A 56,361-nucleotide genomic window follows, 5' to 3' on the forward strand; every position below is an offset into this window, starting at 1 on the left:
CGCCGAGATCGCCTCGGGCAAGTCGGCCGCACAGCTCGCCGCGCAGGGCATCACGCCCGAGACGTTCTTCGCCGCCTCCACCCTCAGCTTCGACGCGTACCGCAGCGTCGAGGTGTACCTCACCGACAGCGCGCTGGCGGACGCCCACAGCATCGCCGACGACGCCCGCAACGACGCCGTCATCAACGCCGTGCTGGTGCTCGCCGCCGTCCTCGCCGCCTTCCTGCTCGCCGCCTGGGTGGCCCGGACGATGAGCACCAGCATGCGCCGGCTGAGCGCCTCGGCCCTCGAGATCGCCGAGCAGCGTCTGCCCGTGCTGCTCACCCAGCTCACCCGGGCCATCCCGGGCCGGGTCGACGCCCAGGTGGCGCCGATCCCGATCACCACCACGGACGAGATCGGCGAGGTCGCCCGCGCCTTCGACCACGTACACCGCGAGGCCGTCAGGCTCGCCGCCGAACAGGCCCTGCTGCGCGCCAACATCAACACGATCTTCAGCAACCTGGCGCGCCGCAACCAGTCGCTGATCGAGCGTCAACTCGCCCTGATCACCGGTCTCGAGGGCAAGGAGGCCGACCCCGACCAGTTGGAGAACCTCTTCAGGCTGGACCATCTGGCCACGCGTGTGCGCCGCAACGGCGAGAACCTGCTCGTGCTCGGCGGCGAGACCCCCGCCCAGCAGTGGGACCAGCCGCTGCCCCTGGTCGACGTGATCCGCGCCGCCGCCTCGGAGGTGGAGCAGTACGAGCGGGTCGAGTTGTCGGGTGTCCCGGAGGCCCAGATCCACGGCCGTGCGGTGACCGACCTGGTGCATCTGCTGGCGGAACTGCTGGAGAACGCGACGACGTTCTCGTCGCCGCACTCCAGTGTCCTGGTCACCGCGGCGCGACTGCCCGACGGCCGGATCATGGTCGAGATCCACGACCGGGGCATCGGGCTGCCGCCCGGGGAACTGGCCGACATCAACCACCACCTGGCCGACCCGCCCACCGTGGACGTCGCGATCTCCCAGCGTATGGGCCTGTACGTGGTCGGCCGGCTGGCGGACCGGCACGGCATCCGCGTCCAGCTGCGCCCGCACGAGGCGGGACAGGGCACGACGGCGCTGGCGATGCTCCCGGACACGATCACCTATCGCGGGACGGAAGCGGAGTCCGACATCGACACCATGGCCCTGGCGGCCTTCACCAACAACGGTTTCCCCGAGGACACCGGCCGCGGTCACGAGGCCTGGAACGACAGGTAGGCGGGCGTGTACGTAGGGGTGTTGTGGCCGGAGAGAGCCTCACGCCGGTAAATCGCCTTGGCCGTGGGGCGCTCGCCACGGCAGGATGATCGCGCGATGTCGGCCCGATGAGGGGAACGGTGGATGAGGCGGAACCGGCTCGGGAAGACCGATGTGCACGTCACGGAGCTGGGCTTCGGTGGCGGTCCGCTCGGCGGACTCTTCGCACCGCTGGACGACGAGACGGCCGCGGGCGCCCTGGAGGCGGCCTGGGAGAACGGTATCCGCTACTTCGACACCTCCCCGCACTACGGCATCGGCCACTCCGAGCGCCGCACCGGCGCCCTGCTCCGGGACAGGCCGCGCGACGAGTTCACCCTGTCGACGAAGGTGGGCCGACTGCTGGTCCCGCAGGACCCGGCGGGCCGTACGGACGAGAGCTTCGCGGTGCCGGCCACCCACCGCAGGGTGTGGGACTTCACGCGGGACGGCGTGCTGCGCAGCGTGGAGGACTCGCTGGAGCGGATGGGCGTGGACCGTATCGACGTGCTGTTCCTGCACGACGCGGAGGAGCGTTTCGAGGACGCGTTGCGCGACGGATACCCGGCACTCGCCGAACTCCGCGCCCAGGGCGTGGTGGGGGCGATCGGCGCGGGGATGTACCACCCCGGCAAACTGACCCGGCTGGTCGGGGAGTCGGACGTCGACGTCGTGATGCTGTCCGGCCGCTACACGCTCCTGGACCACAGCGCCCTGGACGAACTCCTGCCCGCCTGCACGGACCGCGGGGTGTCGGTCCTGGCGGCGTCGGTCTTCAACTCCGGTCTGCTCGCCACCGCCCGCCCCACCGAGGGCAGCACCTTCGACTACGCCCCCGCCGCGCCGCGCCTGCTGCACCGTGCGCACCGCATCGCCGATGTCTGCGAGGCGCACGGCGTGACCCTCCCGGAGCTGGCGATGGCGTTCCCGCTGCGGCACCCGGCGGTCGCGGGCATCGTCGTCGGCATGCGCACGGCGGAGGAAGTACGCGGCAACACCGCGGCGTTCGGCGCGGAGATCCCGGCACAGCTGTGGGACGACCTGCGGGGCGAAGGACTCCTGGACGAGCGGGCACCGGTGCACGGGCGCTGAGCTGCGGGGCCGCACGGGACGGACCGGCGCATCGACCTGGCGCCGACGTCCCGCCCGACGCCGACCACCCTCGGCGCCCTCGACGCGGGGTCTCGGCTTCGAGCACTCCGGTCGGCCGGCACCCGATGCCGCGCTCCCCGCCCGCCCTCCTGGCAAGATGGCCGGCATGGAACGTGTGCTGGGAATCGGCGGATACTTCCTCAGGGCCGCCGACCCGACTGCCCTGAGTGCGTGGTACCGCGACTGCCTGGGCCTGGACGCCGATGAGAACGGCTTGTGGCGTCAGGATGCCGGGCCCACGGTGTTCGCGACGTTCGAGTCCGGGACCGACTACTTCGGGTCCCGCACCCAGCGGACCATGCTCAACTTCCGGGTCCGCGACCTGGACGCCATGCTCGCGCAGTTGCGCGCCGGCGGAGCGGACGTGGCCGAGGAGACGCAGGACATGGCGGGTGTCGGTCGATTCGGCTGGGTCACCGACCCGGAGGGCAACCGCATCGAGCTGTGGCAGCGCGCCTGACCGGCCCCCCCGGCTCTCAGCCGGCGTGTCGGATCCGGAAGCGGCTGGGTTCCGCCGGATCCCGATCAACGACCTGGACCGGCGTCCGAGCAGATTGCCACACGCTGCTGCCGGGCGTGCGGGAGAACCGGATCTGCCCGCGGGTGCCCTCGACCGCCACGTGCGGCCATGATGCGGCGATGCGCGCCCGGTCCGTGCCGTGAGAACGCAGTACGTCGGCGAGGACGGTGATCGTGTCGTAGCCCTCGAAGGCCACGAAGGAGGGCGCTTCGGACAGCCGCTCACGCAGAGCCGTTGCGACTCGTGTGCCGAGCGGACCGAGACGCGCGGGCAGATAGCGCAGGAACGGGATCGCCGCGCCGTCGCCGCCCAGCGATGTCGCCCACTCGGCGAACTCCGGTTGTCCGGCCGGAGCACCGATCACGGTCTCGACGAGGCGCTGGTCGCGGCGGACGGACCTGACGATCGACACCGCCGGCTCGGGGAAGCCGACCAGCAGCAGGAGGGCTGTCGCGTGATGGTCGACGAGTGCGTCGCACACGGCCGCGGGGGCGAGCGCCCGCGCATCGAGTTCTACGACGGTGCCGCCGCGTGGAGCGAGGTGGTCCCGCAGGATGCGGACCCCCGAGGCCCAGTAGACGCTCGGTTCGGTCGCCACGGCGATGCGACGGTGGCCCGCGTCGAGGAGGAAGTCCGCGTAGATCCGCCAGCCGTGGGACTGCGGCGGAGAGAGGCGCGCGACCCATTCCGTCGGCTCTTCGGTCAGCGCGTCGAGAACCGCTGACGAGCAGAGGAACGGCAGTCCGAGGGCTTCGGCCCTGGCGGCAGCGGCACGGGCGACGACACTGTGATACTCCCCCGCTACGGCGGCCACGCCCAGCTGAGCCAGTTCGTCCACGGCCGCCGCGGCCCGCCGCGGATCGGCCGCGGTGTCCCGCACCATCAGCTCGAGCGGTCTTCCGCCGATCCCGCCGGCGTCATCGACCTCGCCGACGGCCAGTTCGAGTCCGGCGAGCAGGTGTCGGCCCGCCTCGACCCAGCCGGGCCTGGTCAGCGGAACGAGAGCGCCGATCCTGATCGGCTGTGGCGGACGCACGTGGGTGATCATGCCGGACATCGCATCCTCACTCAGGCCGACGGGCAGCCGATCGAGCACCCCTCCGGCAGACCGGGCCGGGTCAGGACAGGTCCTCGTCCAGCTTGCCGATGACACGCTCGGAGATCTCGGCCAGGACCCGCAGTTCGGCCGGGGTGACATGGTCCATGAACAGTTCACGTACCGCCTCGACATGACGTGGGGCCGCCGCCTCGACCGCCGCCCGGCCGACGTCCGTGATCACCACGAAGGCGCCCCGAGCGTCCTCGAGGCAGTCCTCCCGGACCACCATTCCCCGCCCGGCCATCCGCGCGATGTGGTGGGACATCCGGCTCTTCTCCCACTCCAGTGCCCGGGCCAGATCCTGGTACCGCTGTCGCCCCTCCGGGGTGTCCGTCAGATGGACCAGCACCGCGAAGTCGGCCGGCGACACGTTGGACTCCGACTGCAGCAGGCGCCCGAGGCGCCCGCCGAGCCGCTCCTGCAACCGGATGAAGCCACGCCACGCGCGCTGCTCCTCCGGCGTCAGCCATCGCACCGTCTCTCCCATGGAGAAAGTGTAAACATAGTTGACACCTCACCCAATGGTCCGGGGTCCGAGTCGGGTCAGCCCACCTTGGCCCCCGGCAGCGGAATGCTGCCCGTCGTCGCCAGTTCCCGATACCACAGGGCGCTGTCCTTGAGCGTGCGCCGCTGGGTGTCGTAGTCGACGTGGACGATGCCGAACCGCTTGGAGTAGCCGTAGCCCCACTCGAAGTTGTCCATCAGGGACCACACGAAGTACCCGCGCAGATCGACACCGGCGGTGAGGGCCCGATGGGCGGCGACGAAGTGGCGGTGGAGGTAGTCGATGCGCTCCGGGTCGTGGACGGCGTGACTCCCGTCGGGGCGGGTGGAGAGGTGGTCCTCGAAGGCCGCTCCGTTCTCGGTGATGACCAGAGGCTGGTCCGGGAAGCGGGCGTGCAGGTCCAGGAGGAGTTCCTCGAGCCCGTCGGGGTCGATGTTCCAGCCCATGGCGGTGTGCGGGCCCTGCTGGGCGACGAACTCGACATGGGTCGAGCCGGGCCAGGGGGACCCGCCCATGTCCTTGTGCCCGTCATTGTTCTGACGCGGTGTCACACCCCCCCAGAGGCGGACGGTGGTGGTGGCGTAGTAGTTGACGCCGAGCAGGTCCAGGGGCTGGTGGATCCGGTCGAGGTCACCGTCCTGCACGAACGCCCAGTCGGTGACGGCGGCGGTGTCCTCGATGAGGTCCTGCGGGTAATGGCCGCGCAACAGGGGTTCGGTGAAGGCGCGATTGGCCAGCGCGTCGATGCGCCGTACGGCCTCCTCGGCACCCTCGCCCTCGCCTCTCAGGACATGGAAGTTGAGCGTGACCGAGTACTGCGGGTCGTTGGTGGTGACCGCCCTGAGCTGCTGGACGGCGAGTCCGTGGGCGAGGTTGAGGTGGTGGACCGCTGTCAGCGCCGCGGCGCCGTCGCTGCGGCCGGGAGCGTGGGCTCCGGCGCCGTAGCCGAGGTAGGCGGAACACCACGGTTCGTTCAGCGTGGTCCAGATCGCGACGCGGTCGCCGAGCGCTTCGCCGACCACACGGGCGTAGTCGGCGAAGGCGTACGCGGTCTCGCGGTTCGTCCAGCCGCCCTCGTCCTCCAGGGCCTGGGGCAGGTCCCAGTGGTAGAGGGTCGCGACCGGCGCGATGTCCCTCTGGAGCAGGCCGTCGACCAACCGGCTGTAGAAGTCGAGCCCCTTGGGATTGGCCGGGCCGCGGCCCGTGGGCTGGATGCGCGGCCAGGCTATGGAGAACCGGTAGGCCTTCAGGCCCAGGGACGCCATGAGGTCGAGGTCTTCGTCGAGGCGGTGGTAGTGATCGGCGGCCACGTCACCGGTGTCGCCGTTCCACGTCCTGCCCGGCGTGTGGGAGTAGGTGTCCCAGATGGAGGGGCCGCGCCCGTCCTCGTCGGCGGCACCCTCGATCTGGTAGGCGGCGGTCGCGGAGCCGAGGAGGAAGTCGGCGGGGAACGTCAGCTGCTGTGCGTTCGCGGCAGTGGGCATGCACGTCTCTCCGTTGTCGTGGCCGATGGCCCGGGCTCCGGCGGATCGGACGGGTCGGCGTCCCGTGTCTGCCGTCGGCCACCCTGGCGATGTTAACGTTAACAAGCAGCCTGGGCCCCTGTCCCGCCCCGTTCGTTGCCTTTTCGTCCGACTCGGAGTGGGCCGGTCGTCCCTGAAGTACCAGGTGCGCCAGTCGCCTTCGGGCCGGCGAAACGACGGCGGGCTTCAGGAACCGGCGCGAGGCGCGGCGGTGCTTCGCCGTACGACGAGTTCCGGTGTGATCTTCTGCCGTTCCGCCCGCTCCCCGCCCAGCGTCCGCACCAGCTGCTCGATGGCGGTCCTGCCGAGGTGGACGAAGTCCTGCCGGACCGTGGTCAGAGCGGGGACCAGGTATCCGGCACCCTTCATGTCGTCGAAGCCGACGAGGGAGACGTCCTGCGGTACCTTCACGCCCCGCTCGGCGAAGGCGGCCAGCGCTCCCATCGCCATCTGGTCGTTTCCGGCGAAGACCGCGGTGGGCAGGCCGGTATCGGCGTCGCAGAGTTCGTGGGCCAGGCGGAATCCGCTCTCCGCACTGAAGTCGCCTTCCAGCAGGGCTCCTTCGGCTTCCGACGCGGCGAGTTCGGCCTGCCAGCCGTCGACACGTGCCCTGGCGTCGAAGGTGCGCAGCGCACCCGTCAGGTGGGCGATGTCCCGGTGTCCGAGGCCGAGGAGGTGGCGAACCGCGAGCCGGGCGCCCAGTTCCTGGTCGACCTCGACGAAGCCCAGACCGGGGTGGGGTGCGCTGCCGGACATCACCACCGTCACCGGCGCCCCGAAGGAAAGGCCGGACAACGCCTCCACCACGACGGGCCGGTCCGCTACGACCGCGATCGCCTCCACCGACTGGTCGGTGAGCCGTTGCAGGGTCTCCACGAGGTCGGCGGAGGTGCTCTCACCCTGTCGGCTGGCCAGGCTCACCCAGTAACCGGCCTGCTTGGCGGCCGTCTCGACGCCCAGGAGGATACGCGGCAGCTCGAACAGGTCCGACCCGACGATCACCACGCCGATCGTCGAGGAACGCCGGCTCTTGAGGGCCCTGGCGACGCTGTTGCGGCGGTAGCCCAGCTTCTGGATCGCGGCCTCGACCCGGGTGCGGGTCTCGGGACGGACCGAGGGATGGCCGTTGATGACACGGGAGACGGTGATGTGCGAGACGCCGGCCTCCCGGGCCACGTCCATCATGCCTGGCGGCCGGTCCATGTCACTCGTCCTCTGCCTTCAACCCCAGCAGGCCCCGCGCCCACCGCAGATCCTGTCACAGGCCCTGAGAGCTGCCAGGTCCGGCAACTGCATCTCAGGACGCGTACCGCGGTGTCCACTGCGTCGTCGCGATCGCTTCGCGCAGCTCGGCCTCCGTGGCCTCGGGGGCCACGCCGTCCTCGACTGCGGCCAGCGCGACGGCCACGGCGATCTCGCGGGCGGCGTCCCGCATGCTCGCCAGGGGAGGCAGCAGCGGGGTCGCGCCGTCGGCGCCCGCCCGTACCGCGCACTCCCCCACCGCGCGAGCCGCCGCCACCATCATGCGGTCGGTCACGCGGGTGGCCCGGCAGGCGGTGACCGCCAGGCCGACGGCGGGGAAGACGTAGACGTTGTTGGCCTGCGCCACCGGCACCTCGCGGCCGTCCAGCTTCAGCGGCGGGAAGGGCGAGCCGGCCGCGATCAGGGCCCTGCCGTCGGTCCAGCGGGCGAGATCGGCGGGTTCGGCCTCGGCGTTCGAGGTCGGGTTGGACAGCGGCAGGATCACCGGCCGGTCGCAGCCTTCGGCCATCGTCCGCACGATCTGTTCGGTGAACGCGCCGTGCGCCGTGGACAGCCCGATCAGCACCGTCGGCTTCACTTCGCCGACGACCCCCGCCAGGTCGCGCGCCTCCCACTGGCGTACCTCCGCGTCATCGCGCGCGTAGGTACGCTGCTCGGGTGTGAGGTCGGTGCGGGAGCGCACCAGGAGGCCGTCGATGTCGACGAACCAGAAGCGGTCGGCCGCCTGCTGTTCGGAGTCGCCTTCCTCCACGAGTGCGGTGCGGATCATGTCGGCGACCCCGATCGCCGCCGAACCGGCGCCCAGGACCACGATGCGGTGGTCGGTCAGGGGCGTTCCGGCGACCTTCGTGGCGGTGGACAGCGCGCCGAGCGCCACGGCGGCGGTGCCCTGGATGTCGTCGTTGAAGGTCAGCAGCCGGTCCTGGTAGCGGCCGAGGATCGGACGGGCGTGCGCGGTCGCGAAGTCCTCCCACTGCAGCAGGGTCCCGGGCAGTTCGGCCTCCACGGCGGACACGAACGCCTCGATCATCTCGTCGTAGGCGTCCCCGGTGACGCGGTGCCGCCTGCGGCCCAGGTAGTGCTCGCCGGCCAGCAGTTGCTCGTTGTCGGTGCCTGCGTCGAGAAGGACGGGGAGGGTGCGCGCGGGGTGGATGCCGCCGATGGCGGTGTACAGGCTGAGCTTGCCGATCGGGATGCCCATGCCGCCGACGCCCTGGTCGCCCAGGCCCAGGATGCGCTGACCGTCGGTGACGACGATGACGTGGACCTCGCCGCCGGGCCGGTTGCGCAGGATCTCCCGGAAGCGGTGGCGGTCCTCGTACGTCAGGAACAGACCGCGCGGCCTGCGGTAGATCTCGCTGAAGCGCCGGCACGCCTCGCCGACCGTAGGCGTGTAGACGACCGGCAGCATCTCCTCCAGGTGCCGGGTGAGCAGGCTGTAGAACAGCACCTCGTTGGTGTCCTGGAGCTGGCGCAGGTAGATGTGCCGGTTGAGCGGCTTGTCGTACCCGAGGAACGCCTCGTACGCCCGGTCGGCCTGCTCATCTAGCGTCTCGGTCGCCGGTGGCAGCAGCCCGTCCAGGCCGAGTTCGGCGCGCTCCTCGGGGCTGAAGGCGGTGCCCTTGTTCCGGAGTGGATCGGCGAGCAGGGCCGCTCCGTGGGCACGGGCCGGGCTGTGCGGTGTCATGGCGTTCCTCAGATCGACGGGCTTGAGGGGCGGGGGATGTCGCGGAGGTCGGCGCGCGCCAGGTCCAGCATCTTGCCGACGCCTCCGTCGAGCACGGTGCGGCCCGCCGCGAAGCGTGAGCAGCTCTCCCATCAGGATCGCGCCTTCCCCGTCCCCGGACATCGGAATCTCCTGAGGGTCGGCCGAGCCGGCACATATCGTCGGCGTATCCGAAACCGCATACGTGTCGGCAACAGCCCGCTGCCTTGACTGGAGGCATGTCCTACAGCGAAGCAGGCGCAGGAACTGGGAACGCCCGGTGAGGCTGACGGTCGGGCCGATCGGCGCAGCCGAACATCTGGCGTTCGTGCGGGCACAGCGGTCGGTCAGCTTCCTGCAGACCCCGGCGTGGGGCCGGGTGAAGACCGAGTGGCGCAGCGAGTCCCTCGGCTGGTACGGCGGCGGGCGGCTGGTCGGTGCCGGGCTCGTCCTGCACCGACCGGTGCCGCGGCTGGAGCGCTTCACGCTGGCCTATCTGCCCGAGGGGCCGGTCATCGACTGGACCGGCGAGATCGACGCGTGGCTCGACCCGCTGGCGTCCTACCTCAAGGCACAGGGCGCGTTCGCGATCCGGCTCGGCCCGCCGGTGCGCACGAACATCTGGAGCGCCGACCAGGTCAAGGAGGGTATCGCCGACCCGGGCATCAAGCGGCTCCCCGAGATGTCCGCCCAGTGGGCCGACCCGGTCGGTGCCCGCGTGACCAGCCGGCTGACGGACGCCGGCTGGCTTCCGCAGAGCCCCGAGGACGGCTTCGGGGTCGGGCATCCGCAGTTCAGGTACGAGATCCCGCTGGCCGGCAGGACCGAGGACGACGTCCTCAGGGGCATGAACCAGCTCTGGCGGCGCAACATCAAGAAGGCGGCCAAGGAGGGAGTCGAGGTCACGGTCGCAGCGGACGTGAAGGCGTTCCACGATCTTTACGTCCACACCGCCGAGCGGGACCGCTTCACACCCCGGCCGCTGCCCTACTTCGACACCATGTTCGCGGCACTGAGCGCGGAGGACCCCGAGCGGATCAGGCTCTACCTCGCCCGTCACCGAGGCGACTTGGTCGCCGCCACCGTCCTGGTCCGCGTCGGCGGGCACGCGTGGTACTCCTACGGCGCCTCCTCCACCGAGAAACGCGAGGTGCGCGGCTCCAACGCCTGCCAGTGGGCAATGATCCGCGACTCGCTGGCGGCCGGCTGCGACGTCTATGACCTGCGCGGCATCACCCCCACCCTGGACGCCGACGACCCGCACGTCGGACTGATCCAGTTCAAGGTCGGCACCGGCGGTCGGGCGGTGAGGTACGTCGGTGAGTGGGACCTGCCACTGCGGCCGATGGTCTACCGGGCCTTCGACCTGTATATGAAGCGGCGCGGGCGATGAGCCCGGAACCCGTACCGGTCACTGACACCGGCTACGAGCTCGGCTCGGTGTCAGCGTACGAGTGACCTCGGTGAACGCGGGGCCCAAGGGCCCGCTCGGCTCGGCCTTGGATCGACCGCCGACCGCACGATGGCCCGACGGCCCAGCGTGCTCGCGGTCGGCGGTTGCGCGGCCGGTGATCCACGCCCTCTCCCGCCCCGAGGACCTGCCCCTACGGGCCTGGAGCCAGGTGCGAGCCCCCGGCTCGCCGCGCCGGACTACGCGAGCGCGGCGGCGACCTCGTCGAGGCGCGCTCCGCGGGAGGCCTTGACGAGGACCACATCGCCGGCGACGAGGTGAGCGCGCAGCCAGTCGACCGCCGCGTCGTTGTCGGCCAGCACCACCGCCCGCTCTCCCGCGCCCTCGGCGATCGACCGGGCGCTCTCGCCGACCGCGGCCACCACGTGGGCCCGGGAGGCGGCGTACTCGCCGACGGCGCGGTGCTCGGCCGCGCTGTCGTCGCCGAGTTCGAGCATCTCGCCGAGGACGGCGATGCGGCGCCCGCCTTCGATCGCCGCCAGCGCGTCCAGAGCGGCGCGGGTCGAGTCGGGGTTGGCGTTGTAGGAGTCGTTGAGCAGCGTTGCGCCACCGGCGAGCGCGCGCAGTTCCATGCGCCACGGTGACAGCGAGGCGGTCGCCAGCGCCGCGGTGGCCACGTCGAGGGGTACGCCGGCCGCCAGCCCCGCGGCCGCGGCGGCCGACGCGTTGAGCGCCTGGTGGGTGCCCACGAGCGGCAGCGCGACGGGTACCGAGGCGTCGGCGGTCCGCAGCGTGAAGGACGGCCGGCCGAGCCGGTCCGGCGTCAGGTCGGTCACGCGCAGGTCGGCGTGCTCGGCACGGCCGAAGGTCACTACCGGGCCGTCCGTGAGCGAGCGCATCGCCGCCACGCGGGGGTCGTCTGCGTTGAGGACGGCGGTGCCGCCCGGTGCCAGCCCCTGGATCAGCTCGCCCTTGGTCCGGGCGATGGCCGCGCGCGACCCGAACTCGCCGAGGTGAGCCTGGCCGACGTTGAGAACGACGGCGATGTCGGGCGCGACCAGGCTCGTGAGCGCGGCGATGTCTCCGATGTGGCGGGCTCCCATCTCGAGGACGAGGAACCTGGTGGCCGCGTCGGCGCGCAGCATGGTGAGCGGCACGCCGAGTTCGTTGTTGAGCGAGCCGATCGTGGCGGTTGTCGGCGAGGTGCTCGACAGCAGGGCCGCCAGCAGGTCCTTGGTGCCGGTCTTGCCTTGGGAGCCGGTCAGTCCGACCACGGTCAGCCGGTCGCGCAGCCGGGCCACGACGTGGGCGGCAAGTGCTCGCAGCGCGGCCCGGGCGTCGTCGACGACGACGGTGGGCAGCGGCGTGGGCCGGGAGCCGAGCACGGCCACCGCGCCTGTCCGGCCGGCTTGGCCGACGTAGTCGTGGCCGTCGACATGCTCGCCGGCGAAGGCGACGAAGAGGCCGCCCGGCTCGGCCTGTCTGCCGTCGAGCACGGCCGGCGCGCTCACCGTCACGGAGCCGTCGCCCTCGACCCTGCCGCCGACCACCGCGGCTATCTCGCTGACGCCGAGCGGGATCACGAGGCTGGTTCGTCATAGGTCATGCCTCGAGTCAAGGTGGCGTGGCGTTGTCGGAGCGTATGGGTTTTTCGATACGGCGACAATACGTTACCTATGAGTATGGGTAACCATCGAAAACATATCGTCGGCATATCGGAAACCGCATACAGGCCGACAACACTCCACTGCCTTGACTGGCGGCATGACCTACAGCGAACCGGCAACCGGGATCACCATCTATGGATGCGGCCGGGACGAGGCCCTCTTGTTCCGTGAGATGGCGCCCCGCTTCGGCGTGAGACCGACCGTCACGGAGGCCGCGGTATCCGAAGCCAATGTTTCACTGGCCTTGGGAAACCGGTGCGTCAGCGTAGGCCATAAAACCCGGATCACCCCTCCCACTCTTCTCGCACTGGGGCAAGCGGGCGTGACATACATCTCCACACGGAGTATCGGCTGCAACCATATCGACGTGGAATACGCGGCAAGCATCGGCATCTCGGTTGAAAACGTCACCTATTCGCCCGACAGCGTCGCCGACTACACACTGATGCTGATGCTGATGGCGGTACGGAATGCGAAATCCACTGTCCGCCGCGCGGACGAGCACGATTACCGGTTGAACGATGTGCGCGGCAAGGAACTGCGTGACCTCACCGTCGGGGTGATCGGAACTGGACGCATCGGCACAGCAGTCGTGGACAGGCTGCGGGGTTTCGGCTGTCGAATTCTGGCGCACGACAACCACCCGAAGACTGCTGCCGACCACGTTCCTCTCGATGAGTTACTGCAGCTGAGCGACATCGTCACGCTCCACGCACCACTCACCCCGGACACATACCATCTCCTCGATCATCAGCGTATCGAGCGGTTGAAGCACGGGGCTTTCGTCATCAATACCGGACGCGGTCCACTGCTCGACACCGAGGCCCTTGTTCTCGCATTGGAAAGCGGTCGATTGGGCGGTGCGGGGTTGGATGTCCTCGAAGGCGAGGAGGGCATTTTCTACGCCGACCACAGAAACAAACCCATCGAGAGCAAGCTGCTGTTGCGGCTGCAGAATCTCCCGAATGTGCTCATCAGTCCGCACACGGCCTACTACACAGATCGCGCCCTGAGCGACACGGTCGAAAACTCGATCACCAACTGCCTGAAATTCGAAAGCGGGAGTCAGCATGGCTAGGTTGAAGGTCGGAATCATCTTCGGGGGTCGCTCCGAAGAGCACGGTGTCTCCGTCAAGTCGGCGCAGGAGGTCGCGCGAAACCTCGATTCCGAGAAGTACGAGCCGTTCTATGTCGGGATCACGAAGGGCGGAGCTTGGCAGCTCTGTGACGGCCCCGGCCCGCAGTGGGAGAACGGCAGGTGCCGTCCTGTTGCCCTGTCACCGGACAGAAGCGTGCACGGACTGCTCATTCTGGAGCAGGGGCGATACGAAACGATCCGCTTGGACGTCGTGCTTCCCGTTCTCCACGGCAGGCTCGGTGAGGACGGTGCGATACAGGGCCTGCTGGAAATCTCCGGCATCCCCTACGTGGGCTGCGACGTCCAGAGCTCCGCCCTGTGCATGGACAAGTCCCTTGCCTACCTCGTCGCCGGAAGCGCGGGCATCGCCACGCCGAAGTTCTGGACCGTCGCGGCGGACGAGAGCGTTGATCCCGACCTGCTCACCTACCCTGTTTTCGTGAAGCCGGCCCGTTCGGGGTCGTCCTTCGGCGTCAGCGAGGTGTCCCGAAAAGAGGAACTCCTGAGCGCTGTCGAAAGCGCGGGCAAGTACGACGCGAAGGTGCTGATCGAAGAGGCTGTGGTCGGCAGCGAGATCGGATGCGCCGTCCTGGGGAACGATCGGGATCTGGTTGTGGGCGAGGTGGATCGGATCGCCCTCTCGCACGGCTTCTTCAGAATCCATCAGGAGTCAGCGCCTGAAAGCGGCTCCGAAAACTCGACACCCATCGTGCCCGCCGACATTCCGGCGGAGTCACGCTCGCTTGTGCAGGAGACGGCAAAAGCCGTGTACCGCGCCTTGGGGTGCAGGGGGCTCGCACGGGTGGACTTGTTCCTCACGGAGGATGGCACGGTGATCCTCAACGAGGTCAACACCCTGCCCGGTATGACCTCGTACAGCCGTTATCCGAGGATGATGGCTGCCGCAGGGTTGCCGCTCGCCGAAGTGATCGACCGCGTCGTGTCGCTGGCGTTGACGGGGAAAAGCGGATGAAGGATGATTTCGTCTTCGTGGACGAACTCGTCCCCGGAATACGCTGGGATGCCAAGTACGCCACCTGGGACAACTTCACCGGCAAACCGGTGGACGGGTACCTGGCCAATCGCATAGTCGGCACGAGGACGGTGTGTGCGGCCCTGGAAAAGGTGCAGGAAAAGGCCGAGTCCCTCGGTTTCGGCCTGCTCCTGTGGGACGGCTACCGCCCGCAACGCGCCGTGGACTGCTTTCTGCGCTGGTCACAGCAGCCGGAGGACGGCCGGACCAAGCCACGGCACTATCCGAACATCGACAGGGCCGAGATGTTCGACATGGGGTACGTGGCCGTCAAGTCGGGCCACAGCCGGGGAAGTACCGTTGACCTGACGCTGTATCACCTGGCCACCGGCGAACTCGTCCCCATGGGCGGTGGCCATGACCTGATGGATTCCCTCTCGCATCATGGAGCAAGGGGGATCACGCCGGCCGAATCGGCACACCGTCACCAGCTGCGCTCTCTCATGGATTCCTGTGGTTTCAGCTCATACGCGTGCGAGTGGTGGCACTACACGCTCGAGGGCGAGCCCTATCCGGACACCTACTTCGATTTTCCCGTCGGGTAGCGGCTCAGGCGTCCGGCGCCGCGTGAACGCGCTGCCCGTCGACAAAGGTCTCCAGGACCCGGGTGGCCGCGATCTCCTCGGGCGGCCCCGCGAACGGATCGCGGTCGAGGACGACGAGATCGGCCGACTTGCCCACGGTGATGCTGCCGGCGATGTCGTCGAGGTGGTTCACATAGGCGCTGCCCGCCGTGTACGCGGCAAGGGCGGTGCCCAGGTCGAGGCGCTGCTCCGGAAGGAACTCCGGGGTGCCCTGGGGGGCGCCGGGGGCGATCCGGTTGACGGCGACATGGATGGCCTGGAGGGGATCGGGGCTGCTGACCGGCCAGTCGCTGCCGGCCGCCAGGGTCGCGCCTGCGCGGAGCAGATCACCGAACGGATACTGCCGTGTGCCGCGTTCCGCGCCGAGGAAGGGCAGGGTCAGTTCGTCCATCTGCGGTTCGTGGGCAGCCCACAGCATCTGGAGGTTGGCGCTCGCGCCCAGGGCGCGGAACCGGGGGATGTCGTGCGGGTGCACGACCTGCAGATGCGCGAGGTGGTGCCGCGTGCCGCGCCACCCGTTGGACGCGCGGGCGGACTCCACGGAGTCGAGGGCCTCACGCACCGCGCGGTCGCCGAGCGCGTGGAAGTGGACCTGGAAGCCGGACGCGTCGAGTTCGGTGACGTACTTCCTCAGCTCGCCCGGTTCGACGAAGCTGATGCCGCTGTTGTCCGTGGAGCAGCCGCAGCCGGTCAGATACGGGTCGAGCATCGCGGCGGTGTGGTTCTCCGCGATGCCGTCCTGCATGACCTTCACCGTCGTGGCCCGGAACCGTCCACGGTTCAACTCCTCGCGCCGGGCGACGAGTTCGGGGATCTGCTCGGCACCCCGCTCTCGGTCCCACCACAGGGCGCCGACCACGCGGGCGGTGAGCAGTCCCCGGTCGAGGGCCGCGTGATAGGAGGGCGCCGGGTCGGTCATGTTGGCGTACGCACCGACGATGGCGTCCTGCCACGCGGTCACGCCGTACGAGTGCAGCACGGCCTGGGCCCGCAGCAGGGCCGCGAGTTGCTCCTGCGGCGTGGGATCCGGAACCAGCCTTCCCACGAGGTGGACCGCGCCCTCCTGGAGCATGCCGGTGGGGTTGCCGTCGGCGTCGCGTTCGATCCGGCCGTCGACCGGGTCCGGGGTACGGGAGTCGATGCCCGCGCGCTCCAGCGCCCGGCTGTTGACCCAGGCGCCGTGGTGGTCGCGGTTGGGCAGGAAGACGGGTCGGTCCGGCACGATCGCGTCGAGAGCCGCAGCGGTGGGAGCGCCGCCGGGGAACGCCTCCAGGGACCAGCCGCCGCCGGTGATCCACCCGGCCTCCGGGTGCTGATCGGCGTACGCCTTGATCCTGCGCAGGTACTCGGCCGGGTCGACGGTGTCGGCGAGGTGGCACAGGCCGAGTTCGAGGCCCGCGCCCTGCGGGTGGACGTGGGCGTCCTGGAAGCCGGGAAGCAGCAACTTCCCGCCAAGGTCGACGACTTCGGTGCGCGGCCCGATCAGCTCGCGCACCTCGTCGTGGCCGACGGCGGCGATCCGCCCGTCGCGCACGGCCACGGCGGTGGCCCGGCTGCGGGCGGGATCGACGGTGTGCACGAGACCGCCGGTGAGCACGAGGTCCGCGGTGGGTGACATGTGAGTGAGCTCCAGAGAGGGTCAGACCGCCGCACGGTCCATCGGCAGGGTCAGGGACTCGGCGTCGGTGCCGCGCCCGGTGGTGAAGTACGGCGAGTGCCTCACGTACTTGGCCACGGCGGCCATGCCGAGACCGGCCAGGACGATCACGGCGGGCAGCGAGAACATGAACCACCCGTTGTCCGGGCTGAGTTCGAAGTGGTCGCTCATGGTCAGGTACGAGTATCCGAGGTAGCCGCCGAGGCCGAGCAGGATCAGGCCCGACACGGCGGGCACGCCGATGGCGAGCAGCGCCTCCCGTGTTCCTTCGTGCCGCGCGGAGCGGAAGCGCACGGCGCAGGCCAGCGCGGTGAGGCCGTAGTAGAGGGCGACGATCAGACCGATGGCGTTGACGGCGGCCAGCAGCATGTCGCTCAGCTTGGGGATCGCGACGGCGAGCAGGGCGATCACTCCGGCGATGGACATCACGACGACTGTGCCGGCGGCGGGGGTGCCGTGGCGCGGGTGGATCCGGGTCCACACGGGGCCCATCGTGCGGTCACGGCTCATGGCGAACAGGCCGCGGGCCGTGGGGATCAGGGTGGCCTGTACGGAGGCGACGGCGGAGAACATCAGCGCGACCAGGGGCAGGGTGGCCCAGGGTTCGGCGGCCAGTTTCTCGCCGAGGTACGGGAGGGCCTGGGGGCCGTTCCTGACGAGTTCGGCCAGGCTCATCTCCCGCTGGAAGGCGACCGAGGCGAAGAGGAACAGACCGAGCATGGCGAAGAGGGCGATGAGGCCGCCGCGGGCCGCGTCGCCCGGGCTCTTCGTCTCCTCGTTGACACTGAAGGCCGCGTCCCAGCCCCAGAAGAAGAAGACCGCGAGCACCATGCCCTGGGCGAAGGTGGTGCCGCTGGAGATCTCGAAGGGGTTGAACCAGGACAGCGAGACGGCGTGGTCCCCGGTGACCAGGGCCCAGCCGCAGAAGGCCAGCAGCACGGTGTACTCGAAGATCAGCAGGGCGAACTGGAAGCGGGTGGCGGATCGCACCCCGGTGACGGCCAGGGCGGTGAGGCCGAGGAGGATCACCATTCCTACGGCGGTGGTGACACCGGTGGACGTGGGGTCGAGGGCGATGCCGACGAGGCTGTGCAGCCCGGCTTTGTTGGCGAAGGCCAGGACGACCGAGCCCATGATCGCGCTGGTGTAGGCGCAGAAGATGACCGAGCCGACGAGGGTGACCCAGCCGGTCAGGAAGCCGGGCCAGGGGCCGAGGGCCCTGCCGACCCAGACGTAGCCGTTGCCGCAGTTCGGCTCCGAGCGGTTCAGGCGGGCGTAGGCGGTGGCGATGCCGAGAACCGGCAGGAAGGCCAGCAGCAGCAGCGCCGGGGCCTGGAGGCCCACGATGGTCGCGATCGTGCCCATGCCGATGGCGATGCTGGTGGTGGCCGCGGTGCTGGACGCGGCGATGGCCACGCCGTCGACGACGCCGAGGGAACGGCGCAGGGCCGAGCCCGGCGCGGGGGGGCGGGGGCGGTGCTGATGACATGGAGGGCTCCTCGGGGACGGGAGACGGGGAAGAGCCGCGCGGTGAGGTGATGGAACAGCCGACGTCCACATTGGGTCAACCCTGTTGACGTAAGGCGGGTGGGGGTCGTTCACTGAGCGCGCCCGGACGAGAGGAACGTGCCCATGTCCAGCCGTGTCCCCGAGGAGCGCCGACGCCGGCGGCCCACCCGCTCCGGAGTCCTGCTGTCCGAAGACCTCATCGTGCAGACGGCCCTGCGGCTGATCGGTGAGCACGGTCCCGAAGCGTTGAGCGTGCGCCGGCTCGGTGCGGCCCTGGGCTGCGACCCGACCGCCCTCTACCGCTATTTCCACGACACCGACGACCTGGTGCTCGCCATCGCGGACCGGATCATCGGTGACGCGATGGCGGGGTTCGTCCCCGGAGAGGACTGGGTGGCCTCGCTGCGCGAGATGGCCCTGCGGGTCCGTGCCGGATACCTCGCCCATCCGCGGGCGGCCGCCATGGCCGCGCACCGGGTGACCCGGCGCAGGAGCGAGATCCAGGCGGTGGACACGGGGATCGGCCTGCTGCTCTCCGCGGGCTTCGAGCGGGCCGCCGCCGCGCGCCTGTACCTGGCCTTCATCGACACCGTCCTCAGCCACGCGGCCACCGACGCGGCGTTCCAGGCACTCCCCCGGCAACAGCGCGAGGCCGACCAGCGGGCGTGGCGGGACGTCTACCAGGACCTGGACCCGGCGGCGTACCCGGCGCTCACCGCGGTACGGCGCGAGTTGCCGGGCATGGCGGACAGTTCGTTCGAGGAGGCGGTGGACCTGCTGCTGGAGGCGCTGGCGGCGCGCGCGCCTGCGCGCCGAGCGTCCACAGGGAGTGCGTCACCCGGATGAGTTTTTCCGTACGTTCCGTGGGGCGACGGTTGGCTGGAGGGACAGGACGGTAGCAACGCCACGATCGCACATCAGTCCACAGGGGGACTCCATGAGACACAGACGATTAGGTGTCCGCGTCACGGTCGCGGCGCTCGCGCTCGCACTGCTCGGCCTCGGCTCGGGTCCGGCGCTCGCCCACTCCGCGAAGCGGACCTCACCGCAGTACACCGCCGTCGACCTGGGCACCCTCGGCGGCTCCTACAGCTCGGGGTTCGCGCTCGACCCCGACACGGTGGTCGGAAGTTCCGCGATCGCCGGAGACTTCGAGTGGCACGCCTTCGCGTACGACCGGTCCGCGCGCGCCATGACCGACCTCGGCACTCTCGGGGGGACGTCGAGCTCCGCGCTCGGCGTCGAGGGCCGCTATGTGATCGGCGACTCCACGCTGGCCGACGGCAACTCCCGCGGGTTCGTGTACGACCTCAGCACCCACCGTACGCGGACGATCCCCACCTTCGGCGGCACCGACAGCCATGTCGCCGGCATCAGCGGCAGCGTGGTGGTGGGCAGTGCCAGGACACCCGGGAACCAGAACACCCACGCCTACGCGTTCGACGCGCGCACCGGCGTCATGACCGAACTCGAGTCCCCGGTCGGCCCGGACGGGACCAGCACCGCGGCCGGGACCTCCCAGAACCGGTACGTCGCGGGCACCTGGGACTACCCCGACACGCCGTTCGAGGGGGGCCACGCCTACGTGTACGACCTGCGCACCCGGGCCTGGACCGACCTGAGCGCCTACGACAACGGCGTCTCCAGCAAGGTCACCTCGATCACCGGCCACACGGTCGTCGGCACCTTCCAGCCGAAGCCGGACGGTTCCTCCGACCAGCCCGCGGCGCGCGGTTTCGCGTACGACATCCGCACCGGGGTCTGGAGCGACCTGGGCCCGGAGATGTCCTACCGCCCGGTCGTCACCGGGCACACCGTCCTCGCCACCACGCGTCCGGGCGCGTACGCCTACGACCTCCGCACCAAAACACTGTCGGCCTTCGGGCCCGGACCCGGCCGGACCTACATCAACGGCGTGGCCGGAAAGGTCGCCGCCGGCGACACCAACCCCGGTGCCTTCGGCTACGTCTACCGGATCGACACCGGCGAGTTCACGCTCCTGCCCGCCGTCGGCGGAGTCCACTCCACGGCATCCGACGTCGACCGGCACGGGGCCGCCGTCGGCAACAGCGCGACAGCCTCGGCCGATCCCTCCACTCCCGACGGCGTCTACCACGCCACTCTCTGGACCGTCCGGCGCGGCTGACGCGGCCGCGAGGACGTCCTGACACCTTGTCAGCAGGTGTCTCGGGGTCCGCCAACCGAGGGACAAGGGGCGCGAATGCGACTTAGGCCCCTCCTGCCCACCTCACCCCTCGGACATCTGCGCAGGAGCATCACACAGGCTGCACACCGCCTTTCGAAAGGCTCGCTACTTTTGCCTCCGGCTCGATCCTCCGTGCGAACGAGACCGGCCACGGCCACTGGGCCGATGGTGCAGTCGACTCAGGAAGACCAGATGGACTACTGCTCCTCGTGCCGTCGGCATCTCAACGGCGCCCTGGCGTGTCCCGGATGCGGCGCCTACGCCCCGGACATCGCTCCTCCCGCCCACATCTACGCGACGACGGGCGTGGCGGCAGCGGCATGGGACGAAGCACCCACGTGGCACGACGCGGGACTCCACGAGGAGTCGGCGGCCGGGTCCGACCCGGCCGAGATGCCGTCCGACGACGTGACGGACGCGCCGGTGTCGGCGGAGGGCCGGGCGGCGCGCCGACGCCAGCGGGCCCGCTGGCGGAAGAACCAGCGCAAGGCGGTGGTCGCGACCGCCGTCGCCCTCGTCGGTGGTGGCCTGACCGTCTCCGCGATGAACCAGCAGTCCAACGTCCGGGCGCAGGCGGCCACTTCGCCGGACAACCGGTCCATGGGCGTGGCCGAGTTGCCGACCTCGGACGACGCCCTCCCGGCGTCGACGCCCGCCACGGCACAGCAGGCGTCCACGAACACGCCCTCCAAGTCGTCCGGCTCGCACCGGCGGACGGGCGACGCGGCGTCCGCCACGACCCGGTCGTCGGTCCACACGGACTCCGCCTCCTCCCCCACGCCCACGGCGAGGACCGCCTCGCATGCGCAGTCTCATGCCACGGTCTCGACGTCGGTCGCGGCGGGCGTCGACACCGGCGGCACGACGGACTCGACCGGCACCACCGGCACGACGACGGAGCAGGCCCCTTCGTCCACGGCCACGGACAGCACGACGACCACGACCACGACCACGAACACAGGCACGAGCAGCAGCAGCTCGCAGACTTCGCAGACGAGTAACTCGTCCTCTGCCACCGATCCGTCCGGTCTGTGCGTGCTCAACCTCATCTGCATCAACTGAACACCGGACCGGCATGAGGGTGTGCTGACGCCCGGCGGCTACCAGCGCAGCGGAAGCGCCGCGAGGTGGTCGTCGAGCAGCCCGGAGATGATCCGGTGGTCCCGCGCGGAGGGATGCCAGTCGCAGCCCAGGCGGTCCAGGGCGGGGTCGTCGTAGTACCAGTAGTCGACCCATTCGTCGCCCTGCGCCGTGCGGGTCCGGACGATGCGCTCGGCGGTCTCGGCGAAGGGGCTGGAGCCCAGGTTGGTGGCGCTGACGACGAGGAACGTCCTGGGGCCGTAGCGGGCACGCAGTGTGTCGAGGAAGCCGTGGTAGGCGGACTCGTAGGCGGCGACCAGTTCGGCCTCGGTGCTCCAACGCTCGCCCGGGTTGAGGGGTGTCGAGAAGTCGTTGAGACCCAGTCCGATCACGACGGCCCGCGGCCTCCAGTCGGCCGGCTTCTGCCAGACGTCGCCCTCCACGCTCAGCAGGGCACGGTCGTAGTAGGTGCGGTAGTCGGTGCCGGGGCTGGTGCCGTTGTAGTTGCGGACCATGCCACGGCCGGAGAAGGCGTTGATCTGGTAGTCGGCGCCGAGGCGTCGGGCGGTGAGGGCGCCGAAGGAGAGGTCGGAGTTGGTGTTCCGGTCGACTCCCCCGTTGTTCGAACAGTCCCGCGTGCCGGAGAGGTTGCCGTAGCCCGCGGTGTAGGAGTCGCCGATGAACTCGATCTGCCTGCGCCGGGCGGACGGCCTGGCGAGGATCGCACCGCCCGGAGCGGCGACGAAGCCGCCGAACCGGCCCTCGGCCCAAGCGCTTTCCGTCCGCTTGACGAGCCGCACGCGGTGCTCGGTGTCGGTGAGTCCCTTGACCCAGGCGGTGGTTCGGCCCGGGGTCACGAGGGTGGCCGTGGTCCTGCCGTCTATCTGGACGTCGTAGTCGTTGACGGAGTCGTCGAGGACGACGCCGACGCCGGTACCGCGGAAACGGCCCTCGAAGTGGATGCCGGGCCAGCTGTACCGCACGAACCCGTCGGCGGCCGCTTTGACCCGGCCCACCGTGTGGAACCGGGTCGGGGCGGCGCTGGACGCCCGCGAGGGGGCGGCGACGGCGGCGACCAGACCTGCAGCGGTGGCGGTCACCAGCGTTCTGCGGGACAAGGGACGGGGCGGAGGGGGCTGCATGTGGCCATCCTTCGGAGGTGGGGACGGTCGGAGCGGGATGCGGTGCCGGGGCCCCAGGCCTTTCCGTACGACACGGGAGCGCTCCCACACCCCTGGCGTTGTTCAACGTGACTGCCTGACGCGTCCCCGTCACCCCTCGACGGCATCTTCACGCGACCCGGTGAGGGCGGGGCACGGACAGCCGGGAATGAGTCCCGATCTTCCGGGTAGCAGAGACGATGCTTGCCGGGGGAAGGGCCGTCACACCTGGGGAGGTCGGGGCGGCCCTTCCCCCACCCTTGCACCGAGGCCTCGTGTCATACGCCGAACAGACTTCTCGCGTTGTCGTGGCATACGGCCCGCAGCCACTCCGGTCCGAGGTCCAGCCGTTCCAGGGCGTGCAGCTGGTGCAGGTAGTTGTAGGGGATGCTGGGGAAGTCGGAGCCGAGCAGGATGCGGTCGCCGAGTGCGGCGAGCCGGGGCAGGGCCCGGCGCGGGAACGGCATGAACCCCTCGGTGAAGTCGGTGAACGCCATCGTCGTGTCCAGCCGCACCTGGTCGTACCGCTCGGCGAGGTCGAGGAACTCCTCGTACTCGGGCATGCCCATGTGCGCGACGATCAGCCGCAGCCTGGGGTGCCGTGCCAGCACTCGCGCGATCGGCTCGGGACCGGTGTGCTTGCCGGGTGCGGGCCCGGAGCCGCAGTGGATCACCACGGGGGTGCCTGCCTCCGCCAGCAGCCCCCAGGCCGGCTGGAGGCGTTCGTCGGCCGGGTCGTACGCGCCCACCTGGACGTGCGCCTTGAACACCCGCGCCCCTGCTTCGACGGCCTCGCGGACGTAGGTCTCGACGTCCGGCTCGGGGTGGAGGGTGGCGGTGTGCAGACAGTCGGGGGTGCGGTGGGCGAAGTCGGCCGCCCATCCGTTCAGCCACCTGGCCATGCCGGGCTTGTGGGGGTAGAGCATCGCGGTGAAGGCCCTGACCCCGAACTCCCGCAGCAGGGCCGTTCTCTCCGCCTCCTCCTTCCGGTAGGTGATCGGCCATCCCAGTCCGCCGATCAGCGGCCCGTTGGTGTCGAAGTACTCCCAGACCTTGTGCAGGACCCGCTCGGGCATGAAGTGGGTGTGGACGTCGATCAGACCCGGCAGACCGAGCCCGCCCCAGAAACGGCGGATCTCGCCGGCCTCGTCGTTCGACGCCACGCCGTGAACGTCCACGGGGGTCAGGCGCCCAGCGCCGCCAGCACCACGGACCTGGCCTCCTCCTGGACCCGGCGCAGATGGTCCGGGCCGAGGAACGACTCCCCGTAGATCTTGTAGACGTCCTCGGTGCCCGAAGGGCGGGCCGCGAACCAGGCGTTGGCGGTGGCCACCTTGATTCCGCCGAGGGCGGCGCCGTTGCCGGGCGCCTCGGTGAGGACCTGGGTGACCGGCTCTCCGGCGAGGGTGTCGGCGGTGACCTGGCGCGGGGACAGCTTGGCGAGCAGGGCCTTCTCCTCGCGGGAGGCCGGGGCGTCGACGCGCGCGTAGGCGGGGGCACCGAAGCGCCGGGTGAGCTCGGCGTAGTGCTGCGAGGGGCTCTTGCCGGTGACCGCCGTGATCTCGGAGGCGAGCAGGGCCAGGATGATGCCGTCCTTGTCGGTGGTCCACACCGAGCCGTCGCGGCGCAGGAAGGACGCGCCGGCCGACTCCTCGCCGCCGAAGCCGATCGTGCCGTCGGACAGGCCGTCCACGAACCACTTGAAGCCGACGGGTACTTCGACCAGCGTCCGGCCGAGGTCCGCCGCTACCCGGTCGATCATGCTCGACGACACCAGGGTCTTGCCGATCCCGGCCCCCGCGGGCCACTGGTCCCGGTGCGAGAACAGGTACGAGATCGCCACGGCCAGGTAGTGGTTGGGGTTCATCAGGCCCGCGTCCGGGGTGACGATGCCGTGCCGGTCGGAGTCGGCGTCGTTGCCGGTGGCGATGTCGAACCGGTCGCGCTGCTCGATGAGCGAGGCCATGGCGTACGGCGACGAGCAGTCCATGCGGATCTTGCCGTCCCAGTCGAGCGTCATGAAGCGCCACGTGGGATCGGTGAGCGGGTTCACCACGGTCAGGTCGATCCGGTGCTGTTCGGCGATCCGGCCCCAGTAGGCGACCGAGGCGCCGCCCAGCGGATCGGCGCCGATGCGCACTCCGGCGGACCGGATCGCCTCCAGGTCCAGCACGTTCGGCAGAGCGGCGACATAGGCCCCGAGGAAGTCGTGGCGGCCGGTGCCGGGTGCGGCGAGGGCACGGGCGTAGGGGATGCGCCGTACGTCCTTCAGGCCGCCGGTGATGATCTCGTTGGCGCGGTCCTGGATCCAGGAGGTCGCCTCGGAGCCGGCGGGGCCGCCGTTCGGCGGGTTGTACTTGAAGCCGCCGTCGGCGGGCGGATTGTGCGAGGGGGTGACGACGACTCCGTCGGCGAGCGCCGAGGTCCGGTGCCGGTTGTGGGTGAGGATGGCGTGCGAGACGGCCGGGGTGGGCGTGTAGCCGTCGGCCTGGTCGATGAGGACGGTCACGTCGTTGGCCGCGAACACCTCCAGCGCCGTGGCCCGGGCGGGCTCCGACAGGGCGTGGGTGTCGGCGCCGAGGAAGAGGGGGCCGTCGGTGCCCTGGGCGGCGCGGTACTCGCAGATGGCCTGGCTGGTGGCCGCGATGTGGTCCTCGTTGAACGCCACCGCGAGGGACGAACCGCGGTGTCCCGAGGTGCCGAAGGCCACCCGCTGTCCCGGTTCGGCCGGGTCGGGGTGCAGCGTGTAGTACGCCGTGACCAGACGGGCCACATCGATGAGGTCCTCGGGCCCGGCGACCTGCCCCGCTCGCGCGTTCTGCATTTCCCGGCTCCTCCGCAAGGGTCGACCTTTGGGTACGGGCCTCATTCTCCCCCTCCTGGCCCGCGGGGACGCGCACGGGGGCCGCGGTTCTGTCCTCACCCGGCCCGCGTGGCGACCGAGCGGCAGGTCCCAGGCCCCTGGGCCGGGACGTCATGGCGGATGGCCAAACGGTTCCCGTGCGCAGCCGGTGGGTCTTCCGGCCCAGCACCGCGCCGCCGCAGTGCTGTCGTCATGCGACCCCGGTGACCGAGCACCGACGGCCGGTTCGTGCATGCCTGCCGCGGCGGCGGCTCGGGCGTAGGTGCAGCCTGAGGTGGCCACGAAGATGATCGCGGCCGGCACCTCGCGGTCCCCTTGCCGACGATGTCCTCCGCCCCGGGGCGTCCCCCGCCCCGGCTGGTGGTCCCCGCGCGTACGGGAGCGCCGCCGCCCTCACCGGAAGGTGAAGCACGGCGGCGCCGGCCCGTACGGGTCCGATCAGTGGTCGCGGCGGACAGGTGCCGGCATCAGCTTCTGGCCCACTGCTGGTTGCTGCTTCCGTTGCAGTACCAGACATCGACCGCCGTGCCGTTGCCGGTGCCCGCTCCGGCCGCGTCCAGGCAGAGCGCGGGGTTCGCCACGCTGGTCACGGAGAGGTCGGCGTTCACGTTCCACTGTTGTGCCGCCGCGCCGGTGCAGTCGGAGATGATCACGGGGTCGCCCGCCGTGGCTCCGGTGCCTCCCACCGTCATGCACTTGTCGCCGTAGACGGTGAGCTGCTTGTTCGCGTCCCAGTTCCAGGTCTGGTTGCCGCCGGCGTTGCAGTCCCAGAGGTCGAGCTGGGTCCCGTTGGCCGTGCTGAAGCCGGGCACGTCGACGCAGCGGCCCGAGCCCACCCCGCGCAGGACGTCGCCGGGAGGCGCGGGCGGCAGGTCGTTGACGGGCGGGGTCTTGCCGAAGCCGTAGCCCCAGCGCAGCAGGGCGACTCCGGTGGCGCTGTTGTCCACGAGGTTGCCCTCGGAGTCCAGCGACTCGATCGAGTAGGCGTCGCCGAACCTCAGCCCCGGCCAGTACACCAGTCCCATCCCCTTGCTGCGGGCGGTGTTGGCCACGGCCGCGAGGTACGAGGTGTAGACGTTGCCGTTCCAGGCGCCGTAGTTCAGACCGATGGTCATCGGGGAGCCGGCCTCGTCGATGATGGTCCGCCCGGCGTACTTGCCGATCCGGGCCTCGAGGTCGGCGACCCAGTCCGCCTGCTGGGTGTAGCTGGCCCAGAAGCCGTAGAAGTGCAGCGACAGCAGCGTTCCCCGCAGTGCGGGTGCCGCGCCGACGCCGGTGACGTTGTCGTTGTAGCCGGTACCGCTGATCACGACACGGCCGCGCGGGACGTCCTTGTGCTGGGCGAGCCAGCCACTGGTGACGGACACCCACTGGTCCAGGGTGTAGCCGTGCGGCTCGTTCATGGGCTCGAAGTAGACCCGCGGATTGTGCTTGTACTCCCGCACGACGGTGTTCCACATCGTCTTCCAGGCGGCCGTGTCGTCGACCAGGCCGTCCTTGCTGCTGTCGGCCTCCCAGTAGCTGACGATGACCTTGTCACCGCCGGCCGTGGCCGCGTCGATCGCCGCCCGGTACGACTTCCACCAGGTGGTGCCCACGCTCGCCGGGTTGATCGGCAGTCGCAGCGTGTTGGCGCCCAGGTTCTTCTTGAAGCCGCGCACCATGCGACCCGTGGTGCGGTACACCGTGCGGTAGTCGTCGGTCACCGACAGCCCGCTGGGCACCACGGCGTCACTGGCGTAGTTGTCCCGCGGATCTGCCCAGTTCACCCCGCGGAAGTCACTCGTACCGCCCTTCGGGGCGGGCTTCACCGGCGCGTGCGAGGCGGCCGACGTCTCGGCGGCCGACTGGGCGAAGGCGGGGGCGGTCAGGAACATGAGGGTCGCACCGAAGCCGGCCAGGAGCACACCGGCCAGTCTTCTCGGTCTCGTCGGGGTCTTGGTCATGTCGTCTCCAGTGACGGAAAGCGGGGAAGGCGGGGTGCGGGTTCGTCACCTGAGCCGAGGCAGTGATGAATGAGGGGCCGGAACGCAGCCCCTCAAACCCGTTCAAACCGGTAATGGTTACGTAACCATTGCCCGGACACTGGCACGCCGCCCACACTGGTGACAAGACCCGCGACGGTCCTGAGTCCAGCTCAGCCCCAGGCCCCCACCGGCACGAACGAACTGTCCTGCCGGAACAGATCCGTCCCGGCCGTCCGTTCCACCCGGAGTTGGTAGTTGTAGTGGCGCAGGTAGTACCCGGGATAGTTGTACGACTCCCAGCGGATCCCGCCCGAGGACGAGCCCGTGCGGGCGATGAACGTCGCGTCCTTGGCGAAGGTCGACGTGCCGTCGTTGGTGTCGAAGCGGGCCCGGAAGTCCCAGTGGCGCAGGTACTTGCCGGAGGAGTCGCGGAAGGAGTAGCCGTTCGAGTCGGCGAGGCCGGCGACGACCGTGAAGGTGGACGCCGACTTCTCGGCGGCCGTGCTGGAGCCGGTCACCACCGGAAGGTTGAGGAGTGAGGACTGCTCCTGCCAGTAGCGCGTCGAGTAGTTGGCCGACTGGAAGGACCGCGTGACGTTCTTCGCGAGCGAAGGCCCGCCGGACACCGTCTCCTTGATGACCGTGAAGTGCCGGGCGGTGCCGGAGACCACCGGCAGTGCGGTCGGGGCGGACCACGTCGTGAACGTGTCGTAGCTGTCGCTGTAGTAGTAGGTGCCGTCGCCGTAGCCGTCGAAGAAGATCCGCCAGGCGCCGTTGTCGAGCTGGATCACGGACGGGCCCTCGCGATAGCTGCCCCAGCCCGCCCAGTCGCCGGCCCGGGTGATCGTGTAGGGGCCGGTGAGCGAGGAGGCCGTCGCGTACTCGATGTACTTCGTCGTCTCGTTCTTCGTGAAGGCGTGGTAGGTCGAGCCGGTCCTCACGATGTACGTGTCGATGTGGTTCGAGCCGATCCCGGACAGGGCCACCGGTGAACTCCATGCCGTCAGCGCCGAGTTCGTCGCCTTCAGCCGGTACGGCGTGAAGATCCACTCGTCGCTGGTCACCGAGCAGGACACGATGACGTTCACGCTGCCGTCGCTGTCGACGAACCACTCGGGCGCCCACGCACGGGACAGGTTGGTGATCGGGACCGTGTAGTCGTACAGGAAAGTCCAGTTGGCCCGGTCGGAGCTCCGCGCGAAACCGATGGTGGTGCTGACGTCCTGCCAGGTGTGGGTCGTGTAGGTCAGGTAGTAGTAGCCGTCGGTGTGCTTGAAGACGCTCGCGTCGCGGATCCTGTTGCCGGGCGGTGTGTAGGCGGAGGACTTGAGCAGCCGGAAGTCCGTGGCGTCGTCGGACTGGTAGACGTTCACGGTCCCGTCGTTGCTGTTGAGGAACGGCACGATCGTGTAGCGGGTGGCCGAGCCGTTGGGCGGGGCGGCGGCCAGCGCCGTGCCGGCGAGACCGGGCAGTTCGCCCAGCAGGACGGCCGAGGCCGGCAGGGCCGCCATCGTGCGCAGCAGTGTGCGGCGGGACGGCGTGGGGGGGCGTGTGCTCACGGGCGGCTCTCCCTCGAACAAGAACAAGACGCGACTCTGACGGTCGACCTGCACGTCCGACATGCCGAACGAAGTTCGGGAAGTCGATCAGAAGGTAGGGCTGTGGCCGGAACGCGTCAATGCTTCGCGCACGACCTGGTGAGCCCTGTGCGAAAGCTGTGGCACCCGTCCGGCCGCCACTCCCGCGAGGTGCGTTCCGGCGAAGCGCTTTCCGACGTTACCGTTCGGTAGGCAACGTCGTCCCGGAGTCCCGGAGGTGCCCCCGTATGACGCACGACCGTTCCGCAGGCCTGGTGGAGACCGCGCGCGCACTGGCCGACGGCACGATCACCTCTCGGGCCCTCGTCGAACAGGCCCTTGCGCGGATCGAGACGTCCCAGTCCTCCCTCAACGCCTTCCGGATCGTACGGACGAAGGCCGCTCTCGCCGAGGCCGAGGCCGCGGACGCCCAACTGGCCGCCGGGGTGCGGAAGCCGCTGCTCGGGGTGCCCGTCGCCGTCAAGGACGACATGGACGTCGCCGGTGAACCCACGGCGTTCGGCTGCCGGGGGGAGTTCCCGGCCGTCGCCCGGGACGGGGAGGCGGTACGGCGGCTGCGCGCGGCCGGGGCCGTGATCGTCGGCAAGACCAACACCTGCGAGTTCGGGCAGTGGCCGTTCACCGAGGGGCCCGCCTTCGGCGCGACCCGCAATCCGTGGAGCCCGGAGCACACGCCGGGCGGCTCGTCCGGCGGGTCCGCCGCGGCCGTCGCCGCGGGTCTGGTGCCCGCCGCGCTCGGCTCGGACGGGGCCGGTTCGGTACGGATCCCCGCCGCCTGGACCCACTTGGTCGGCATCAAACCCCAGCGCGGCCGTATCTCGACCTGGCCGCGCGGCGAGTCCTTCCAGGGCATCACCGTCAACGGCACGCTCGCCCGCACGGTCGCCGACGCGGCCCTCCTCCTCGACGCGGCCGCCGGCAACCACGCCCTGGACCCCCACCGCCCGCCCGCCATCGATGCCTCGGCGGCGATCGGCCGCGACCCCGGCCGGCTGCGCATCGCGCTCGCCCTGAAGCCGCCGTTCACCGCGCTGCCCGCCCGGCTCCGGCCGGAGGTGCGGGCGCGGGTCGTCGAACTCGCCGAGAAACTGAGCGACTTGGGGCACACGGTCGAGGAGGCGGATCCGCCGTACGGGCAGATCGGGCTCACCTTCATCCCGCGCGCCACGGCCGGTATCGCCGAACGGGTCCGCGAGGCGCCCTTCCCCGCGCTCCTCGATCGCCGCACCCGGGACGCGGCCCGGCTCGGCGGACTGCTCGGCGGGGCCCCGCTGCGGGTGGCGCGGCGCGCGGAGGCGGTCCTGCACCGCCGGATCGGCGGGTTCTTCACGTCGTACGACGTCGTCCTCGCCCCCACGACGGCCGCTCCCCCGCCGCGCATCGGGGCGCTGCTGGAGCTGGGCGGGCTGGCCACGGACCGCGCGATGATCGCGGCCTGCCCCTACGCCTGGCCCTGGAACGTGCTGGGGTGGCCCGGAGTCAATGTGCCCGCCGGGTTCGTCGACGGCGGGCTGCCCGTCGGAGCGCAGTTGCTCGGCCCCGCGAACAGCGAGCCACTCCTGCTGTCGCTCGCGGCGCAGTTGGAGGCGGAGCTGCGCTGGCCCGAGGTCTGGCCGGAGCCCCACGTCAGCGCGGATTCACCGGCCGCGTGAGCACCCCTGGCCCGTACCCTGTGACCATGGACGATGCGTCGATGGTCGGGCTCATGGGGCGGGTCACGGGGACGATCGGGCCGGGGCTCGTCGGCGAGGTGATCGTCCGGGTCCGGGGCGGCGCCGAGCACTTCCTCGCCTACCCCGCCTCCGGCACGGATCGGATCGAGCGGGGGACGGTGGTGATGGTGGTGGAGTACCTGCCGCCGAGGACGGTCTACGTCCAGGCTGCGTACGACAGTTGAGCCTGCTCACGCGCAGGTGAGAGGTGTGTGTATCAAGGTTTCGACAAGGATGCGTCAGCGTCTTCACCGTGACCTCGAACAGGCGCACACTCCCTTCGTTCGGTGCCGAAAGGGCACCAGGCAAAGGGGGCGTATGCCGATGGTTGTCGGCGTCGTTGCGGGGGTGGCCGTAGCTGCCATCGCCGTTCTGATCGGTCTGTTCAAGCTGATGTGGCGTGTCGCGGAACCCAACGAGGCACTGATCATCTCGGGCTCCAACCACAAGACGGAGGGGCTCGAAGCGGGGATGGGATTCCGCATCGTCACCGGACGCGGCACGCTGGTGCTGCCCGGTGTACAGGCGGTGCGCAAGCTCTCGCTCGACCTGAACGAGACCGAACTGCATGTGGACTGCGTGACCCACCAGGGCATTCCGCTCAAGGTGCGGGGCGTGGTCATCTTCAAGGTGGGCGACGACTTCGTGTCGATCGCCAACGCGGGGCGTCGCTTCCTCGACCAGCAGAAGCTGATGTCCGAGCGGGTGCACAACGTGTTCGCCGGTCATCTGCGGTCCATCGTCGGCGGGTTGACCGTCGAGGACATGATCCGCGACCGGGAGAAGCTCACCGGGCAGACCCGGGCCGCCTGCGGCACGGAGATGGAGAAACTGGGGCTCATCGTCGACTCCCTGCAGATCCACGAGATCGAGGACCCGACCGGGTACATGCAGAACCTGGCGATGCCGCATGCGGCAGCCGTCCAGCGGGACGCGCGGATCGCGCAGGCGGAGGCGAACCGGCTGGCCACCGAGGCCGAGCAGCAGGCGTACGCCCGGATGGCGCAGGCCACCCGGGACAGCGAGATCCTCCAGGCCGGTTACCAGGCCGAGCGGGACAAGGCGGGCGCCAAAGCGCGCCAGGCCGGTCCGCTCGCCGACGCCGCGGCCCGGCAGGAGGTCGTCGTCCAGGAGACCCGGATCGCCGAACTGGAGGCGCACCGGCGCGAGCAGCAGCTCCAGGCGGACGTCCGCAAGCCGGCGGACGCCAAGGCCTACGAGAAGCGCACCCTCGCCGAGGCCGAGCGTGACGCGCGGATCTCCGGGGCCGAGGCCAAGGCGAAGGAGACCGAGCTCGCCGCGGCGGCCGAGGCCACCCGGGTCAAGACGGCCGCGATGGCCGAGGCCGAGGCGACCAAGGCCCGCGGTACGGCCATGGCCGCGTCCACCCGGGCCACCGGTGAGGCCGAGGCCGCGTCGGCTCAGGCCAAGGGTCTCGCGGAGGCCGAGGCGGCCAGGGCGAAGGGTCTCGCGGAGGCAGAGGCCATCAAGGCCCGCGCCGCCGCCCTCGCCGAGAACCAGGAGGCGGTCGTCGCCCAGCAACTCGCCGAGAACTGGCCGGAGATCGTCCGGGCCGGCGCGTCCGCGTTCGGCAACGCCGACAACATGGTGATTCTCAACGGCGCCGACGGCATGGCGGACATGTTCGCCAAGGCGCTCACCATGGGCGGCACCGGGCTGGGTCTGGCCCGTCAGCTGCTGGCGTCGATGAACCAGAACGGGCAGCCGGTCAACGGCACTTCGCTCAACGGGGTGGCGTCGCCGCCCTCCCAGAAAGTGCCGGTCCAGGAGTAAAGGGGCAGCGGCACCCGACATCCGTCCGGGGCTCTCGGGTACGAGGGTCCCGGACGGGCCGCGTTCACAGGGGGAGCAGCGTGACACCGAGGCCGAGCAGGGCGACGACCTTGGCGGCCTCGAAGGCGACGTAGAAGAGGTGGCCGCGCGAGCGGGGCAGGTCCTCGCCTGCCAGGACGCGGTCGGAGCGGCGGTTCAAACGGGGGCGGATCACGGCCAGTTGGCCGACCAGCAGCACCAATGCGGCCACGGTCCATCCGACGGTCCGGCCCGGTGGGTCACCGGCGGCGACGGCCACCACGAGCGCGGTGGCCAGGACGCACTCCACGACGTTCAGGGCCCGGAAGACAAGTCGCCCGATTCCCAGGCCGATGCGGACACTCACGCCCGGGGCGCGGAACTTCAGCGGCGCCTCCAGGAAGGAGATCGCCAGCACCATCCCCAGCCACACGAAGGTGACCGCGCTCGCCGTGGCGGCCGACGTTGCGTTCATCCAACCGACCGTACCCCTCGTCCGGTTCGCCGGACGCCTTAAGGTTCCCCACGTGACTGCGTTTACCGATGAGAACGTCCCCGGCCGCTTCGGCGCCACCGCCACCACCGAGGCCGATCCCCGCGAGGTCGGCAGGGTGCGCACCGAGTACTCCCCCGCGCACGACGGCGACCCCGACCCCGGCGAGATCGTGTGGACCTGGGTGCCCTTCGAGGAGAACGACGGCCGCGGCAAGGACCGTCCCGTGCTCGTGGTCGCCCGGGAGGCGGCCGGCACCTTGCTCGCCGTACAGCTGTCGAGCAAGCGGCACGACGGGGACCGGGAGTGGGTGCCGATCGGCAGCGGGCCCTGGGACCGGACCGGGCGGGACTCCTGGGTGGACGTCGACCGCATCCTGCGCCTCCACGAGGAGGGCATGCGCCGGGAGGCGTGCGCGCTGGACCGGGGGCGGTTCAACCTGGTCAGGCAGCGGCTGCACGAGCGCTACGGCTGGAGCTGACGCTCCGGAAACGCCCGTACGAACGCCGCCCGCACCGCCGCGTCCGGCGTCCGGTCCAGCACACCGAACACCACGTGCTCGAAGGCCCCGGCGAACCGTCCGCCGGGCTCGAGCAACGCCCGGAACGCCCCCGCCACCTGTGCGGGGTCGTTCTGGAAGACCCCACACCCCCAGGCGCCCAGCACCAGCCGCCGGTAGCCCTCCGCGACGGCGACCGACAGCACCTGACCGGCCCTCGCCGCGAGGGCTCGCGGCAGCTCTGCGGCCCGCTCGGGTGCCGTTCGCCGGATCACCCCGGCGTTCGGGGCGGCCGCCGTCAGGAAGCCCACGAGGTGTGCCGCGTCCAGCAGACGGCCGCGATCGTCCCGGAACACCGGCACGGCCGGTGAGTGGATGACCCGGTCGGTGTAGAACGGGTCGCGGTGGGCCCGGTGGTGGTCGTAGAACTCGCGGGCCTCCAGTTGGCAGGTGTACAGCGCGGACGCCCGGCACAGGGCCTCTTCCTGTGCCTGGGCGCCGTTCAGATAACCGCCGCCCGGATTGCGCGCCGAGGCGAAGTTCAGCACGGCGGTGCGCCCGCCGAGCCGGCAGGCCGCCTCCAGGCTGCTCTCGCCCGTGACCTCGAAGAACGTGTCCACAGCGGCGAAGGGCGGTACCTCCACGGATCCCGGTCCGTACATCCGCGTCCCCGCCCGTGCCGCCTCGATCCCGGCGGCCACGGAGACCTCGCGCCCGTCCGGGGCTCGATAGTGGCCCGCCGTGACGATCCGTTCCGTCTCCTGCGCGATCCCGCGCAGACGCGCGCTCATGGCGCCACCCCCGTGAGCGCCATGACCGCACGCCGCGCGGTCTCCCCCGTCGTCCCCATGGAGGAATCGTGGGCGATGGCGCGGCTGCGGTGCAACAGAGTTTCCGGCGCCCGGCAGAGCCGGAAAACGCCTCGAAAACCCCGGGAAAACAGAGATCCACAGCCCCTAATGCAAGGATGTGCCCCCTTGTGCGGAACGAGATGAGGGTCTTGGGTGGGACGAGCGTTGCCGGTCCGACCCACCTGATCCCCGGACTGGTGGCATGGTGGAATCTCAGGAGGATCCCGACATGTCCGACACACCCAGCGGCTGTACGCCGGGCGACTGTACGAAGCCCCGTACATCCCTGCCCGAAGCAGAGCTCGAGGCTCTGGTTCGCGGCATCTGCTTCAAGACCGGCCCGCCCCGGCGCATCGGGGTGGAAGTGGAATGGCTCGTGCACGAGCTGAGCAGCCCTCGGCTCCCCGTCACACCCGAACGACTCGCGGCGGCCTACGCCGCACTGCGGACCGTGCCCCTGAAGTCGGCGCTCACCGTCGAACCGGGCGGTCAGCTGGAGCTGAGTTCTCAGCCCGCCGACTCGCTGATGGAGTGCATCGGTACCGTCTCCGCCGACCTCGCCGCCGTCCGGGCGGCTCTCGCCGAGCACGGCCTCGGTCTCGTCGGCCTCGGCCACGACCCCTGGCACCCGCCCCGCAGGTATCTGCACGAACCGCGCTACGACGCCCTGGAGGCCTGCCTCGACCGCACCGGCCCGGCGGGCCGCGCGATGATGTGCACCTCGGCCTCCGTGCAGGTGTGCGTGGACGCCGGACACGAGGAGCCCGGCCCCCTCGGCCTCGGACGACGCTGGTCACTGGCGCACCAGCTGGGCCCGGTCCTGGTGGCGGCCTTCGCCAACTCCCCGCTCGCCGGTTCCGAGCCCACCGGCTGGCTCTCGACCCGCCAGCTGCTGTGGACGGAGATCGGCAAGGACCGGGCGGGCGGCCCCTCCCTGGACACCGACCCCCGCACCGCCTGGGCCCGGCACGTCCTGGACGCGCCGGTGATGTGCATACGACGGGACAGCGGCCCGTGGGACGTCCCGGAGGGGCTCACCTTCCGGGAGTGGGCCAGGTCGGGGGCGCCCCGGCAGCCGACCCGGGAGGATCTCGACTACCACGTCTCGACCCTGTTCCCGCCGGTCAGACCGCGCGGCCACCTCGAACTGCGCATGATCGACGCCCAGCCGGGCGAGGACGGCTGGGTCGTGCCGCTCGCGGTGACGACGGCGCTCTTCGACGACCCCGAGGCCACCGAGACCGCCTACCGGGTGGTGAAGCCGCTGGCCGAGCGCACCCGCTCGCTGCCCGCGCCGCACAATCCGCTGTGGATCGACGCGGCCCGCCACGGCCTGGCCGACCCCGAACTGCACGAGGCGGCGATCGCGTGCTTCGGGGCGGCCCTGGAGGCGCTGCCACGGCTGGGCGCCACACCCGAGGTCACGGACGCCGTCGAAACGTATCTGCACCGCTATGTCATCCGGGGCCGGTGCCCCGCCGACGATCTGCTGGACCGGACGCACGGTTCGCTCGGGAAGGAAATCCGCACATGACCAACCCGTCCGTCGACGCCTCCGTCGACCCCGAGACCGTCCGCGAGCGGGCCGTGACCACCCTGGTCACCGCCCGGGACCGCACGACCCTCCTCACCAGCTGTGTGGAGGACCCCGACCTGACCGCCCAGCACTCGCCGCTCATGTCGCCGCTCGTGTGGGACCTCGCCCACATCGGCAACCAGGAGGAGCAGTGGCTGCTGCGGACCGTCGCCGGGCACGAGGCGATACGGCCAGAGATCGACGGCATCTACGACGCCTTCGAGCACCCGCGCTCCGAACGGCCCACGCTGCCCCTGCTGTCGCCCGCGGAGTCCCGGCGCTACGCGGCGGACGTACGCGGGCGGGTGCTGGACGTCCTGGAGGGCGCAGCGCTCCACGGGACCCGGCTGACCGAGGCCGGGTTCGCCTTCGGGATGATCGCGCAGCACGAACAGCAGCATGACGAGACGATGCTGATCACCCATCAGCTCCGCAAGGGCCCCCAGGCCCTGACCGCCCCCGACCCGGAACCGGCCCCGCTGTTCACCGGTCCGGCCGAAGTCCTCGTCCCCGGCGGCCCGTTCACCATGGGCACCTCCGAGGAGCCGTGGGCACTGGACAACGAACGCCCGGCGCACCGGCGTGAGGTGGATCCCTTCTACATCGACACCACTCCGGTGACGAACGCCGAGTACCAGGCCTTCATCGACGACGGCGGCTACGACACCGAGCGCTGGTGGGCCCCGGCCGGGTGGGCACACATCCGCAGGCACTCCATCCAGGCCCCGCTGTTCTGGAGCCGCGACGGCAAGCAGTGGCTGCGCAGGCGCTTCGGCGTCACCGAGGTCGTGCCGCCCGACGAGCCGGTGGTCCACGTGAGCTGGTACGAGGCCGACGCCTACGCCCGCTGGGCCGGACGGCGGCTGCCCACCGAGGCCGAGTGGGAGAAGGCGGCCCGCCACGACCCGGCCGGCGGCCGCTCGACGCGCTACCCGTGGGGCGACGCCGACCCCGCGCCCGAGCACGCCAACCTGGGCCAACGGCACCTGCGACCCGCCCCCGCCGGTAGCTACCCGCAGGGCGAATCACCGCTCGGCGTGAGGCAGTTGATCGGTGACGTATGGGAGTGGACGGCGAGCGACTTCGAGCCCTACCCCGGGTTCCAGGCGTTCCCCTACAAGGAGTACTCGGAGGTGTTCTTCGGCCCCGACCACAAGGTGCTGCGCGGTGGTTCGTTCGCCGTGGACGCGGTGGCCTGCCGGGGCACGTTCCGCAACTGGGACTATCCGATCAGGCGGCAGATCTTCTCCGGCTTCCGCACGGCCCGTTCGGGAGCCGTCTGATGTGCCGTCATCTGGCGTATCTGGGATCCGGGGAGCCGCTCGGCAGCCTTCTCGTGGCGCCCCCGCACAGCCTCTACCGCCAGTCCTGGGAGCCCAGGCGGCAGCGGTACGGCACCGTCAACGCCGATGGTTTCGGGGTCGGTTGGTACGCCGAGGGCGACCCGGTCCCGGCGCGGTACCGACGGGCCGGACCCATCTGGGCGGACCTGTCCTTCGCGGACCTGGCACGGGTCGTGAACAGCACGGCGATCCTGGCCGCCGTACGGGACGCGACCCTGGCGGGAGCCGACGCCGAGGCCGCGGCGGCGCCGTACGCCTCGGGGCCCTGGCTGTTCAGCCACAACGGCGCGGTCAAGGGGTGGCCGGGTGCCCTGGCGCCCCTGACCGCCGCGCTGCCCCCGGTGGATCTGCTGTCGATGGAGGCCCGCAACGACTCGGCGTTCGTGTGGGCGCTGGTTCTGAACCGGCTGCGCCGCGGCGACGAGGAGGGCCAGGCCCTGGCCGACACGGTCCTGGAGGTCGCCGAGGCGGCCCCGGGCTCCCGGCTCAACCTCCTGCTGACCAACGGGGAGTCCATCGCCGCGACCGCCTGGGGCGACACCCTCTGGTACCTCCAGCGCCCCGGCACCGGCACCGTCGTGGCCTCCGAGCCCTACGACGACGATCCGCACTGGCAGGAGGTCCCCGACCGCACACTGCTCGCGGCGAGCCGCACCGACGTCCTGCTCACGCCGCTCAAGGAACCGTCCGCGGAACCACTCGAGGAGCCCAGCACGTGAGTCCGTTCCTTCTGACCCGCACCCTGCCCGAGGACGCCACCGAGGCCGCCTTGCGCGCCGACGTCCTCAAGGGCCTGACGCACACGCCGAAGACCCTGCCGCCGAAGTGGTTCTACGACGCCCACGGCAGCGAACTGTTCGAGCAGATCACCGAGTTGCCCGAGTACTACCCGACCCGCGCCGAACGGGAGATCCTCGTCGCGCTCTCGGGCGAGATCGCCGCGGCGACCGGCGCCCGCACCCTGGTCGAGCTGGGCTCCGGTTCGTCGGAGAAGACCCGGTACCTGCTCGACGCGCTGACCGGGCTGCACACGTACGTGCCGGTCGACGTCAGCGAGAGTGCCCTCACCCAGGCCGGGCACGCGCTCATCGCCCAGCGGCCGGAGCTGAGCGTGCACGCGCTGATCGCCGACTTCACGGGCGGTCTGAGCCTGCCGGGGACGCCGGGCCCGCGTCTGGTGGCCTTCCTCGGCGGCACGATCGGCAACCTGCTGCCGGTCGAGCGCGCCGCGTTCCTCGCCTCCGTCCACGCCCTCCTCTCGCCGGGTGACGCGCTGCTGCTCGGCACCGACCTGGTCAAGGACGAGAACGTGCTGGTCAGGGCGTACGACGACGCGGCCGGGGTGACGGCCCAGTTCAACAAGAACGTCCTGACCGTCGTCAACCGCGAGCTGGGCGCCGACTTCGATCCCGGCGCCTTCGACCACGTGGCCCTCTGGGACGCCGAGAACGAGTGGATCGAGATGCGGCTGCGCTCCCGTGCGGAACAGACCGTGAAGGTCCCGGCGCTCGACCTGGCCGTCGACTTCGCGGCGGACGAGGAGCTGCACACCGAGATCTCGGCGAAGTTCCGCAAGGAGGGCGTCCGTGCCGAGCTGGCCTCTGTCGGTTTGGACTTGGCGCACTGGTGGACGGACAGCGAGGGCCGGTTCGCGCTGTCGCTGAGCGTCGTGCGGTAGCGCGGACTCGCGGGGGCCGGTTCGCGCCGGTCCCCGCGGTCAGTCGAGGGCCGCGGCCATCCGCCGGACCGCCTCGGTGATCAGCTCGGGAGACGTCGCCAGGTTCAGCCGTACGAAGCCGGCGCCCCCGGTGCCGAACGGGACGCCGGAGTTCAGGGCGACCCGGCCACGCTCCAGGAAGACGTCCGCCGGATCACCGCGCAGATCCAACGCGCGACAGTCCAGCCAGGCGAGGTAGGTGGCCCGGGCCGGTTCGTAGCGGATGGCGGGCAGCGCCTCGGCGAGGAGCCCGGCCAGCAGCCGGCGGTTGTCGTCGAGGCCGGTGAGCAGGGCGTCGAGCCAGGCGCCGCCGTCCCGCAGCGCGGCGGTGTGGGCGATGACGCCGACATGGCTGGGACCGTGCCCGACCTCTTCGGGAAGGCCCGCGAGGTCGTCGGCCGCGTCGGGCCCGGCGACGGCCACAGCGGCTTTGAGCCCGGCCAGGTTCCACGCCTTGGAGGCCGACATCAGTGACAGCCCGCTCCCCGCGCCGGGCACACTCAGGTAGGGCACGAACGCCGCACCCGCCGCCATGAGCGGGGCGTGGATCTCGTCGGCCACGACCCGCACGCCGTACGTCCGCGCCAGCGCCGCCACGTCCGCCAGCTCTTCGGCGGAGTGGACGGCGCCGGTCGGGTTGTGCGGGCTGCACAGCAGATAGGCGGGCCGGGCCGCGCCCTTCCGCACCCGCGCGAAGACCCCCTCCAGGACCTCGAAGTCGATCCGGCCGTCCGCACCGAGCTCGGCCTCGACGACCTGCCTGCCCATGTTTCCGACGAACTGGTAGAAGGGCGGGTACACGGGCGAGTTGACGACCACCGGGTCGCCCGGTCCGGAGACCAGCTTGAGCATCTCGACGATGCCCAGCATCACGTCCGGGACGATCGACGTACGCTCCACAGCGAGCCCGTCCCAGCTCCACCGGGTGTGCGCGAAGTCGGCCAGCGCCTCGGCGTACGCCGTCCCGGCCGGATACCCGGTGTCTCCCAGCGCCACGGCGTCCCGGACGGCCCGCGCGACCGGCTCGGCCAGGGGGACGTCCATCTCGGCGACCCACAGCGGCAGTACGTCCTGCGGGTAGGTCCGCCACTTCATGCTCGTACGCCGTCGGAGCTGCTCCAGGGTGAGCCGGCGCAGGGGATTCACTTCGGTGGGGGCAGAGGTGTCACGAGGCATACCGTCCATGGGCCAACGATAGGGTCGGACGGCTCGCGCTCCGCCGCCGCCTGAGGCACCGTGGAACCATGACGAACCACACCTACCGGGTGACCGAGATCGTCGGCACCTCGCCGGACGGCGTCGACCAGGCGGTCCGCAACGGCATCGCCCGTGCCTCGCAGACCCTCCGCAACCTCGACTGGTTCGAGGTGACCCAAGTGCGGGGCCAGATCGAGGACGGGCAGATCGAGCACTGGCAGGTGGGGCTGAAGGTCGGCTTCCGCCTGGACGAGTCCGACTGACGGCTCTCAGGTCCGCCCCTCCCGCTCCTGCGCCACCTCCAGCGCCGTGGAAGGGGCGGTCCAGCGTGCCCGTACGACGGTGAATCCGGCCCGTTCGGCGTCCTCGCAGACCCACTCGTCGTCGTCCACCAGGACCCGGATCTCGCGGGTGCGGGCCAGTTGCTTCAGGCTCTCCAGCTTGGTGCGCCGGGCCGGCCGCCGGTCGTCGTTGCGCCGCATGTACACACGCCCCTCGGGGAGCCCCTGTGCGCCGAGCCAGGCGAGCGTGTCGCGCCGGCAGCGCTCGGGCCGCCCGGTGAGGTAGAGGATCTCGCACTCCTCGGCGTGCTCCTGCACCAGCGCGACGCCCTCAGGGATCGGCGGGTCCTCGGGCGCGGCCGCGAAGAAGGCGTCCCAGTCGCGCGGACTGCGCTCCAGGAACCGCTGCCGGTGGGCCGTGTCGGCCAGGGTGTTGTCCAGGTCGAACACGGCGAGCGGGCGCTTGCTGGTGTCGGTCACCTCACCACCCTAGACCCGGCAACCTTCCCGCCCCGGGCGACCACTGCCTGGCGATACAGCAGTCAGGCCGAGGCGGGAGACCCCATGCACGTGAACAAGGCGATCTGGACGGCGGCAGCGGTGGGCGCCGTACTGATGACGGCATTACCGGCGACCGAGGCAGCCGCGGCGCCGACGACGCTGGTGGTGGCGACGAACGGGAACGACACCGGCCCCGGCACCCTGGACCGGCCCTTGCGCACCGTCCAACGGGCCGTGGACCTGGCGAAGCCCGGCGACACCATCGCCGTACGGGCCGGGACCTACGCGCTCACCGACAACATCACCATCGCCACCTCCGGCACCGCGTCCCAGCCCATCTCGCTCGGCGCCTATCAGGGCGAGCGGGTCGTGATCGACGGCGAGCAGCTGGCCGCGAGCCACACCCCGGTCGGCGGCAGCATCCCGCGGGCCGAGCGCGGGGCGATCCACCAGGAGGCCTCGTACTGGCGGATCTCGGATCTGGAGATCGTGAACGGCCCCTACGGCGTCTACTGCGACGGGTGCAACGGCAATGTCTTCGCCCGTCTGAAGACCCATGACAACTACGAGTCCGGCTTCCAGCTCCAGGGCACCTCCGGCAACAACCAGATCCTGAACCTGGACAGTTACGCCAACCGCGACCCGCGCAAGAACGGCGAGAGCGCGGACGGGCTGGCCATCAAGGAGGGTTCGGGCACCGGCAACGTGGTGCGGGGCGCCCGGCTGTGGAACAACGTCGACGACGGCTTCGACGACTGGAAGTTCACCTCGCCGGTCATCGTCGAGAACACGATCGCGTACGGCAACGGATTCAACCGCTGGAACTTCCCCGACTTCGCGGGCGACGGCAACGGCTTCAAGCTCGGGGGCGGCAGCCCGGCACCGGCGGTGGCGCACACCCTGCGCAACTCGATCGCCTTCAAGAACGCGGCGCACGGCGTGACGGACAACGGCAACACCGGCGCCCTCGCCCTGACCCGCAACTCCACGTGGGCCAACGGCGGAACCGGCTTCGACGCCGACGTCTCGGGCGGCAAGGCCAAGCTGACCGCGAACCTGTCCGTCGCCGACACCAAGGCAGCCGCGCTCGGTTCGGCCACCGTCTCCAGCGGCAACTCCTGGGATCTGGGCGGCACGTGGAACGCGTCCTCGGTCCTGAGCACGGACCCGGCGCCGCTCACGGGCGCACGCGGGGCCGACGGTGCACTGCCGTCGGCGCCGTCGTTCCTGGTGCCGCGGAGCGGGGCCGCCATAGGAGCGAGGTTCTGATCCCACCGACCCGGTGGCACGGGGCGCGAGCCGTATGGATCATGCTTCTCCCATGCCCTCGACGCCCCGCACCTCCCTGATCGGCTCCGCCTCCTGCACTGTCGTCGTCTGCCGGGGCTGCTGCTGCGGCGACGCCCGCAAGCTCCCCCAGTCTCGGCTTCGCTCGACCGGGGGGACCCCCATCGGCACCGACCACGCCTGGCAGTTGGAGCTGCTGCGGGCGGGTGCGGCCGAGCACGGCTTCCAGGTCCGTACGACCGACTGCCTGGGCCCGTGCGACCAGGCGAACGTCGTCGTCGTGCGCCCCTCGGCGGCCGGGCGCCGGGCGGGTGGACGGGCCGCGTGGATCGGGTTCGTCATGGACGACGTGGGCACCGAGGAGGTCGTGCAGTGGGCGGCGGCGGGCGGTCCGGGGGTCGCCGAGCCGCCGCTGACGCTGGAGCTCCAGTTCATCGAGCCGCCGCGGGAGGCTCGAGTACGGTCCCGTCGCCGCCGCTGATTATTAATGGGATCCATTTTCATGTAGCGTCCTCGGTGCTCACCCACCGAGGCCACCGAGGAGGTTCCCGCCATGGCTGTCCCCAAGCGGAAGATGTCCCGCAGCAACACCCGCCACCGCCGCTCGCAGTGGAAGGCCACCACCACCCAGCTGGTGCCGGTCACGCTCGAGGGCGTCGCGCATCTCGTCCCGCAGAACCTGGTCAAGGCGTACGAGCGTGGCCTGCTGCGCCCCGAGGGCTGAAGCCCACGCTCACGCCGCCGTGTCGTAGAACGCCGCGCGGACGCGGCGCAGCCACGCCTCGGCCGGTCGCTCGTCGGGCCGGTCCGGCAGCACGCTGCGCGTCTCGGCGAACGCGGTCTCGTAGTGGGCGAGCAGGGACCGGGCCGACGCGGGATCGGCGGCGACGGCGTCCCCGAAGCGGTGGTACTCCTCGGGGTCCACGACCCGCACCGCGAGCCGTCCGGTGGTGTACAGCTCCAGACCCTGGTGGCAGAGCCGCTTCAGATGCCGGGCGTGCTTGGCGGTGCGGTGGTCGCCGGCGCGGCTCTCCAGTTTCCTGAACTGCTGGGTGGCGTACCCGAGATAGGCGTCCCGGACCCGCTGGGCGCTCAGGAACGACCCGCGGATGCCGATGAGTTCGTCACCCAGCGGGGTGCGCACCTCGTACAGCTCGTCCGGCAGCCAGACCAGCTCCATGACGGTCGGATTGCCGCCGAGGGCGAGCCGGCACCACTTCGCCGCCTCGTGCAGGGTGCGGTCCGGTGCCGTGGTGACATGGGACTCCTTCGGCGTGTGCAGGCCGAGCAGGGTCTCGGTGGGTGCGGCGAACATGCCGAGCCGGTCCACGTCGGAGCCCTCGCGGGCGAGTCCGTACGCGGTCGAGCCGACGACGCCGGAGAGCAGGATGTTCTGGACGGTCACGCGGTCCATTGTGCTGACCTGCGGCGATCGCGGTCATCCGGTTTTCCGGCGGGAATAGCGCACCCGGTCACGCGTTGAACCCTGTGTGAGTTCCGTGATCGCCGCCACCCGCTTCTCCGTCCTGGACCGCTCCCGCACCCGCGAGGGCGGCACGAACGCGCAGGCGCTGCGGGACACCGTCCGGCTGGCGCGGGAGCTGGAGGGGCTCGGCTACCACCGCTTCTGGGTCTCGGAGCACCACGGCGTGCCGGGAGTCGCGGGCTCCGCACCGACGGTGCTGGCGGCCGCCGTCGCCTCCGCCACCGACAGGATCCGGGTCGGCACCGGCGGTGTGATGCTGCCCAACCACCAACCCCTGGTCGTCGCCGAGCAGTTCGGGGTGCTGGAGTCCCTCTTCCCCGGCCGGATCGACATGGGCCTGGGTCGCTCGGTCGGGTTCACCGACGGTGTGCGCAAGGCGCTGGGCCGCGGCAAGGACGACGCCGACGACTTCGCCGTACAGCTGGAGGAACTGCTGGGCTGGTTCCGCGGCACCTCGCCGACGGGCGTACACGCCCGGCCGGCCGAAGGCCTGACCGTGCCGCCTTTCGTGCTGGCCATGGGCGAGGGAGCCGCGATCGCGGCCCGCGCGGGCCTGCCGATGGTGATCGGCGACCTCCGGAACCGCGATCGGATGCGGCGCGGCATCGATCACTATCGCGCGCGTTTCCGGCCCTCTGTCTGGGCGCGCGAGCCGTACGTCGTCATCTCCGGAACGGTCGCGGTGGCCGCCACCCCGGAGGAGGCACGGCGCCTGCTGATCCCGGAGGCCTGGGCGATGGCGTACTCCCGCACCCACGGCACCTTCCCGCCGCTCCCGGCCGCGGAGCGCGTCGAAGGTCTCGTGATGACGGAGAAGGAACGCGGCTTCTACGAGGGCGGTCTCGCCGGGCACATCGCCGGCACCGAGGAACAGGTCGCCCATGAGCTGGAGACGGTACTGAAGGAGACGGCGGCGCAGGAGGTCCTGGTCACGACCAGCACATACGACCGCGAGGCCCTGCTGGACTCCTATCGGCGGCTGGCGACGATCACCTCCGGTTAGAGTCGTTCTCATGCACGACCCCAACGGCTCCCACGGCCCGTACGTCCGCGTCCGCGGTGCCCGCGAGCACAATCTCCAAGGGGTGGACGTCGACATTCCGCGGGATGTGCTGGCCGTGTTCACCGGGGTGTCCGGGTCGGGGAAGTCGTCGCTGGCGTTCGGGACGATCTACGCGGAGGCTCAGCGGCGGTACTTCGAGTCGGTGGCCCCCTATGCGCGCCGGCTGATCCATCAGGTGGGCGCGCCGAAGGTCGGGGAGATCACCGGACTGCCGCCCGCGGTCTCGCTCGAGCAGCGTCGTTCGGCGCCGACGTCCCGTTCGTCCGTGGGGACCGTCACCACTCTCTCGAACTCGCTGCGCATGCTGTTCTCCCGGGCCGGTGACTACCCGCCGGGCGCCGAACGGCTCGACTCGGACTCCTTCTCCCCCAATACGGCGGTCGGCGCCTGCCCGGAGTGTCATGGCCTGGGCCGCGTCCACCGTACGACCGAACAGTCGCTGGTCCCCGACCCGTCGCTGTCGATCCGGGAGGGCGCCATCGCGGCGTGGCCCGGTGCCTGGCAGGGCAAGAACCTGCGGGACATCCTCGACGCGCTCGGCTACGACGTGGACCGCCCCTGGCGTGAGCTGCCCGCAGAACAGCGGGAGTGGATCCTGTTCACCGACGAGCAGCCGGTCGTCACCGTGCACCCGGTGCGGGACGCGGACCGCATTCAACGCCCGTACCAGGGCACGTACATGAGCGCCCGCCGCTATGTCCTGAAGACCTTCGCGGACTCCAAGAGCCAGACGCTCAGGTCGAAGGCCGAGGGGTTTCTGGTCTCCACCCCGTGCCCGGTCTGCGGCGGCAGCAAGCTGCGTCCGGAGGCGCTGGCGGTCACCTTCGCGGGCCGCACGATCGCCGACTTCGCGGCACTGCCGCTGACCGAGCTGGCCGCCTCGCTGGTCGGCCGCGGCGAGACCGCGCGGGTCCTCACCGACGACCTCACCTCCCGTATCGCGCCCATCGTCGAGCTCGGTCTCGGCTATCTCAGCCTGCACCGCGCGACGCCCACCCTGTCCGCCGGTGAACTCCAACGGCTGCGGCTCGCCACCCAGTTGCGGTCCGGGCTGTTCGGCGTCGTGTACGTCCTCGACGAGCCCTCCGCCGGACTGCACCCCGCGGACACCGAGGCACTGCTCACGGTGCTGGCGCGGCTGAAGGCGGCCGGCAACTCGGTGTTCGTGGTGGAGCACCAGCTGGACGTCATGCGCGGGGCGGACTGGCTGGTGGACGTCGGGCCGCGGGCGGGTGAGCACGGCGGGCGGGTGCTGCACAGCGGTCCGGTGGAGCAGCTGGCCGAGGTCACGGAATCGGCGACGGCTCGGTTCCTGTTCGACCGCTCCCCCGTGGTGAAACGTGAAGTGCGGTCATGGCGCGGCCGGTTGACGGTCGGGCCGGTCAACCGGCACAACCTGCGCGGGGTGACGGCCGAGTTCCCGCTCGGCGTGTTCACCGCGGTGACCGGGGTGTCGGGCTCGGGCAAGTCCACGCTGGTCGGCGAGATCACGGAGGAGCGGGAGGGGGTGGGCCGTCTGGTCTCGGTCGACCAGAAGCCGATCGGCCGGACCCCGCGCTCCAACCTGGCGACCTACACGGGCCTGTTCGACGTCGTGCGCAAGGTCTTCGCCGGCACCGACGCGGCGCGTGAACGCGGCTACGGTGTGGGCCGGTTCTCCTTCAACGTGGCGGGAGGGCGCTGCGAGACCTGCCAGGGCGAGGGGTTCGTCAGCGTCGAGCTGCTCTTCCTGCCGAGCACGTATGCGCCCTGCCCGGACTGCGGCGGGGCCCGCTACAACCCCGCCACGCTCGATGTGACGTACCGGGGACGGACCATCGCCCAGGTGCTCGACCTCACGGTGGAGTCGGCGGCGGACTTCTTCGCGGACACCCCGGCCGTGGCCCGCAGTCTCGCCACCCTCCTCGACGTCGGTCTCGGCTACCTCCGCCTCGGCCAGCCCGCCACCGAACTCTCCGGCGGCGAGGCCCAGCGCATCAAGCTCGCGAGCGAACTCCAGCGCGTCCGCCGCGCCCACACCCTGTACCTCCTCGACGAACCCACGACCGGCCTCCACCCGGCCGACGTGGAGGTCCTCATGCGCCAACTCCACGGCCTCGTCGACGCCGGTCACACCGTGATCGTCGTCGAGCACGACATGTCGGTCGTGGCGGGCGCGGACTGGGTCATCGACCTGGGCCCGGGCGGCGGGGCCGCCGGCGGACGGATCGTGGCGGCGGGAACGCCGGGGCTCGTGGCCGGGGTGGAGGGGAGCGCCACGGCCCCTTACCTGGCAAGGGCACTGACGTCGGGCACCTGACCATGGGGTGCCCGACGGTGACCGCCCCGCCGCGTGCAGGCAGGCAGGCTCAGGGATGGTGCCCGTCGGACGGTCGGCCTCGCCGCCGTGGCCGTCGGGGTGTCAGTCGGCCGTGTGCTGCCCGGTCCGCCCGTGGCACGAGCAGGACTGTGCGGCCCGGGCCAGTGAGCGGCGGTCGGGGTGGCTGCCCGGGGGGACGGGGTCCACCACCTCCACCTCGGCCATCAGCCCCCGTGCCGACACCACCCGCCACACCGATGCGAGCAGCGAGTCGTCGCCGATGAAGGCGGGGGCCGTACTGGACCCGCCGTCGACAAGGCGGTACCGCAGGCTCACCGGCTGGACGGGTACCCCGGCGTCCAGGGCCGCCTGGAACACCGCGCGACGGAAGTGGCCCTGGGCACGGCCGCACCAGGTGCTGCCCTCGGGGAAGACGGCGACCGCGGAGCCCCCGCGCAGCGCGTCGGTGATCCGGGCGACCGTGTCCGGGAGGGCACGCAGCCGGTCCCGCTCGATGAACAGCGCTCCGCTGCGGGCCGTCAGCCACCCCGCCACGGGCCACCGCCGGATCTCGGACTTGGCGAGCATCCGCGCCGGGCGTACGGCGGCGAGCAGCGGGATGTCCAGCCACGAGATGTGGTTGGCGACCAGGAGCACCCCGCCCGGGGGCGTGGCAGGGCCGGACATGCGGACCCGGACCCCCGAGGCCCGCACCACCGCCCGGCACCACCACCTGACCGCGCCGGCCGGGATCAACCGGCCGACCGGCAGCAACGCGATCCCGGCGAGCAGCACCGACGTGACCGCGAGGAGCCGCAGCACGGCACGGGGTACCGCCGTGGCGGCCCCCGTCCGCTCCACGCACGCCCCCGGGGTGCAGGGCGCGCTGGGCAGCCAGACGCTCATCAGGCCGGGGCGAGCGAGAGGAAGTGCCGCAGATAGCGGGCGTCGACCCGGCGCATCGACAGCAGCACGTACATGTCGGCGACCCCGAAGTCCGGATCGTGGGCGGGCTGACCGCACACCCAGGCGCCGAGGCGGAGATAGCCGCGCAGCAGCGGGGGCAGTTCGGTGTGGGCGGCGGGCGTCCCCTGGGCCGGCTCCCAGGGCAGCAGGGGCCGTACCCGGAACTCCTCGGGAGCCAGGTACTTGGTGCGCACCCGGTCCCAGGTGCCGGCCGCGAGCGCGCCGCCGTCGGCGAGCGGGATCGAGCAGCAGCCGGCCAGCCAGTCGTGGCCGCGGTCCACCATGTAGCGGGCGATCCCGGCCCAGATGAGACCGATGACGGCCCCGTCGCGGTGGTCGGGGTGCACGCAGGAGCGGCCGACCTCGACGAGGCCCGGGCGGATCGCGTCGAGCGGCGCGAGGTCGAACTCGCCCTCCGAGTACAGGCGTCCCGCCACCGCGGCCCGCTCCGGGGGCAGCAGCCGGTAGGTGCCGACGACCTGGCCGGTCACGGTGTCGCGGACGAGCAGGTGGTCGCAGTAGGCGTCGAAGCCGTCCACGTCGAGGCCGGGTTCCGGGGTGGACAGGAGGGCGCCCATCTCCCCGGCGAACACGTCGTGCCGCAGCCGCTGCGCGGCCCGTACGTCATCCTCGTCGCGGGCCAGACGGACGGTGTAGCGGGTCGGGGCGACGCTCTGCGGGGGACGGTCCAGGGTGGAAACGCCGTTCATGGCACTCTCCAGGTCACAGGCGGAGGCGGCGAGCGGTGCCGCTGTCCCTGTTCTCCCGACGCCGGTTGGCGTGTACGTGACGGGTTCCGAGAGCGCGGATGTGCGGAGGTTGAACGGCTCGGGCAAGGTGTCCGGGGCCTCCGACTCCGTCGACCGGCCGGTGTCCCACCGGTGACCGGAGCAAGGCAACCCCGGGACCGGGGCTACCGTCTCGCTCCGGGAGCCGATCACAGAAGCAGGGGACGTACGAGTGGTGGAGGCGCTGGAGGCGGTTGCGTGGGAGGGACTGGGCGAGTCGGCAAGAGACGGGCTGTCCTCGCTCGCCACCGCCGCCCTGCCGTTCGTCGTCGCGCTCGCCACGGACCCGGGGACGGGTGCGCGCACGACACGGTCCAGGCCCTGCTCCCCGACGCCGATCCCGCCGTACGACAAGAGGCGCTGCGCCTTGCGGAGGGCCCCGGCCCGCTGCGGGGGCCCGACCCCCCGCCTTCCGGAGCCCGGGCAAGCGCTCCGCGGGCTGATCGACCCAGCCCTGTTCAGGTCCAAGCGACCTTGGCGGGGCCGGACCTGAGCACCACGTCCGGCCCCGCCCGTCCGCACCTTGTCGGCGAACGTCCCTCAGCGCCTGGCGACCTTCCGGGTCGCCCGCAGCCATTCCTTGTTCATGCTGGTGATGGAGACCAACGGAATCCCCTTGGGACAGGCCGTCGCGCACTCACCCGTCAACGTGCACCCGCCGAAGCCCTCCTCGTCCATCTGCTCCACCATGTCGAGAACCCTGGTCTCCCGCTCCGGCGCCCCCTGCGGCAGCACGTTCAGGTGATTCACCTTGGCCGCGGTGAACAACATCGCCGCTCCGTTGGGGCATGCGGCGACGCACGCCCCGCAGCCGATGCACTCGGCGTGCTCGAAGGCGAGGTCGGCATCGGGCTTGGGTACCGGCGTCGCATGGGCCTCGGGCGCCGCACCCGTGGGCGCCGTGATGTATCCCCCGGCCTGGATGATCCGGTCGAAGGCCGACCGGTCCACGACCAGGTCCTTGATCACCGGGAACGCGGACGCCCGCCACGGCTCGACGTCGATCGTGTCGCCGTCCGAAAAGGACCGCATGTGCAGCTGACAGGTGGTCGTCCGCTCGGGCCCGTGGGCGTCGCCGTTGATGACGAGCGAGCACGCGCCGCAGATGCCCTCCCGGCAGTCGTGGTCGAAGGCCACCGGATCCTCGCCACGCAGGATGAGCTCCTCGTTGAGGGTGTCCAGCATCTCCAGGAAGGACATGTCGGACGAGATGCCGTCCACCTCGTACGTGGACATCGCACCGTCGGCGTCGGCGTTCTTCTGTCGCCAGACGCGCAGGGTGAGCTTCATGCGTAGCTCCGCTGAGTGGGGTGGACGTACTCGAAGACCAGGTCTTCCTTGTGCAGGACGGGAGCCTCACCGGTGCCGGTGAACTCCCAGGCCGCCGCGTAGGCGAACTCGTCGTCCCGGCGGGCGGCTTCGCCGTCGGGCGTCTGGGACTCCTCGCGGAAGTGACCGCCGCAGGACTCGGCGCGGTGCAGTGCGTCGAGACACATCAGCTCGGCGAGCTCCAGGTAGTCGACGACGCGGTTCGCCTTCTCCAGCGACTGGTTGAACTCCTCGCCGGTGCCGGGCACCTTGATGCGCCGCCAGAACTCCTCGCGGATCTGCGGGATGCGCTCCAGCGCCTTGCGCAGACCTGAGTCGGTGCGCGCCATCCCGCAGAACTCCCACATGAGTTCGCCGACCTCGCGGTGGAAGGAGTCCGGGGTCCGGTCGCCGTCGACGGCGAGGAGCAGGTTGAGCCGGTCCTCGGTCTCCGCCAACACCTCCTCCACGGCGGGGTGTTCGCCGGTCACCGCGTCCTGGTGCGGGTTGCGGGCGAGGTAGTCGTTGATGGTCGCCGGCAGCACGAAGTAGCCGTCGGCCAGGCCCTGCATCAGCGCGGAGGCGCCGAGGCGGTTGGCCCCGTGGTCGGAGAAGTTGGCCTCGCCGATCGCGAACAGGCCGGGGATCGTGGTCTGGAGGTCGTAGTCGACCCACAGGCCACCCATCGTGTAGTGCACGGCGGGGTAGATCCGCATCGGCACCTCGTACGGGTCCTCGTCGGTGATCCGCTGGTACATGTCGAAGAGGTTGCCGTACTTGGCCTCCACGGCTCCCCGGCCCATGCGCCGGATGGCGTCGGCGAAGTCGAGGTACACACCCTGTCCGCCCGGCCCCACTCCCCTGCCCTCGTCGCAGACGTTCTTCGCGGCGCGGGAGGCGATGTCGCGCGGGACGAGGTTGCCGAAGGACGGGTAGATGCGCTCCAGGTAGTAGTCGCGCTCGTCCTCGGGGATCCTGTTCGGCGGACGGGTGTCACCCTTGGCCTTCGGCACCCAGATCCGGCCGTCGTTGCGCAGCGACTCGCTCATCAGCGTGAGCTTGGACTGGTGGTCGCCGGTACGCGGCACGCAGGTCGGATGGATCTGGGTGAAGCACGGGTTGGCGAAGTGGGCGCCGCGGCGGTGGGCCCGCCAGACGGCCGTCGCGTTGGAGTTCATGGCGTTCGTCGACAGGTAGAAGACGTTGCCGTAGCCACCGGAGGCCAGCACCACCGCGTCCGCGAAGTATGTGTCGATGCGACCGGTGACGAGGTCCCGGGCCACGATCCCGCGAGCCCGGCCGTCGACGACGATCAGATCGAGCATCTCGGTGCGCGGGTGCATCTCGACGTTCCCGGCCGCGATCTGCCTCGACAGCGCCTGATACGCGCCCAGCAGGAGCTGCTGGCCCGTCTGGCCCCGGGCGTAGAAGGTCCGGGAGACCTGCACCCCGCCGAAGGAGCGGGTGTCGAGCAGACCGCCGTACTCCCGTGCGAAGGGCACGCCCTGCGCCACGCACTGGTCGATGATCTCCACCGAGATCTGTGCCAGGCGGTGGACGTTGGACTCGCGCGCCCTGAAGTCGCCGCCCTTGACGGTGTCGTAGAAGAGGCGGTGGATCGAGTCGCCGTCGTTGCGGTAGTTCTTGGCCGCGTTGATGCCGCCCTGAGCGGCGATGGAGTGAGCGCGGCGCGGGGAGTCCTGGTAGCAGAACTGGACGACGTGATAGCCCTGTTCGGCGAGGGTCGCGCCCGCGGAGCCGCCCGCGAGGCCGGTACCGACGACGATCACCGTGTGCTTGCGGCGGTTGGCGGGGTTGACCAGCTTGGCCTCGAAACGGCGCTTGTCCCAGCGCTCGGCCACGGCACCTGTCGGAGCCTTGGTGTCGACGACCGGTTCGCCGGTCAGGTAGTCGGTGTAGGTCATGGTCAGCTCACCACTCCGGTCATGACACCCACGGGCACCGCGATGAAGCCGGCCGTGAGCAGCAGTGCGAGGACATGGGCGACGGCCTTGAGGGCACGGTCGCGGGTGCGGCTGCCGACGCCGAGGGTCTGCGCGGCACTCCAGAAGCCGTGCCGGACGTGCAGGCCGAGGGCGAGCATCGCGAGGATGTAGATGACGTTGCCGTACCAGGTGGAGAAGGTGTCCACGACGTTCTGGTACGGGTGGCCCTCCTGGAAGCCGCCGGAGTGCACGGTGCCGGTCGTCAGGTCGAGGACGTGCCACACGATGAACAGGCCGAGGATGATCCCGCCCCAGCGCATGGTGCGCGTCGCGTAGCTCGCCCGCGGCTTCTTGTGGACGTACCTGCTGGGCCGTGCCCGGATGTCGCGGCGGCTGAGCTGGTACGCCGAGACGGCGTGTGCGACGACGGCGACCACCAGGACGACGCGGATGAGCCAGAGCGTCCACTCGTAGTGCATGAACGGTTCGCCGACCGTGCGCAGCCAGTGCGCGTAGTGGTTGAACTCGCCCGCCCCGAAGAAGATCTTCAGGTTGCCGATCATGTGGACGACCAGGTACAGCAGCATGATCAGGCCGCTGACGGCCATCACGGTCTTCTTGCCGACGGAGCTGTCCCACACGGTGCGTGCCATGGACGGCCGTCGGTCCGTCCGCGTTGCCAGAGCCATGGGTCAAGACGCTAGGGCCGAACGGGCCGATCGGTCCAAGACATGGTCCGGCTTGATTCCATAGGGAACGGCTATCGTACGAGGATGCAGTTCCAGCAGCTCCAGTACTTCGTGGCGGTCGCCGAGACCCGGCACTTCACCCGCGCCGCCGACCTCGTCCATGTGGCACAGCCGTCCCTGTCCCAGCAGATCAAGGCCCTTGAGCGGGAGCTCGGGGCCGATCTGTTCCTGCGGGCGCGCGGCAACATCTCCCTCACCGACGCGGGCGAGGCCCTGCTGCCGCTGGCCCGCCGCATCCTGGCCGACGCGGACACGGCCCGGCACGAGGTGCAGGAGCTGGTGCAGCTGCGCAGCGGCCGGGTCCGGCTCGGCGCGACCCCGAGCCTGTGCACCGGTCTGCTGCCGGACGTGCTGCGCGCCTTCCACGACCGCTATCCCGGCATCCGGCTGATGATCGAGGAGGGCGGCTCCCACGATCTCGTCCGGCTGCTCGCGCGCGGTGCCCTCGACCTGGCCCTGGTGGTCCTCCCGCTGCCGTCGCCGTCCCCGGCGCTGACGACGGTGGAGCTGCTGCGCGAGGACCTGGTGGTCGTGTCCTCGCCGGAGGGACCCGCGCCCGGCGGTCCGGGCCGCCGTACCGTGCGCGTCGCCGACCTGGAGAGCGAGCCCCTGGTGATGTTCCGGCACGGCTACGACCTGCGCGAACTGACCGTGGCCGCATGCCGTGCCGAGGGCTTCGAGCCGGACTTCGCGGTGGAGGGCGGGGAGATGGACGCGGTGCTGGGCTTCGTCCGGGCGGGCCTGGGCGTGGCCGTCGTACCGCGCATGGTCGCCACCCGCTCGGGCCGGGGGCTGCGGGTCACCCCGCTCGCCCGGCCCGGCCTGCACCGGACGATCGCGCTGGCCCACCGCAGCGATGTGGCTCCGCCGCGGGCGGCACGGGAGTTGCAGCGGATGCTCCTGGAGCGCTGAGCGGTCGTAGCATGGGGTTTTCTCAGACGGGGTGGGCGGGGATGAAGCGGCGGATCGTTGCGGTGGGCGCGGCACTGCTGGTGCTGGTGGGGTGCGCGGGGAACACCGCGTCCGGCGGATCGAAGAGCCCGGCGGTCTCCTCGCCGTCCGGTGACTCCGGGCTGACGGTGGAGACGACCTCGAGGTCCGTCTCGGGCCCGTGGCGCGCGTGGACGGCGTCCCTCTCCAGCCGGGAGGCCCACGGCAGTTGCGGCGCGACGGCGCACCAGGTGGTGTGCGCGACCGACTCCGGCGGATTCGTGGGGCGTTCGCGGGCCGACGGCCGTATCACCTGGACCGTGCCCGCGGGCGACCACGGCAAGAGCGCCGGACTGGTCGTCGACGCGGCCGACGAACGGGCCGTGACCGGGGTCGCGGGCAGGCTCCGCGCGGCGAACCTGCGGACGGGTACGCAGGCGTGGACCCATCAACTGCCCACCAGCCGGGCCTACTTCGCCCTCGGCGCTGCGGATGGGATCGTCTACGCCCTCCACGCGCCGGCTCCCTTCACGGACACCGCCGCCGTCCTCGACGCCGTGCGCGCATCCGACGGCACGCCCCTGTGGCACCGGACCGTCGGCTGGAGCACGGGCGAGCCCCTGGCCGCCTTCCGGGGCCGCGTCTACACGGCCGACGGCACCCGGGTCACCGCCCGCGACGCCCGCACCGGCGACACCGTGGCGACCAGCCCCACGGGCGTCGAGTGCCCGCACCTCGTCACCGGCGGCCACTACCTGGTCTGCACCGGCAGCCCGTTCTCCGCCGAGGACACCTTCCCGCCCATGCGACGCCTGGATCCGGCGACGCTGAGGCCGCTGCCGACCCCGCGGAACACGATCAACAAGCCCGTGCACGGGGTGATCTCCGACGACGGGGTCCTGGTGCTGTACGAAGCCGGCGCCGAGGACACGAGCGCGGGCGACTGGTTCGCGTACGACCTCGAGAACGACCGCAAACTGTGGAGCACGTACGCCACCGAGGCGGACGCCGCCGTGGCCGGCGGCCGGTTCGTGACCTTCACCCCCGTCAACGACCGCACTACGCGGGGCCGCGTGCTCACGATCGACCTGCACGCGGGTCCGCGGGGGACCGGAACCGCCGCGCCCCGCATGTCCGCGGCGTACGCGCAGACCCGAGACGGCGAACACCCCGTGGTCGTCGTGCCGGACGGCGACACGGGCCATGTCGTCGTCATGGCCCGTACCCACGGTTCGCTGCGGTCGCTTCCGCTGCCCTGAGGGGGCGGGGCGTTCAGCCCGTCGCGTCCACCAGCGCCAGCTCGTGCAGCCGCTCCGGCGGGCCCGGGCGGGCGTAGTACCAGCCCTGGGCCGTGTCGCAGCCCAGTATCCGCAACTGCTCGGCCTGGGCCCCGGTTTCGACCCCCTCGACGGTCACCGCGAGGTTCAGGCCGTGGGCGAGCGAAACGATACCCTCGACGATCTTGAGGTCGACGGGATCGGCGGGGAACTGCTGCATGCTCTGGGTGAAGGAGCGGTCCAGCTTCAGGACGCTGACCGGGAGGCGGCGCAGGTTCGCCAGGTTCGAGTAGCCGGTGCCGAAGTCGTCCAAGGCGATGTCGACGCCCATCTCGGCCAGCCGGCGCAGCGGCTTGAGGAGGTCGTCGTCGGCGCCGATGAGGGCCGACTCCGTGACTTCGAGGCACAGGGCATCCGGCTCGACGCCGGCGCGCTCCAGGATGTCGACGGTGTCCTGGACCAGGCCGGGGTGGGTGAGCTGGCACGGCGAGAGGTTGACGTTGATCCTCTGAGGGCCGTTCTCCCCGTAGCGTTCTCGCCATTCGCGGGCCTGCCGTACCGACTGCTCCAGGACCCAGCGGCCGAGCGGCACGATCAGCCCGGTGTGCTCGGCGAGCGGGATGAACCGGTCCGGGCCGAGCACCCCGTGCTGTGGATGCAGCCAGCGCACCAGCGCCTCGGCGCCCCGCACACTGCCGTCGCCGAGGTGGACCAGCGGCTGGTACTCGATGAAGAACTCGCCGCGGTCCAGGGCCGCGGGCAGCGCCGTGGTCAGCCCGTGCCGGGTGATGGCGCGGGCGTCGGCCTCCGGGTCGGCCAGCTCGAAGCGGTTGCCGCCCGCCGACTTGGCCCGGTACATGGTGATGTCGGCGCTGCGCAGGACCTCCGCCGGACCCCGCTCGCCCGTGGGGCCCTCGACGATGCCGATGCTGCCGCGCACGGTCAGCTCGCGGCCGTCGATACGGACCGGGGCGAGCAGCACGTTCATGATGCGCGCCGCGAGGTCGTCGACCTCGCTCTCGGTGTCGGGCCCTGTGGTCAGTGCCACGAACTCGTCACCACCGAGCCGGGCCACCATCTCGCCCGGCGCGGTCGCACACGACTGGAGCCGGTCGGCGACCTCCACGAGCAGCCGGTCGCCGGCCGCGTGGCCGAGGCTGTCGTTGATGGTCTTGAAGCCGTCGAGGTCGAGGTAGCACAGGCCGAACCGCTGGCCCTCGCCCGCGTTCAGCGCCTTCTCCAGGCGCTCGAAGAACAGCGTGCGGTTGGGCAGTCCGGTGAGCGCGTCGTGCGTGGCCTCGTAGCGCAGCCGGAGGTTGAGCAGCCGGCGCTCGGTGGTGTCCTCCATGAGGGCGAGCTGGTACTGCGGGACGCCG

At 70.9% G+C, this 56,361-nt stretch carries 50 protein-coding genes and 1 pseudogene (2 of these 51 running past the window's edge); 26 read left to right on the forward strand and 25 right to left on the reverse strand.

Features of this window, described 5'->3' with window-relative positions:
• The 3 genes from OG841_RS05895 to OG841_RS05905 all read left to right on the forward strand — a co-directional run.
• Window positions 1-1,246, forward strand: partial view of a nitrate- and nitrite sensing domain-containing protein gene (locus tag OG841_RS05895; RefSeq protein ID WP_371563875.1) — the 3' portion only. The gene continues 863 nt to the left of window position 1, outside the view; only the last 1,246 of its 2,109 coding nucleotides appear in the window; its start codon lies beyond the left edge, outside the window; its stop codon occupies window positions 1,244-1,246.
• 123 nt (window positions 1,247-1,369) lie between these two features.
• Window positions 1,370-2,356: an aldo/keto reductase gene (locus tag OG841_RS05900; RefSeq protein WP_371563877.1), complete on the forward strand. Its 987-nt coding sequence runs from the start codon at window positions 1,370-1,372 to the stop codon at window positions 2,354-2,356.
• Between the two features lie 166 nt (window positions 2,357-2,522).
• A complete protein-coding gene (locus OG841_RS05905; protein ID WP_371563878.1) occupies window positions 2,523-2,876 on the forward strand; it encodes a VOC family protein in 354 nt (117 codons plus the stop codon).
• A gap of 16 nt (window positions 2,877-2,892) precedes the next feature.
• Here the strand turns inward: OG841_RS05905 and OG841_RS05910 are convergent, their stop codons facing one another.
• From OG841_RS05910 to OG841_RS05930, 5 genes are all read right to left on the reverse strand, one after another.
• Complete coding sequence (locus tag OG841_RS05910) at window positions 2,893-3,993, reverse strand: ABC transporter substrate-binding protein (RefSeq protein WP_328642439.1); 1,101 nt, start codon at window positions 3,991-3,993, stop codon at window positions 2,893-2,895.
• Window positions 3,994-4,054: 61 nt separating this feature from the next.
• Window positions 4,055-4,522: a MarR family winged helix-turn-helix transcriptional regulator gene (locus OG841_RS05915; RefSeq protein WP_328642438.1), complete on the reverse strand. Its 468-nt coding sequence runs from the start codon at window positions 4,520-4,522 to the stop codon at window positions 4,055-4,057.
• A gap of 56 nt (window positions 4,523-4,578) precedes the next feature.
• Complete coding sequence (locus OG841_RS05920; protein ID WP_371563880.1) at window positions 4,579-6,024, reverse strand: GH1 family beta-glucosidase; 1,446 nt, start codon at window positions 6,022-6,024, stop codon at window positions 4,579-4,581.
• Window positions 6,025-6,249: 225 nt separating this feature from the next.
• Window positions 6,250-7,266 carry a LacI family DNA-binding transcriptional regulator gene (locus OG841_RS05925; RefSeq protein ID WP_371563882.1) on the reverse strand — a complete coding sequence of 339 codons (1,017 nt, stop codon included), beginning with the start codon at window positions 7,264-7,266 and terminating at the stop codon, window positions 6,250-6,252.
• Between the two features lie 94 nt (window positions 7,267-7,360).
• Window positions 7,361-9,013 carry an NAD-dependent malic enzyme gene (locus tag OG841_RS05930; RefSeq protein ID WP_371563884.1) on the reverse strand — a complete coding sequence of 551 codons (1,653 nt, stop codon included), beginning with the start codon at window positions 9,011-9,013 and terminating at the stop codon, window positions 7,361-7,363.
• A 298-nt stretch (window positions 9,014-9,311) separates the two neighbouring features.
• Between OG841_RS05930 and OG841_RS05935 the strand changes: the two genes are divergently transcribed.
• Window positions 9,312-10,424: a lipid II:glycine glycyltransferase FemX gene (locus OG841_RS05935; protein ID WP_328642434.1), complete on the forward strand. Its 1,113-nt coding sequence runs from the start codon at window positions 9,312-9,314 to the stop codon at window positions 10,422-10,424.
• Between the two features lie 257 nt (window positions 10,425-10,681).
• On the opposite strand, the gene OG841_RS05940 is transcribed toward OG841_RS05935, so the two are convergent.
• On the reverse strand, window positions 10,682-12,025 hold the full coding sequence (locus OG841_RS05940) for a UDP-N-acetylmuramoyl-tripeptide--D-alanyl-D-alanine ligase (RefSeq protein ID WP_328642433.1): 1,344 nt from the start codon (window positions 12,023-12,025) through the stop codon (window positions 10,682-10,684).
• A 181-nt stretch (window positions 12,026-12,206) separates the two neighbouring features.
• On the opposite strand from OG841_RS05940, the gene vanH reads away from it, so the two are divergent.
• The 3 genes from vanH to vanX are packed head-to-tail and all read left to right on the forward strand — an operon-like array spanning window position 12,207 to window position 14,825.
• On the forward strand, window positions 12,207-13,187 hold the full coding sequence (vanH, locus tag OG841_RS05945) for a D-lactate dehydrogenase VanH (protein WP_371563887.1): 981 nt from the start codon (window positions 12,207-12,209) through the stop codon (window positions 13,185-13,187).
• Window positions 13,180-14,220 (forward strand): D-alanine--(R)-lactate ligase VanA-Sc, encoded by a 1,041-nt coding sequence (gene vanA-Sc / locus OG841_RS05950; RefSeq protein WP_371563889.1) that lies wholly within the window; start codon window positions 13,180-13,182, stop codon window positions 14,218-14,220. The genes vanH and vanA-Sc overlap by 8 nt, the downstream gene beginning before the upstream one ends.
• Window positions 14,217-14,825, forward strand: a complete 609-nt coding sequence (vanX, locus tag OG841_RS05955; RefSeq protein ID WP_328642430.1) for a D-Ala-D-Ala dipeptidase VanX — start codon at window positions 14,217-14,219, stop codon at window positions 14,823-14,825. The genes vanA-Sc and vanX overlap by 4 nt, the downstream gene beginning before the upstream one ends.
• A 4-nt stretch (window positions 14,826-14,829) precedes the next feature.
• Here the strand turns inward: vanX and OG841_RS05960 are convergent, their stop codons facing one another.
• Window positions 14,830-16,482: an amidohydrolase gene (locus tag OG841_RS05960; protein WP_371563891.1), complete on the reverse strand. Its 1,653-nt coding sequence runs from the start codon at window positions 16,480-16,482 to the stop codon at window positions 14,830-14,832.
• 21 nt (window positions 16,483-16,503) lie between these two features.
• Window positions 16,504-17,937, reverse strand: coding sequence for an APC family permease (locus OG841_RS05965; protein ID WP_371563893.1), 1,434 nt, complete (start codon window positions 17,935-17,937; stop codon window positions 16,504-16,506).
• A gap of 216 nt (window positions 17,938-18,153) precedes the next feature.
• Between OG841_RS05965 and OG841_RS05970 the strand changes: the two genes are divergently transcribed.
• The 3 genes from OG841_RS05970 to OG841_RS05980 all read left to right on the forward strand — a co-directional run bounded on the left by OG841_RS05970 (window position 18,154) and on the right by OG841_RS05980 (window position 21,298).
• Window positions 18,154-18,876, forward strand: a complete 723-nt coding sequence (locus tag OG841_RS05970) for a TetR family transcriptional regulator (protein ID WP_328642427.1) — start codon at window positions 18,154-18,156, stop codon at window positions 18,874-18,876.
• Window positions 18,877-18,967: 91 nt separating this feature from the next.
• Window positions 18,968-20,176 (forward strand): hypothetical protein, encoded by a 1,209-nt coding sequence (locus tag OG841_RS05975; RefSeq protein WP_371563895.1) that lies wholly within the window; start codon window positions 18,968-18,970, stop codon window positions 20,174-20,176.
• 225 nt (window positions 20,177-20,401) lie between these two features.
• Window positions 20,402-21,298 (forward strand): SCO2400 family protein, encoded by an 897-nt coding sequence (locus OG841_RS05980; protein WP_371563897.1) that lies wholly within the window; start codon window positions 20,402-20,404, stop codon window positions 21,296-21,298.
• A gap of 38 nt (window positions 21,299-21,336) precedes the next feature.
• Here the strand turns inward: OG841_RS05980 and OG841_RS05985 are convergent, their stop codons facing one another.
• The 6 genes and pseudogenes from OG841_RS05985 to OG841_RS06010 form a co-directional block, all read right to left on the reverse strand.
• A complete protein-coding gene (locus tag OG841_RS05985) occupies window positions 21,337-22,458 on the reverse strand; it encodes an SGNH/GDSL hydrolase family protein (RefSeq protein WP_328642424.1) in 1,122 nt (373 codons plus the stop codon).
• Between the two features lie 296 nt (window positions 22,459-22,754).
• Complete coding sequence (locus OG841_RS05990; RefSeq protein WP_365118664.1) at window positions 22,755-23,639, reverse strand: amidohydrolase family protein; 885 nt, start codon at window positions 23,637-23,639, stop codon at window positions 22,755-22,757.
• 20 nt (window positions 23,640-23,659) lie between these two features.
• Window positions 23,660-25,300 (reverse strand): phosphoglucomutase (alpha-D-glucose-1,6-bisphosphate-dependent), encoded by a 1,641-nt coding sequence (gene pgm, locus OG841_RS05995; protein WP_328642422.1) that lies wholly within the window; start codon window positions 25,298-25,300, stop codon window positions 23,660-23,662.
• A 270-nt stretch (window positions 25,301-25,570) separates the two neighbouring features.
• Window positions 25,571-25,696: pseudogene (locus OG841_RS06000) on the reverse strand (IS5/IS1182 family transposase); the annotation flags it as partial.
• 110 nt (window positions 25,697-25,806) lie between these two features.
• The gene (locus OG841_RS06005) at window positions 25,807-27,285 is read right to left on the reverse strand and encodes a ricin-type beta-trefoil lectin domain protein (RefSeq protein WP_328642421.1); all 1,479 of its coding nucleotides are present in this window, start codon (window positions 27,283-27,285) and stop codon (window positions 25,807-25,809) included.
• A 191-nt stretch (window positions 27,286-27,476) separates the two neighbouring features.
• On the reverse strand, window positions 27,477-28,865 hold the full coding sequence (locus OG841_RS06010; protein ID WP_328642420.1) for a glycoside hydrolase family 43 protein: 1,389 nt from the start codon (window positions 28,863-28,865) through the stop codon (window positions 27,477-27,479).
• A gap of 266 nt (window positions 28,866-29,131) precedes the next feature.
• Between OG841_RS06010 and OG841_RS06015 the strand changes: the two genes are divergently transcribed.
• From OG841_RS06015 to OG841_RS06025, 3 genes are all read left to right on the forward strand, one after another.
• Window positions 29,132-30,556 carry an amidase gene (locus OG841_RS06015; protein WP_365118667.1) on the forward strand — a complete coding sequence of 475 codons (1,425 nt, stop codon included), beginning with the start codon at window positions 29,132-29,134 and terminating at the stop codon, window positions 30,554-30,556.
• 26 nt (window positions 30,557-30,582) lie between these two features.
• The gene (locus OG841_RS06020; protein WP_030044637.1) at window positions 30,583-30,801 is read left to right on the forward strand and encodes a hypothetical protein; all 219 of its coding nucleotides are present in this window, start codon (window positions 30,583-30,585) and stop codon (window positions 30,799-30,801) included.
• 133 nt (window positions 30,802-30,934) lie between these two features.
• The gene (locus tag OG841_RS06025) at window positions 30,935-32,410 is read left to right on the forward strand and encodes an SPFH domain-containing protein (RefSeq protein ID WP_328642418.1); all 1,476 of its coding nucleotides are present in this window, start codon (window positions 30,935-30,937) and stop codon (window positions 32,408-32,410) included.
• 64 nt (window positions 32,411-32,474) lie between these two features.
• Here OG841_RS06025 and OG841_RS06030 read toward each other — a convergent pair whose 3' ends face one another.
• On the reverse strand, window positions 32,475-32,903 hold the full coding sequence (locus OG841_RS06030) for a hypothetical protein (RefSeq protein WP_328642417.1): 429 nt from the start codon (window positions 32,901-32,903) through the stop codon (window positions 32,475-32,477).
• Between the two features lie 52 nt (window positions 32,904-32,955).
• Between OG841_RS06030 and OG841_RS06035 the strand changes: the two genes are divergently transcribed.
• Entirely contained in the window at window positions 32,956-33,402 is a 447-nt protein-coding gene (locus OG841_RS06035) for a type II toxin-antitoxin system PemK/MazF family toxin (RefSeq protein WP_311720294.1), read from the forward strand.
• Here the strand turns inward: OG841_RS06035 and OG841_RS06040 are convergent.
• Window positions 33,387-34,211, reverse strand: coding sequence for a TIGR02452 family protein (locus OG841_RS06040; RefSeq protein WP_328642416.1), 825 nt, complete (start codon window positions 34,209-34,211; stop codon window positions 33,387-33,389). The genes OG841_RS06035 and OG841_RS06040 overlap by 16 nt on opposite strands.
• A gap of 289 nt (window positions 34,212-34,500) precedes the next feature.
• On the opposite strand from OG841_RS06040, the gene egtA reads away from it, so the two are divergent.
• Genes egtA through egtD form a run of 4 tightly spaced genes read left to right on the forward strand, consistent with a single transcriptional unit; the run spans window position 34,501 to window position 38,868 of the window.
• The gene (egtA, locus tag OG841_RS06045; RefSeq protein WP_371563903.1) at window positions 34,501-35,805 is read left to right on the forward strand and encodes an ergothioneine biosynthesis glutamate--cysteine ligase EgtA; all 1,305 of its coding nucleotides are present in this window, start codon (window positions 34,501-34,503) and stop codon (window positions 35,803-35,805) included.
• The gene (gene egtB / locus OG841_RS06050) at window positions 35,802-37,130 is read left to right on the forward strand and encodes an ergothioneine biosynthesis protein EgtB (RefSeq protein ID WP_371563905.1); all 1,329 of its coding nucleotides are present in this window, start codon (window positions 35,802-35,804) and stop codon (window positions 37,128-37,130) included. The genes egtA and egtB overlap by 4 nt, the downstream gene beginning before the upstream one ends.
• A complete protein-coding gene (gene egtC / locus OG841_RS06055) occupies window positions 37,130-37,909 on the forward strand; it encodes an ergothioneine biosynthesis protein EgtC (RefSeq protein ID WP_371563907.1) in 780 nt (259 codons plus the stop codon). Before egtB ends, egtC begins: the two co-directional genes overlap by 1 nt.
• Window positions 37,906-38,868 (forward strand): L-histidine N(alpha)-methyltransferase, encoded by a 963-nt coding sequence (gene egtD / locus OG841_RS06060; protein ID WP_371563909.1) that lies wholly within the window; start codon window positions 37,906-37,908, stop codon window positions 38,866-38,868. Before egtC ends, egtD begins: the two co-directional genes overlap by 4 nt.
• Window positions 38,869-38,907: 39 nt before the next feature.
• Here the strand turns inward: egtD and OG841_RS06065 are convergent, their stop codons facing one another.
• Complete coding sequence (locus OG841_RS06065; protein WP_371570584.1) at window positions 38,908-40,083, reverse strand: MalY/PatB family protein; 1,176 nt, start codon at window positions 40,081-40,083, stop codon at window positions 38,908-38,910.
• 68 nt (window positions 40,084-40,151) lie between these two features.
• Between OG841_RS06065 and OG841_RS06070 the strand changes: the two genes are divergently transcribed.
• Window positions 40,152-40,367 carry a dodecin gene (locus OG841_RS06070; RefSeq protein ID WP_328642410.1) on the forward strand — a complete coding sequence of 72 codons (216 nt, stop codon included), beginning with the start codon at window positions 40,152-40,154 and terminating at the stop codon, window positions 40,365-40,367.
• A gap of 6 nt (window positions 40,368-40,373) precedes the next feature.
• On the opposite strand, the gene OG841_RS06075 is transcribed toward OG841_RS06070, so the two are convergent.
• The gene (locus OG841_RS06075) at window positions 40,374-40,865 is read right to left on the reverse strand and encodes a phosphatase domain-containing protein (protein ID WP_328642409.1); all 492 of its coding nucleotides are present in this window, start codon (window positions 40,863-40,865) and stop codon (window positions 40,374-40,376) included.
• A gap of 84 nt (window positions 40,866-40,949) precedes the next feature.
• Between OG841_RS06075 and OG841_RS06080 the strand changes: the two genes are divergently transcribed.
• From OG841_RS06080 to rpmF, 3 genes are all read left to right on the forward strand, one after another.
• A complete protein-coding gene (locus OG841_RS06080) occupies window positions 40,950-42,155 on the forward strand; it encodes a right-handed parallel beta-helix repeat-containing protein (protein WP_328642408.1) in 1,206 nt (401 codons plus the stop codon).
• A 52-nt stretch (window positions 42,156-42,207) separates the two neighbouring features.
• Entirely contained in the window at window positions 42,208-42,654 is a 447-nt protein-coding gene (locus tag OG841_RS06085; protein WP_328642407.1) for a (2Fe-2S) ferredoxin domain-containing protein, read from the forward strand.
• Between the two features lie 72 nt (window positions 42,655-42,726).
• Window positions 42,727-42,897, forward strand: coding sequence for a 50S ribosomal protein L32 (gene rpmF, locus OG841_RS06090; protein WP_328642406.1), 171 nt, complete (start codon window positions 42,727-42,729; stop codon window positions 42,895-42,897).
• 9 nt (window positions 42,898-42,906) lie between these two features.
• Here the strand turns inward: rpmF and OG841_RS06095 are convergent, their stop codons facing one another.
• Window positions 42,907-43,578, reverse strand: coding sequence for a nucleotidyltransferase domain-containing protein (locus tag OG841_RS06095; protein ID WP_328642405.1), 672 nt, complete (start codon window positions 43,576-43,578; stop codon window positions 42,907-42,909).
• An 85-nt stretch (window positions 43,579-43,663) separates the two neighbouring features.
• Between OG841_RS06095 and OG841_RS06100 the strand changes: the two genes are divergently transcribed.
• A complete protein-coding gene (locus OG841_RS06100) occupies window positions 43,664-44,662 on the forward strand; it encodes an LLM class flavin-dependent oxidoreductase (RefSeq protein WP_365118673.1) in 999 nt (332 codons plus the stop codon).
• A 10-nt stretch (window positions 44,663-44,672) separates the two neighbouring features.
• A complete protein-coding gene (locus tag OG841_RS06105; protein WP_371563914.1) occupies window positions 44,673-47,021 on the forward strand; it encodes an ATP-binding cassette domain-containing protein in 2,349 nt (782 codons plus the stop codon).
• 102 nt (window positions 47,022-47,123) lie between these two features.
• Here OG841_RS06105 and OG841_RS06110 read toward each other — a convergent pair whose 3' ends face one another.
• The 5 genes from OG841_RS06110 to OG841_RS06130 form a co-directional block, all read right to left on the reverse strand.
• On the reverse strand, window positions 47,124-47,927 hold the full coding sequence (locus OG841_RS06110; protein WP_371563916.1) for a lysophospholipid acyltransferase family protein: 804 nt from the start codon (window positions 47,925-47,927) through the stop codon (window positions 47,124-47,126).
• Complete coding sequence (locus OG841_RS06115; protein WP_371563918.1) at window positions 47,927-48,697, reverse strand: GNAT family N-acetyltransferase; 771 nt, start codon at window positions 48,695-48,697, stop codon at window positions 47,927-47,929. Before OG841_RS06115 ends, OG841_RS06110 begins: the two co-directional genes overlap by 1 nt.
• Window positions 48,698-49,315: 618 nt before the next feature.
• Window positions 49,316-50,065: a succinate dehydrogenase/fumarate reductase iron-sulfur subunit gene (locus OG841_RS06120; RefSeq protein WP_328642400.1), complete on the reverse strand. Its 750-nt coding sequence runs from the start codon at window positions 50,063-50,065 to the stop codon at window positions 49,316-49,318.
• Window positions 50,062-52,008: a fumarate reductase/succinate dehydrogenase flavoprotein subunit gene (locus OG841_RS06125; RefSeq protein ID WP_328642399.1), complete on the reverse strand. Its 1,947-nt coding sequence runs from the start codon at window positions 52,006-52,008 to the stop codon at window positions 50,062-50,064. The genes OG841_RS06120 and OG841_RS06125 overlap by 4 nt, the downstream gene beginning before the upstream one ends.
• A 2-nt stretch (window positions 52,009-52,010) precedes the next feature.
• The gene (locus OG841_RS06130) at window positions 52,011-52,682 is read right to left on the reverse strand and encodes a succinate dehydrogenase (RefSeq protein WP_328642398.1); all 672 of its coding nucleotides are present in this window, start codon (window positions 52,680-52,682) and stop codon (window positions 52,011-52,013) included.
• Window positions 52,683-52,802: 120 nt separating this feature from the next.
• Between OG841_RS06130 and OG841_RS06135 the strand changes: the two genes are divergently transcribed.
• Entirely contained in the window at window positions 52,803-53,690 is an 888-nt protein-coding gene (locus tag OG841_RS06135) for a LysR family transcriptional regulator (RefSeq protein ID WP_328642397.1), read from the forward strand.
• 41 nt (window positions 53,691-53,731) lie between these two features.
• Window positions 53,732-54,967, forward strand: coding sequence for an outer membrane protein assembly factor BamB family protein (locus OG841_RS06140; protein WP_328642396.1), 1,236 nt, complete (start codon window positions 53,732-53,734; stop codon window positions 54,965-54,967).
• A 13-nt stretch (window positions 54,968-54,980) separates the two neighbouring features.
• Here OG841_RS06140 and OG841_RS06145 read toward each other — a convergent pair whose 3' ends face one another.
• Window positions 54,981-56,361, reverse strand: the 3' portion of a protein-coding gene (locus OG841_RS06145) for a putative bifunctional diguanylate cyclase/phosphodiesterase (protein WP_328642395.1). It continues 755 nt past the right edge of the window; only the last 1,381 of its 2,136 coding nucleotides appear in the window; its start codon lies off the right edge, out of view; it ends in the stop codon at window positions 54,981-54,983.

It is taken from the genome of Streptomyces canus, from assembly GCF_041435015.1.
GTDB lineage: Bacteria > Actinomycetota > Actinomycetes > Streptomycetales > Streptomycetaceae > Streptomyces > Streptomyces canus_G.

Bases quoted from the DNA above. Each gene is read 5' to 3' on its own strand.
- OG841_RS05970 (WP_328642427.1), top strand. From the start codon at position 18,154: ATGTCCAGCCGTGTCCCCGAGGAGCGCCGACGCCGGCGGCCCACCCGC.
- OG841_RS05900 (WP_371563877.1), top strand. From the start codon at position 1,370: ATGAGGCGGAACCGGCTCGGGAAGACCGATGTGCACGTCACGGAGCTG.
- OG841_RS05960 (WP_371563891.1), bottom strand. From the start codon at position 16,482: ATGTCACCCACCGCGGACCTCGTGCTCACCGGCGGTCTCGTGCACACC.
- OG841_RS05915 (WP_328642438.1), bottom strand. From the start codon at position 4,522: ATGGGAGAGACGGTGCGATGGCTGACGCCGGAGGAGCAGCGCGCGTGG.
- egtA (WP_371563903.1), top strand. From the start codon at position 34,501: ATGTCCGACACACCCAGCGGCTGTACGCCGGGCGACTGTACGAAGCCC.
- OG841_RS05905 (WP_371563878.1), top strand. From the start codon at position 2,523: ATGGAACGTGTGCTGGGAATCGGCGGATACTTCCTCAGGGCCGCCGAC.
- OG841_RS06120 (WP_328642400.1), bottom strand. From the start codon at position 50,065: ATGAAGCTCACCCTGCGCGTCTGGCGACAGAAGAACGCCGACGCCGAC.
- OG841_RS06080 (WP_328642408.1), top strand. From the start codon at position 40,950: ATGCACGTGAACAAGGCGATCTGGACGGCGGCAGCGGTGGGCGCCGTA.
- OG841_RS06040 (WP_328642416.1), bottom strand. From the start codon at position 34,211: ATGAGCGCGCGTCTGCGCGGGATCGCGCAGGAGACGGAACGGATCGTC.
- OG841_RS05910 (WP_328642439.1), bottom strand. From the start codon at position 3,993: ATGTCCGGCATGATCACCCACGTGCGTCCGCCACAGCCGATCAGGATC.
- OG841_RS06065 (WP_371570584.1), bottom strand. From the start codon at position 40,083: ATGCCTCGTGACACCTCTGCCCCCACCGAAGTGAATCCCCTGCGCCGG.
- OG841_RS06115 (WP_371563918.1), bottom strand. From the start codon at position 48,697: ATGAACGGCGTTTCCACCCTGGACCGTCCCCCGCAGAGCGTCGCCCCG.
- OG841_RS06070 (WP_328642410.1), top strand. From the start codon at position 40,152: ATGACGAACCACACCTACCGGGTGACCGAGATCGTCGGCACCTCGCCG.
- OG841_RS06085 (WP_328642407.1), top strand. From the start codon at position 42,208: ATGCCCTCGACGCCCCGCACCTCCCTGATCGGCTCCGCCTCCTGCACT.
- OG841_RS06135 (WP_328642397.1), top strand. From the start codon at position 52,803: ATGCAGTTCCAGCAGCTCCAGTACTTCGTGGCGGTCGCCGAGACCCGG.
- OG841_RS06015 (WP_365118667.1), top strand. From the start codon at position 29,132: ATGACGCACGACCGTTCCGCAGGCCTGGTGGAGACCGCGCGCGCACTG.
- OG841_RS05925 (WP_371563882.1), bottom strand. From the start codon at position 7,266: ATGGACCGGCCGCCAGGCATGATGGACGTGGCCCGGGAGGCCGGCGTC.
- egtB (WP_371563905.1), top strand. From the start codon at position 35,802: ATGACCAACCCGTCCGTCGACGCCTCCGTCGACCCCGAGACCGTCCGC.
- OG841_RS05930 (WP_371563884.1), bottom strand. From the start codon at position 9,013: ATGACACCGCACAGCCCGGCCCGTGCCCACGGAGCGGCCCTGCTCGCC.
- OG841_RS05980 (WP_371563897.1), top strand. From the start codon at position 20,402: ATGGTGCAGTCGACTCAGGAAGACCAGATGGACTACTGCTCCTCGTGC.
- OG841_RS06130 (WP_328642398.1), bottom strand. From the start codon at position 52,682: ATGGCACGCACCGTGTGGGACAGCTCCGTCGGCAAGAAGACCGTGATG.
- OG841_RS06140 (WP_328642396.1), top strand. From the start codon at position 53,732: ATGAAGCGGCGGATCGTTGCGGTGGGCGCGGCACTGCTGGTGCTGGTG.
- OG841_RS06030 (WP_328642417.1), bottom strand. From the start codon at position 32,903: ATGAACGCAACGTCGGCCGCCACGGCGAGCGCGGTCACCTTCGTGTGG.
- OG841_RS05985 (WP_328642424.1), bottom strand. From the start codon at position 22,458: ATGCAGCCCCCTCCGCCCCGTCCCTTGTCCCGCAGAACGCTGGTGACC.
- OG841_RS05975 (WP_371563895.1), top strand. From the start codon at position 18,968: ATGAGACACAGACGATTAGGTGTCCGCGTCACGGTCGCGGCGCTCGCG.
- OG841_RS06110 (WP_371563916.1), bottom strand. From the start codon at position 47,927: ATGAGCGTCTGGCTGCCCAGCGCGCCCTGCACCCCGGGGGCGTGCGTG.
- rpmF (WP_328642406.1), top strand. From the start codon at position 42,727: ATGGCTGTCCCCAAGCGGAAGATGTCCCGCAGCAACACCCGCCACCGC.
- OG841_RS06125 (WP_328642399.1), bottom strand. From the start codon at position 52,008: ATGACCTACACCGACTACCTGACCGGCGAACCGGTCGTCGACACCAAG.
- vanA-Sc (WP_371563889.1), top strand. From the start codon at position 13,180: ATGGCTAGGTTGAAGGTCGGAATCATCTTCGGGGGTCGCTCCGAAGAG.
- vanH (WP_371563887.1), top strand. From the start codon at position 12,207: ATGACCTACAGCGAACCGGCAACCGGGATCACCATCTATGGATGCGGC.
- OG841_RS06105 (WP_371563914.1), top strand. From the start codon at position 44,673: ATGCACGACCCCAACGGCTCCCACGGCCCGTACGTCCGCGTCCGCGGT.
- OG841_RS06020 (WP_030044637.1), top strand. From the start codon at position 30,583: ATGGACGATGCGTCGATGGTCGGGCTCATGGGGCGGGTCACGGGGACG.
- OG841_RS05920 (WP_371563880.1), bottom strand. From the start codon at position 6,024: ATGCCCACTGCCGCGAACGCACAGCAGCTGACGTTCCCCGCCGACTTC.
- vanX (WP_328642430.1), top strand. From the start codon at position 14,217: ATGAAGGATGATTTCGTCTTCGTGGACGAACTCGTCCCCGGAATACGC.
- egtC (WP_371563907.1), top strand. From the start codon at position 37,130: ATGTGCCGTCATCTGGCGTATCTGGGATCCGGGGAGCCGCTCGGCAGC.
- OG841_RS06025 (WP_328642418.1), top strand. From the start codon at position 30,935: ATGCCGATGGTTGTCGGCGTCGTTGCGGGGGTGGCCGTAGCTGCCATC.
- pgm (WP_328642422.1), bottom strand. From the start codon at position 25,300: ATGCAGAACGCGCGAGCGGGGCAGGTCGCCGGGCCCGAGGACCTCATC.
- OG841_RS06005 (WP_328642421.1), bottom strand. From the start codon at position 27,285: ATGACCAAGACCCCGACGAGACCGAGAAGACTGGCCGGTGTGCTCCTG.